The sequence below is a fragment of the Streptomyces sp. NPDC045678 genome, from assembly GCF_056432085.1.
The window spans coordinates 303832-349446 of record NZ_JBWKJS010000004.1; the positions used below are offsets into that span (position 1 = coordinate 303832).

The window sequence follows — 45615 nt, forward strand, 5'->3', positions numbered from 1 at the left end:
AAGGTAGAGCCAAGCATCACGAGCCTCGACACTAGACCAGAAATGGGATCAACGTCCATACGGGTTAGCACCTTCCCCCCTTTCTTTGCTGGGTCCCGCCCCTCGCCGCGTTCTCACGTCGTGATCAGCGACTCCGACGAGCCCGAGCGCATCACGTGGTCGACGTGGATCAGGCGGGCGAGGAAGCGGCCGTTCTCCACGTTCGCCGAGATGCCCACCGGGACCACGTGGTTCCCGTCCGGCAGACCGGCGTAGTAGAGGCCGGGGAGCGCCCCGAGGCGGCCGTTCTCCTGGATCGGCGCCCCGTTCGCGTCGAGCACGTGGCGCGGCAGGATGCGGTAGTCGGGGCCGAATCCGGTGCACCACACGATGGTCGTGATGCCGTGGTGGGCCAGGTCGAGTCGCTCGCCGAAGTCGGTGACGTGCTCCATGGGGACCTCGGGGGCGGGCTTCTCCTCCGGCGCCACGAAGCCCCGCCGGCGGATGCGGGCGTCGATCGTGTCGACGGCGTGCCGGAAGGAGCGGGCGGACTCCTCGGCGACGGAGACGACGTTGTCCTTGAGGAGCAGCGTGCCGCCGTCGGCCGCACGCACGGAGCCGACCAGGGTGACGCCCCGCGCGGCCAGGGTGCCGACGTTGAGGTCCTCGCTCTTGTCCCGTACGGCGGTCACCGGCAGGCCGGGCAGGACGGGCCCTCCGTCGCCGCCCACGGTCCCGAAGTCGTCGTACAGGGAGAGCGCCGACAGCCACTCGAGGAGGCCGCGGCCGCGGTAGCGGCGCGGCCACGCGCGGTGCCGCCCGACCGCCAGGAAGGTCCGCCGCCCCGCGCTCACCAGCTCGTGCGCGATCTGCTGGCCGCTGATGCCCGCGCCGACCACGAGGACCGCCCCTTCCGGCAGGGCCCCGGGGTTGCGGTAGTAGCGGGAGTGCAGCTGGTGCACGGACGGGTCGACGTCGGCGGCGAGGGCGGGGGTGCGGGGCGCCGCGTAGCCGCCCACCGCCATGATCAGGTTGCGGGACTCGACGGCGCCTCCGGCGGACAGGTGCGTCCTGAACCTCACCTCGTCGCGCTCCGAGGCGTCCGGCAGGCACTCGACCTCCCGGACGGACGTGTGCTCGCGGACCCGCAGCCCCCGCTCCTGTGCGTAGCGGCGCAGGCGCCGGGCCAGTTCGGGCCCCGACATGAACCCGTCGGGGTCGTCGCCGTCGTACTCCAGACCGGGAAAGCGGACCGATCGGTTCCCGCTCCCGACCAGCAGGCTGTCCCACCGCTCGTGCGCCCACGCCTGACCGATCTCCCCCCGCTCCAGGACGAGCGCCTCACACCCGAGCTCCTGCAGGGCCCCGGCCGCGCCGCACCCTTGCTGACCGGCGCCGACGACGACGGTCTCCACGTACTCCACTGCTGCCATGACCTGGCCCCTCCGCCGCGAGAACGCGACTACTTAGGTTTACCTAAGTGAGACCTTGCCTTTTCAAGTCGCCTTGATGTCAACTGACTTCATGGCGCGACGAAGTGAGGTCCTCATCGGTGAAGCGGCGGCCCTGTACGGCCTCGCACCGTCCGCGGTGCGGTGGTGGGAGCGGCAGGGCGTGCTCAACCCGCCCGCCCGCGACGGCGGGAAGCGGCTCTACGACGACACCGACCTGCGCCGCCTCGGCCTGGCCTATCTCTGCTGCGTGGTCGGCCGGATGCCGTTGGACCGGGCCGCCGTCGTCACCTCGGGGAAGGCCACGCGTGACGTCTGGCAGGACGCCGTCGACGTCCAACTCGTGCGCCTGGAGCGGACGATCGCGGAGCTGGAGGCGGCCCGGGGCTATCTGCGCCACGCGCTGAACTGCACGAGCGACGACATCGCGGCGAGCTGCACCATCATGGACGCCGAACTGGCCGCGCGTACCCCGCGCGGCCGCTTCCCGGACTCCGACCTCGTCACCGCCGCCCGCGCGGCCTACCGCGCACAACGCCCCGCGTGATCGTCAGCTCAGTGGAATGCTCTTCACGGCGGACAGCAGCGGGATGAGGACGTAGTCGCCGTTGCCCGCGCCGCAGACCGGCCGGGTGTCGACGGTGTCGGAGATGTTCGTGCCCGTCGTGTACCGGTTGTCCGGGGCCGGCACCACGCTCGTCATGTGGCTCTTGAGCCGCTCCGAGTAGTACACGCACTGGTGCAGGTTGAGCCGGCTGCCCGCGGTCAGGTCCAGGGGCAGGGAACCCGAGAGGCCGGGGTTGGGCACGTGGTTGCCGTTGCCCGGACCGCAGGTGGGTGAGGTCTCCCTGGTGTTGGAGACCTTCGTACCGGTGGAGTAGCGCCCGTCGCCGCTCGGCGTCACCAGGGTGGTGAAGCGGTCGGTGCTCGCGCTCCGGTAGTAGTCGCACTGCTGGAGGTTGAGGTAGCGCCCCGCGCCGAGGTTCAGCGCGTTGACGCCGTGCAGGAGCGGTACGGGTACGTGATTGCCGTTCCCCGCGCCGCAGGCCGCCGTGGTGTCGGCGGTGGCGGAGTGTTTCGTGCCGGTGGAGTAGCGCCCGTCGCCGCTCGGTGTCACGAACGTGTTGAAGTGGTCGTCGAGGCCGGCCGCGTAGTACGCGCACTGGTGCAGGTTCAGATAGCCGGACGCGGCGACCGCTCCGGCCCAGGCCTCCCCGCCCTGCACCGTTTCCGCGGCCCGCGCGCCCGCGTTCCCCGTGCCCATGGCGGCCACCAGGCCCATCGCCACGGCGAGCACCGGGCGCCACGGACGGCGGCTGATCCTTCGTTTCATGTCGTGGTTCTCCTCTCCCTGCGCGGAGCGCTCAGGGCGCGCTCCGCACCTCGGACCACGAAGGTCTCAGGAGGGACGCGGGGCCGGTATCCCCCGAAACTGGGGATACCGGCCCCGCGTGTGCCGTGCTTACGCCTGCGGCCACCCGCCGTACGGCACGGTGATGAGCTCCATCGCGTGCCCCGACGCATCCAGGAAGTACACGCCCCGGCCCCCGTCGTTGCGGTTGAACTCGCCCGGCTGCTTCTGCTGCGGGTCGGCCCAGTGCTCGATGCCGCGCGCCCGGATCTTGTCGTACGCCGCCTCGAACTCCGCCTCCGAGACCAGGAAGGCGTAGTGCTGCGGGGTGATCGACTCGGCGGGAATGGTGGCGAAGTCGAGGGTGACCGAGTTGCTCAGGGCGACCGCGATGAACGGTCCCCATTCCGCGGCGATTTCGAGGCCCAACAGCTCCGCGAAGAACTCGGCGGACTCCCGGTTGTCCCGGGCATGGACGATCGTGTGATTCAGCTGAACCGGCAAGGAATGCCTCCACAAGGCATCTCCCGACACCTCCATGCCTCACCCGGCCGGTGACCGACACGCGATGTCGGCGTGGATCTTAAGCATGAGGACACCGCCCTGTCGAGGGGCGGGAGCAGCGGCGATGCCCGCCCGCGGAGCGGAGCGGGGTGATGAGGCGGGCGGGGCGGGCGGAACGCGTCGAGGGGCCCGGGCGCCTTATGGCACCCGGGCCCCGAAGGAACTGCTACACCATCTGCCGGCCCTGATCCTGCGCCGGCCTTCTGTTTCCACCGACCCGACGAAGATGCCGTCGGGGATGCGGGGATCGCGGTTGCTTGACCGGAGACCACCTCACTATCGATGTCCTGCGGTACCCGGCATCAGTAGCTCTGCCGGGCGATCCCGATGGCGATCGGTTCCTCCGTTCTTCCCTCTTGACCAACACTTACTGAAGGGACTGCGTACTACTGGCACTGCTCTACTGCGTACTGCTGGTGATGCGAACTGCACTTACCTACTCACGGCGGCCCCTGATCACTGCGGGCCACCCGGTCCGGCCGTCAGACCCGTCGCCGTCCTACGACAACCCTGGCTTCGGGACTCCACCGCCGCACCGTCCTGCGTACTGCAACTGCGGGTACTGCTGCCGGCAGCGCATCTCTGCCGGGCCTTCCTGCTGGCCTCTTGCTCTTGGCTACGAGAGAAACCATAACCACACCGCCACCCAATGTCTACTCCGGCTGGCATAGATTTCCGCACGCCCGGTCGACAGGTAATCGGCTGTGCCGGGTGCATCCGGACCCGCCCGCAGGTCATGACGCTGGTGACGGCGGCGGCGTCATCAGTCATGCTCTCCGCGCCAATCGCGGACTCGTCGGCCGCGGTTCCCGATCGGACGTGACAACGGCTGCCAAGTCCGCGCCCGCCCGCAGCAGCGCCACGGTCCGCGTGGCGATGGTCACCCCGTAGGCCCGGACGGCCTCACGAGCCCGCAGGTCTGGACTTGTCCGCACAGTCTCTCTACGCTCGGCCGCACCACGCACTGAGAGCGCTCTCAATAGTTCAACTCCGGTCTACCGCACCCCTGTTGGATCCACGAGAGGACATCACGTGAGACGTAAGACCAGCGCACGTCTCGGCCTGTCCGCCTTCCTCCTGGCGGCCGCCTGTGCCGGGACCGGGCTCGCCCCCACCGCCACCGCCGATTCCGGCCCCGCCTCCGGCAAGGCGCTCGCTTCCGAAGGTCTCCTCCGAGCCCTGCAGCGCGACCTCGGGCTGTCGCCCGCCGCCGCCCGGGAGCGGCTCGCCGACGAGAAGCGGGCCGTCGAGGTCGAGCGCGCGGCGCGCAAGGCGGCCGGTGGCGCGTACGGCGGGGCCTGGTTCGATGCCGGGCGCGGGCGGCTGACCGTCGCCCTGACCGAGCGCTCCGCCGCCGCGGACGTCCGCGCGACCGGCGCCGACGTCCGCTTCGTCGAGCACAGCGCCGCCGAGCTGGACGCGGCCAAGGCGCGCGTCGACAAGTTCGAGGCGCCCGGTGGAATCGCCAGTTGGCGCGTCGACGCCAAGGCCAACCGGCTCGTCGTCGACGTCGTCGAAGGCCACCGCGCCGACAACGATGTCACCGACTTCCTCCGCCGTGCCCGCGCCACCGCCCCCCTGAGCGTGGACACCGTCAAGGAGGCCCCGAGCACGTTCGCCGCAGGAACCGTCGGCGGCGACCCGTACTACACCGGCAACGTCCGCTGCTCGATCGGCTTCTCCGTGCACGGCGGCTTCGTCACCGCCGGGCACTGCGGCAAGGCGGGTGCGGGTGTGCGCGGCTGGGACGGGTCCAACATCGGTTCGTTCCAGGGCTCTTCGTTCCCCGACAACGACTACGCCTGGGTGTCCGTCGGCAACGGCTGGTGGACCGTGCCGGTCGTGCTCGGCTGGGGCACCATCCCCGACCGGCTGGTCAAGGGTTCGGCGGAGGCGCCGGTCGGTACGTCGATCTGCCGCTCCGGTTCCACGACGAAGTGGCACTGCGGGAATCTCCTCGCCAAGAACGAGACCGTCAACTACTCGGGCGGCGCCGTCGTCCACCAGCTGACCAAGACCAGCGTCTGCGCCGAGGGCGGTGACTCGGGCGGCTCGTTCATCAGCGGCGACCAGGCCCAGGGCGTGACGTCCGGCGGCTGGGGCAACTGCAGCAGCGGTGGCGAGACGTGGTTCCAGCCGGTGAACGAGATTCTCCAGCGCTACAACCTGCGGCTGCACACCGCGTGACCCCAGGTCGCGCCCGGCGCTCGCAACCGCCGGGCGCAACCTCCCCGCCCACGTCCGCGGAACCGAGTCCCTGAGTCATCCCCCCGATTCCCCCGACCCGGCCCGCACCACGCCCTCCCGCAGCCTGATCCACACGGCGAGGATCACACACGCCGCCAGACAGCCCGCCGCGGTGATCAGCAGTGCCGTGTCGGCGGCCGCTTCCGAACCCACGCCTCGGTCCTGGTCGGTGACGGCCCCGGCCAGTCCGACGCCGAGGCCGGCGGCCACGGTGATGACCGTCTTGGTGACTCCCGACGCCTCCCCGGCCCGCTCCGGCCGGATCACCGCCTGGGTGGCGATGAGGGTCAGTGAGTTGGCCACTCCGAGGACCGCGCCGCCCACGGTGGCCACGGCCACGTACAAGGTGAGGGACGAGGTCCGGGCGAGGCACGCAAGGACCAGCGCTCCTCCGCACAGGCAGCCCGCCATCAGCCGTACCGCGGCCCGTGGTGGCACCCGCCCGGCGAGCGGCCCGGCGAGCGCCATGGCCAGCGCGGGAGCGAGGAACGCGGTGCCCGCGAGGACGACCGAGAGGTCCCACTGGCCCTGGAGCGTCAGGGGCACGACGAACAGGAACATCACGGTGGTGGTGTTGGCCGCGGCGCCGGCCAGGGTGAGCGCCATGTACGGGCCGTTGCGGAACAGGCTGAGCTCCACCAGCGGATGGGACGCGGTCCGCTCACGCCGTACGAACAGGATCAGCAGGGCTGCCGTGACGGCCACGCCCGCCAGCGCGGCGGGCCACGGCCAGCGCGGTCCGCGGTCGATGACGACGCAGAGCGCGGCGAGCGCGGCCGTGGCACCGGCCAGACCGCTCCAGTCGACGCTGCGGGGCGCACTGGTGTCGTAGCTCTCGGCGGTACGTGAGGCACAGACCGCGCCGAGTACGGCGAGCGGCACGTTGAGCCAGAACACGGCACGCCAGGACACCGACTCGGTCAGGGCGCCACCGATGAACGGACCGCAGGCGGTGGCGATCCCGCCGATGCCGAGGGCCCAGCCGGTGGCACGGCCCCGCAGTTCGGCCGGGTAGACGTTGGTCAGCAGGGACAGCCCCACCGGCATGATCATCGCGGCTCCCGCGCCCTGGGCCACCCGGGCGCCCACGAGGACGGGCAGGGTCGGGGCGAGCGCGCAGACCAGCGAGGACGCGCCGAACACGGCGAGCCCCGCGACCAGGAGCCGCCGCCGGCCGAACAGGTCGCCGAGCCGTCCCGCCCCCAGCATCAGCGTGCCGGTGGACAGCAGGTACGCGCTGATCACCCACTGCAGACCGGCTCCGCCCGCGTGCAGGTCGCGGCCGATCTGCGGCAGGGCGAGGTTCAGGCCGAACGAGTCGAGCTGGATGCAGAACACACCCACGGACATGGCGAGGAGTGCCCATCGCCGGGTGGGGAAGGGCGACTTCGTCGTGTTGCCGCCGATACCGTCCCTCAAGGTCGCGCCCTTGCTCACGATTGCCCACTTCTCCTCATGGTCGGCCCCTTCGGGGGTGGTTCCTGCTGCCGCCGCACGGCCGTGCGGCGGCACGAGACGCTGGTGGTGAGAGGGAGGGGAGAGGTCGCAGCCGAAGAGCGCTCCTGGACACGGAGCGCCGCTGCGGAGAGAGGAGATGAGAAGTGGGGCCGGGGTGGAGAGGGCTGCCCACGGGGAGTCCGATGTGCCACGTCGACGGGGCCGCCGCGTGGATGACACACGCGGGTCCGTGCCTCGACCGGCGATCGGGACATCAACAACGTAACTGGTCCCCGGGCACTTGCCAACCCACCCCTGAGAGGGCCTGGAGAAAGCATTCAGCCATCATGGGCACCGCTGCGGACTGTGACCCTCCGGTCGCATGGGGGTGCCTCTCTCCCGTGACCGTATGGAGTCGCGATCCGGACCTCCGTGCCGCGAACTCCCAGCTGAGTGCCGCGCGTTGGCCACCCCGCGGTTCGACAGAGGTGGCGCCACGGCCCCGCCGGCCGCACGTGGCGCGACCGCACGGTCACCATGCGTACCGCCCGGGCGGGTTCTTGCTTCCTACACCGATCAAGTGCCTGGTCAGTCGCCGTGGAGCGCCCGGGAACCGCGGCCGCTCGGCGGGACGGCCTGTTCACCACCCTGGGGCCTTGGCTTCCGGTTCAACCACCTGTTAGTAATTTCATGCGGCAGACGAATGCCATTCCTGCACTTTCCCCCCATGGATCAGGCGGATGTGATGTCGTTAGATGCGCAGGGGACAGCTATTCCGACGCGCCGGATAGAACCCACCCGCAGGACGCGCTACAAGGCGGAGATCGCTTCGGTTTCTCCGGACTCAAGCAGGAACACCTTCGAGCAGTACGAAACATGTTTTCTGGGTGTCAGTCTGGAAAACAGCAACTTCACCACTCCCAAACTCACGAGCATGGTCAAGTGGATCTCCCGAAGGTTCGCGCGATGCACCGTGCTCATCGGCGACAGCATTCACCGGCTCACTCTGGAGTCGACTCAGGGGTTGCCCCCCGACCGTGCCAGGGAACGGGCGCTCGACCTCGGCCGACGCTTCGCGGAGGCCGCGGAGGGGGTGTTCGACGAGTACCGCGACAGCACCGAGTTCACGGTCCTGACCTGCGGTGAAGTGCAGGCCGGTGAGAGGTGTGCCGAGTTCCACAGCAAGTTGCGGGCGTTCTTCGACGAGGACGAGGCGTTCCGTTCCTCGGTCGAATCGTTCGGTCACGCCTATCACCGGAAGCGGGTCGACGGCATCAGCGAGGCCGAATGGGAAAAACGCATCCGGCTGTCCAACGAATACTTTCTCGAAGAGTTCGCCATCTTCGCCTGTCTCAAAGAGCAGGGGCTGCCGGTCATGGTGTATCCCGGATCGTTCAGCACCCTGTCCGAGATAGCCAAGGGCGACCATCCCGGGGCCCCGGAAGAGCTGCGTGACCTCGTCGTGGTCTCCCTCCATCTGAAAGGTCGGTGAGCATGACAGCCGAAGCGCGTGATCTGGTCCCCGAAATACGGCGGGGAAAGATATACCGAGACGTTTACGAGAAGCGCTCGCCCGACCGTCCCGCACTTGGCGAAGCACGCCTCGAAAGGGCCCGCGCGGTGGACGGGGCCCTTGACTTCGGGGGTTCCGGGGCGCGCGACCGTGCATTCCGGGACGGCGTTTTCCTCCTGGAGATCCCGGACGGGCTCGACGTGTCGGCGGGTGACGCGTTCGCGCGTCAGTTCTACGAGGGTCCGGCCGCGGCGCCGTACGGCCGGTTCCGCGACATCGGCAGCGACCACTTCGGGGACCCGCTGCTCGGCTTCCACCAGCGGATCAACCAGATCGAGCAGTTCCTCCTCGAACGCCGGTTCTGGGCCGCCGCCTATCCGCCGGAGATCACCGCCCTGGGCGAGTCGCTCACCCGGCTCTCGCGGCACGTGCTGTGTTCCGTCCTCTCCGCGGTGGGCATACCGGAGCGGGACTGGCGGCGGGCGACCGGCGGCTGCTCGCAGTGCGCGGGCTCGTACCACCTGACGTTCAACCACTACCGGCCCGCGCACGAGGACATCGGGCTCAGCTCCCACAAGGACGACGGGTTCCTCACCATCCTGCGGACGACCGCCCCGGGCCTCGAAGTGAGCCGCGAGGACCACTGGGAGACCGTCCCGGCCGACCCGGACTGCTTCATCGTCAACTTCGGCCTGTCCATGGAGATCCTGACCGCGGGCAGCCGCATGCCCGTGGCCGCCATCATGCACAGGGTCGCCCGCCAACAGGAGGACCGGTCCAGCTTCGGGCACTTCAGCTCCAGCGGCTGCCTGCCCGGCGAGGACGAGGGCATCTACCGCTACGTACACGGCAGCGGCCTGGAGCGTGTCTGCGGCTCGCGTGAACTCATCGACGAGAACGACTACGAGATCTACGCCGGTACGGACGCGCCGGACGCGCCGGACGGATCGGACACCAACAAGGGCGTACGCCGATGACCGTCGACTCCATGACCCTCCAGCGCGCCACCGTGACGGGCGCCGGCCTGCGCTTCGACACCGCCGACGGCCTGTCCCGGGCCCTGCGGGACGGCTGCTTCCTGCTCGCCGTGCCCACCGGGTTCGATCCGGGACCGGGCATCACCCTGTGCCGCGAGTTCCACCGGGCCCCCGACGAAGGGCCGGTGGCCACCCGGGCGTACCGCGGTTTCAAGGACGTGCCCGGCGTCTACTTCGACCGGGAGCACTTCCAGACCGAGCACGTGCTCATCGACGGCCCCGGGCGGACCCGGCACTTCCCGCCCGAACTCCTCGCCATGGCCGACGAGATGGGCGATCTGACGCTCCTCGTGCTGCGTGCCGCGATGACCGAGCTGGGCATCGCGCCCGCGCTGTGGAGCGAGATCACCGGTGGCGCCGTCGACGGCCTCGGCACCCACTGGTTCGCGGCGAACCACTACCGTCCGGAGCGCGCCAAGCTGGGCTGCGCCCCGCACAAGGACACCGGGTTCGTCACCGTGCTCTACAACGAGGAGCCCGGCCTGGAAGCGTCCGTCGACGGAGCCTGGGTGCCCGTCGACCCCGTGCCCGGCCACTTCGTGGTGAACTTCGGCGGCGCCTTCGAACTGCTCACCGCGGCCCTCGACCGCCCGGTGAGGGCCATCTTGCACCAGGTGCGGCAGTGCGCCCCGGCCCCGGGCGCCGCGGACCGCTTCTCCTTCGCGGCCTTCGCCAACCCGCCCGCCACAGGCGACCTCTACCAGGTGCGCGAGGACGGCACGGCCGTGCCCGTGCGCGGCTCCGAGGAGTTCCTGCGCGAGTTCAACGAGGAGACCTGGTCCGACCGGCACGCCGACTTCGGTATCGCCGAAGCCGCCGGCGCGAGCGGAGGCGGTACGTCATGAGCGTCTCGGCGGACCGCGTCGGCACCCCGCGTCAGGGCAGGACCGTCGTCCTGCCGCAGGGCCCCGGCGCGCCCTTTCCCGGAATCGTCGCCCACCACGAAGGACCCAGCCGGCTGCACGGCCACGCCCCGGCGTTCCACGAGGCGACCGTGGTGCGCGGGGAGCCCGCCTCGCACTACTTCCGCGCCTCCGGCATCAGCGCCTGTGCCGAGGAGAACGGCGGTCTGTGCACGTTCTGGATGGGCCGGAAGCTCGCCGTCTACCAGATCACCAACGAGCCGCTGGTCGGCGACGACGTCCTCGCGCCCTCCACCGACGCCAACCGCGAGTTGTTCGGCGACTTCATGGGCTCCCTGCCCCACGACCACCCGGGCCGCCCGGGGAAGCGGGCCGTGGTCGAACGCTCCCTCGGCAACGCCAAGTTCGTGGAGCGCCTGGAGCCCGCCGTCCGGCGGTACACGGCCGACCACCTCGCCCGCGCGGCCGGCAGGACCGTCCCGCTCGACGACTTCACGCTGTCCCTGACGGCGTATGTGGACAGCATGGTCCCCGGCGTCCTCGATCTGACCCGGCGGCCACTGCCCGAGTACCTGGACTCCGCCGAGTACGGCCGGGTGGTGCGCGGCTTCTTCGATCTCGCCTCCGACGTCATCAGCAACGACAACCCGGCGGCGATGCGCGAGTTCGACGTCATCGTGCCGTTCGTGCGCGACCTCCTGACGGACAACTTCGACGCCCTGGCCGGCGCCCCCGAATCCAACCTGATCCGTCGTCACTTCGCCCTGTGGGAACTGCCCTTCACCCGGCGGTCCGTGGCCGCGCTCGACGCCGCGCGGATCAAGGAGCTGGGCACGGTCGTCGTCGCCACGTACGACACGACGGCGCTCAGCCTGATGTGGGCGATCGGCTATGTGGAGGCCACGCCCCGCGTCAAGGACGCCGTCGTGGCCGAGGCCAGGTGCGGCACGGGCACGGCGACCGCGGCGGGGTGCCCGTACGCGGACCAGCCTCCGCACGCGGACCAGCCTCCGCACGCGGACCAGCCTCCGCACGCGGACCAGCCTCCGCACGCGGACCAGCCTCCGTACGCGGACCCGCCTGCCCACGCGGGCGCCGCCGCCCCGTCCGTGATCGACCTCGCGGTCCTGGAGGCCGTACGCCTCGGCGGCAGCAATCCCAGTGCGCTGTGGCGCCGTACGACCGAGCCGTTCACCCTGCACCACCGGGGAGTCCCGGTGACGGTGCCGCCGGGCACCATGATGTGGCTGGACCGGCGGCAGGCCAACCGCGACCCCGCCGTCTTCCCCGAGCCGCGCCGCTTCGCCCCGGCCAACATCGAGGCCATCGTCCGCTCCGACCGGGAGACGGTCTCCTCGCTGCTCTCCCGCGGCCGCTATGAGATCAACTCGTTCAGCATGGTCAACGCCGCCCGGAACCCCCGCAAGTGCCCCGGCCGGCTCTTCTCGGTGCGGATGCAGTCCATGGTCCTCGCGGAGCTGTACGGCCGCTACGCGGTCGCCACGCGGGACACCGACCTCCAGCTGAAGCACCACGCGTCCATGCCGCGCCCGGCACGGCCGGGAAGCATCACCATCCGGCCCGAACCCGGCACGCCGCCGCAGCACCCCGGCACGCCGCGCGACCCAGCAACCCCGAGGGAGCCGACCCCATGACCACCGCCAACTCCCGCACCACCCGGTCCCGCTTCCACCCCACCACCGCCCGGCCCCCGGTCGCCCTGCCGCCCATGCCCGGCGAGCGGCAGGCTCGGGCCGCCTATCCGCCGGTGGACCTCGAACGCTCCTGGTTCGACGGGGACGAGCTGCTCTTCGAGCGCGAGGGAGGCTTCGACCGCGCCCTGGCCAAGGGCTTCTTCCTGCTGCGCATACCCGACGGCCTCGACACAGGACCCGGTGACCGGTTCGCCACGCACTTCCACGAGGACCCGGCCGGTGACGGCCTGGACTCCTATCGGGGCTACCGTCACGCCGATGTCCCCGGCACCTACCAGGGCTACTTCGACCGCGAGCACGACCAGTGGGAGAACTTCTACATCGAGAGGACGAACTGGGCGCTGCTGCCGCCCGAGGTCACCGAACTCGGCCACCGGATGACCGGCCTCGGCGTAGCCGTCCTGCGCGCGGTGCTGCGGCACGTGGAGGTACCGCGGGACCTGTGGAGCGAGGTGTCCGGCGGCCTCTCCGACAACGGTGGACACCAGATGCTCGCCTTCAACCACTTCCGTTCGCAGAAGGAGACCCGCGGCTGCAAGTTCCACCGTGATTCCGGGTGGGTGACCGTGCTCCGCTCCTTCGAGCCGGGTCTCCTCGCGCTCATCGACGGAGAGCTGGGCGCCGTCAACCCCGAGCCGGGCCACTTCATCGTGAACTTCGGCAGCTCGCTGGAGGTGCTCACCTCCGCCCTGCCGCGGCCCGTGCGCGCGAACGTGCACGGCGTGGTCTCCACCGAGCGCCCGGCGGGCCGGGCCGACCGCATCTCGTACGTGACGTTCCTGGACTCCGCCCTCGACGGCACCGTCTACCGGCTCGAAAACGGCTCGGCGCGGCCCGTGCAGTCGGTCGCGGACTTCGCCGTCCAGGAGGTGAGCCGGACCTATGACAACGACGGCGCGCTCTAGCCGGGGCACGAGCACGGCACCGGCGGAAACCGACAAGGACGGGAGTCACACCATGACGGACACGGCCCAACTCACCCTCCCCGCGGCCGAGGTCGACGCGGGCACCCTGCGGTTCGCCACCGTGGACGACACCGCGCGGGCGCTCGCCATCGGCGCGTTCAACGTGGCCGTCCCCGAGGACCTCGACGTGCGCGCCGGACTCGACTTCTGCCGCACCTTCTACAAGCCGGGGACCGGCGATCCGGCCGACCGCCACCGAGGCCACCGCGAGCACGGCCACCCGGCCTCCAAGCTGGGCTACGAGGACCGGCCCGACCAGGTGGAGCAGCTCCAGCTGGAGAGCTTCCTGTGGCGGGAGTACCTGCCGGACGAGGTCACCGCGGTGCTGCGGCGCATGCGGCAGCTGACCCTGGACGTCCTGTACGGCGTGTTCGACGCGGCGGGGGTGCCCGAGACCGACCGCGACCTCATCACCGGCGGCGCTTCGCAGGACACGGGCCTGTGCTACACGACGGTCAACCACTACCGTGCGGGCCTGAGCGACCGCGCCGGGATCGTCGAGCACTCCGACAGCGGGTTCATCACCACGATCTGCACCGACCAGCACGGATACGAGATCCTCCACGAAGGCCGCTGGCTGCCGGTGCGCGAGCGCCCCGGCCACTTCACCGTCAACCTCGGCGACGCCTTCCGGGTCCTGACCAGGAAGCTGCCCAGGCCGGTGACCGCCGTCTACCACCGTGTGCCGGAGCTGCGCCCGGAGGCGGGCGTCCCGGACCGCTCCTCGTTCACGGTCTACATGGGGCCCCGCTACGACATGCCGCTCTACCAGTACGACACCGAGGGCAGACTGCGCGAGTACCAGAGCTTCCGCGACTTCTCGGTGGAGAAGGCGGGCAAGCTCGGCTACGACTTCCACTCCCGCGTATGAGCACGGCGGCGGGACATCCGCGTACCAGCGCGCTGCAGGGCTGGCAGCTGGCCGAACTGCGTGACGGCGAGCTGCACTTCACCGACGATGACGGACTTCGGCGCGCTCTGAAGGACGGCTTCTTCTACGTGAAGCAGCCCGCCGGCACGGACCTGTCGGCGGGGGACCGCTTCGCCCGTTCCTTCTACCTCCCGGCCGAGGACCAGGACCCGTACCGGGGCTTTCACCCCTGGACGGCCGATCAACTCGGCCCACACCAGGGCTACTTCTGCCGTGACGCCGACCAGACCGAACAGTTCTTCCTGGAGAGCGCCTGGTGGGACCAGGTCTATCCGGCCGGGCTCGCCCGGCAGGCCGAGCGCATGCGTGACTTCGCGCTCGACGTCCAGCGCGCGGTGCTCGCCCGCCTCGACCTGCCGCGCGCACTCTGGGACAAGGCCACCGGACACAGCCTGACCCCGCACGGCACCCACACCCTGACCTTCAACCACTTCCGCCCGGAAGTGGCCGCGCGCGGCCTGAACATCCACAAGGACTCCGGCTGGGTGACGGTTCTGCGCTCCACCGAGCGCGGACTCGAGGTCGACCGGGACGGCGAATGGCACCCCATCGACCCGGTCCCCGGCACCTTCATCGTCAACTTCGGATGCGCGATGGAGATCCTGACCCGGCGGACCGCCACGCCGGTGGCCGCGGTGGCCCACCGCGTGGTGCGCCAGCCGCCGAGCGGTGGGGCCAAACCCGACCGTTTCTCGTACGCGCTCTTCGTCGACAGCAGCCTCGACGAGAGCGTCTGCCCCGGCCTCTTCGCCTACGAGCCGGGCAGCGGCCTCCAACTCCATTCGGAGTTCGGGACGTTCCTCAACGACATCCTCGACAACACGTACCGGGAGGACACGAGCGGTCTCTACTGAGGCGGCGCCGCCCGCTGCGGGAACAGGAAGGCGGTCCAGGTCTCGGGCGCGACCGTGAAGTGGGGTCCGTCCGGGTTCTTGGAGTCGCGGATGTGGATGGCGGTGGGGTGGGCGGCGATCTCCAGGCACTGGCCGCCCTCGCTACCGCTGTAGCTCGACTTGCGCCAGGCGTAGGCGACTTCGAGGCACTGGCCGCCTTCATCGCCGCTGTAGCTGGACTTGAACCACTCAAGCGCGGTGCTGCCGCTCATTGTTCTCCTAGCAGACGGTCCAACAGGTCCCTGGTGTCCTCCGCGTTGAGGGCCTGTGTTCGCAGCATCGCATACTTCTGGGTCAGGATCGCTACCTCGTCCGGATCTGCGATCAGCTGGCTTCCGCGTTGGGTCTCGGTATAGGCAAGCCGCTGATGCTCAGGGGTCTCCAGCAGGACGAAGGGCCCGCCCAGCCCTGCGTGTGTACTGCGTCCGAGCGGAAGGACTTGCAGGACGAGGCCTGGGAGTTCGGCGTATTCGCGTAGGCGACGGACTTGCTCGGCGTAGACCATTCCGCCACCGAGTCGGTCCCGCAGTGGCGCTTCCCAGATCACAAAGCTGGTTGTCGGCGGCACTTTGCGGTGCAAGATCGTCTGGCGCTCCATCCGGCTCGCGACGTGCTGCTCAATCTCATCCTCGTCATAGACCGGGACACGGCTACGGAAAACTGCCCGCGCGTACCCCTCCGTCTGCAACTGTCCGGGCACGGCCAAACTGTCGTACACGGAGATGGCGATCGCCTCCCGCTCACAGTCCAGGTACTCCTCCGCCCACCTCGGAACCAGATCCACCTCCGGCATGTTCTCCACGGCCGTCTGCAACGTCCGATTCGTGCCGAGGAAATCATCCAACTGCACCGCCAGGTCCATCTTCAGCGGACGCCGCCCCTGCTCGACGGAGGCGATCAGTTCCTCGCTGATGGCCAACTGCTCGGCCAGCGACCGCTGGGTGTAGCCCGCCGCCTCCCTGTGGACGGCGAGCAGCGCCCCCACCATCCGCATGGCCGACGCATTCCTGCGTGGTCGTCGCCTCTGGCTGCTCATATGGACCAACTCCCCAGCTCGTACATCCCAGGCGTACGGGTTCACGCACTGCTTCATCATGGCCACGGAGTGTGACTGTCGTCACGTGAACCGAGAAAGTTTCTACCGGCGAGAAGGCCGGTCCGTCCCCGCAGCCCGCGCCTTCACGGCCGCCGCCCTGGCCGGCTGGGGGATCCAGGAGGAACGCGCGGACGACATCACGCTCTGCGTGAGCGAGCTGGCGACGAACGCGTTGCTGCACGGCGTCCCGCCGGGGCGGGGATTCCGGCTGAGATTGACTTTCTGCACGCAGGACGGCGTGGTCCGAGCCGCCGTACACGACAGCGGCACCGGCCGCCCCAGGCTCGACCTCGAAGACGACCGGGACGACGACGAGTCCGGGCGGGGGCTCCTGCTCGTCGCCGCGCTGGCGGACAAGTGGGGGGTCGAGGAACAGGACCCCGGCAAGGAGGTGTGGTGCGAGTTCGGGGCGCCGCTCGCGTCACCCCTTCTTGTTGCGGTCGAACCAGATCGTGGCGACGGTGGGGACGAGGCCAGCCCAGAACAGGGCCTGCGGCACGGCCCGTTCGGTCCACGGGATCTCCGCGATGAGGAGCGTGCAGAGCATGGCCCACGCGGCCTGGGCGAGGACGATGCGGGGCCACACGCGGCGGCGGATCAGGGAGTGGATGTTGATGCGGACGCCCGCGCGCAGCCGCCGGTAGCGGAGGAGGGCGCCCACTGCCCAGAGCGCCGACATCGGGACGAGGAACCAGAGGCGCTGGCCGAGCGACACCGGTAGGTCGCGGGGGGTCTCGCCGTCGGTGACGAAGAGGTCGAGGCCGGAGGCCGCGATGACGGCGAGGCAGAGCAGGGCGATCCAGCGGATGCCGCGCAGCATGCGGTACGACGCGTCGTCGAGGCCGTCCCGCATCGGACGGGAGTCCGGGGCGGCGGCCAGCGCGTCCGCGTACAGCGTGGCGGCCTCGCGGGCCTTCACGCCGGGCGCGGAGGCGGCCTTCCGGGTCTGGCGGGCCAGGGCGTACGGGTGGCTCGGGTCGAGGCGGAGGATCGCGTGGTCCAACTGATCGGCGACCGTGCCGTTGCCGGCCAGGTCGGCTATCTGCCAGGCGACTTCGTGCGCGTAGACCTCTTCGGGACCGAGGCGCAGCGCCTCCATGGCGATGTCGCCCGCCTCCCTGAGAGGGTCCTGCATCTGCGCCGCCGTGACCGTGCCGCCGCCCCCCTGCCCGATGCGGACGAGGCGGATGCGCCAGACGACGTCGGCGAGGAGGGAGTACGGGTACCAGTACTCGGGGTCGATGCGTATCGCCTCGCGCAGCACGCCCTCGGACTCCTGCCAGCGGGTGCCGCCGATGCCGCGCAGGGCGTGCGCGCGCATGACGAGGCCGCCGACGTCCTCGGGGGCGATGGCGAGGGCGCGGTCGGTCGCCGTCAGGGCCTTCTCGTGCTGCTCGGCCCGGACGTGGCACAGGGCGAGCTTGGTCCAGGCGCGTACGTCGTCGGGGTCCTCGGCGAGGCGCTGCCCGAGCAGGGCCTCGGCCTCGTCGTACCGCTTGAGCTCGATGAGCCCGTCGGCCCGCTCCACGGCGGGGTGCACAGTGCCGGCGCTCACAGCTTCCGCTTCTTCTTGAGGTAGGTGACCAGGTCGTCGTACATGCCGCCCTCGTTGGCGAACATCGCCACGTTGCGGGCGGAGGCGAACCACGGGTCGCTGGAGGGCGCGATCGTGGCGGCCGCGGCCGTGAGGTCCTGCATGCCGATCATGCGGACGGTGCCGGTGCGCGCGGAGTCGAGGAGGGCGCGCTCGGCGGCGGCCTCGCAGAGGTGGGCGAGGTCGGCACCGGAGAGACCGTCGGTGGCCTTCGCGAGCTTCCGCAGGTCGATGTTGGCGACGGGGCGGTCGCGGAGGTGGTAGCGGAGGATGGCTTCGCGGGCGGGGGCGTCGGGCGGCAGGACGAGGATCGTGCGGTCGAGGCGGCCGGGGCGGCGCAGCGCGTTGTCCACGTCCCAGGGGACGTTGGTGGCGGCCAGCACGAACACGCCTTCGTTGGCGTCCGCGTCGATGCCGTCGAGCTCGGTGAGGAGCTGGTTGACGGTGTTGCGCATGCCGCTGTGGGCGGTGCGGCTGCGCTTGGCGCCGAGGGCGTCGAGTTCGTCGAGGAAGAGGACGCAGGGGGCCTGACGGCGGGCCGTCTCGAAGACCTCGTGCATGTTGCGCTCGGAGTTGCCCATCCACATGTCGAGCACGTCGTTGATGGATATGGAGAGGAAGTTGGCGTCGAGCTCACCGGCGACGGCGCGGGCGATGAAAGTCTTGCCGCAGCCGGGCGGGCCGTACAGGAGGAGCCCGCCGCGCAGGCTCTTGCCGTACAGCTTGCGCAGCTCGGGGTTGCGCAGGGGCGCGAGGAACGCGGCCTCCAGGCGGTCCTTGACGTCCTGCATGCCGCCGACGTCGGCGAGCCGCACGCCGTCGGGCGCCTCCACCTCCCAGGCGGCGGCGTCCCCCGGGTCACCGCTGCCGTCGGCGGTCTGTGCCGCCTCGGGGGTCGGTGGGCTTTCGACGAAGCGGGGCGGGACGACGTCACCGACCTGGTCCTCGGCGGCCTTCCAGTTGAAGCCGGCGGGGGTTGCCGGTGACTCGGCAGGCGGTTGCGCCGTCTGCGGCGCGCCCATCGCCCGGGTCATCAACTCCCGCGCCTTCGCGTCGCCCGGCGCGTGCTGCAAGGCCACGGCGACCTCGGCGACCGCCTCCTCGTGATGCCCGCTCTCCACGAGGAGTTCCGCCAGATGCAGCCGCAGCGGCACGTCGTCGGGCGCGCCCGCGACGGCTGTGCGCAGGCTCTGGATCAAGGGGGAGTGATCGGGCATGGGACGAGGATACGGGGGGCGTTTCATGCGATGAGCGGCCCGGCCCACCCCATGAAACGCCCCCCGTATCCGGCCTCGGCCGACTCAGCCGAGCAGCTCCACCTCCGCCAGCGTCACCGCGCCGGTGCCGCCCTTCGGGATCAGGCGGTAGTGGGCGTACGTGCCCGGGTGGGCGATCGTGAAGGCCCGGGTCTGCTGGTTCCAGGCGAACGACTCACCGGACCGCTTGTCCAGGTCCTTCCACCTGCTGCCGTCCTTCGACCCCTGGAGCACCCAGCCGCGTGGCGCCTTCGCCTTGTCGGCGGGGGACGTCAGCGTGTACTGGACGGCCTTCGTCCGGTTGCGGACCGGGAGTTCGATCGCCGTCCCTGAAGACGCCTCCGTCGCCGACGAGTCGTCGAAGAGCGCGCCCTCACCCTTGAGGGCGTCCTTCCTCGGCGACGGGACCTTGTCGTCCTTCGTGATCGACGCCGGCTGCGCGTTCTTGCCGCTGCCCCACGCCGACGGCTTCGGACCCATGTCGAACTCCAGGACCCCGCCTCGGGCGACGACGTCGTGCGGGAGCGCGGTCGACTTCCACGCCTTGCCGTTGACCTTGAGACCCTGCACGTACACGTTCTTCGCGCTGTTCCTCGGCGCCTTCACGACCAGGTCGCGGCCGTTGTCGAGGTGCAGTGTCATCTTCGTGAACTGCGGAGAACCGATGGCGTACTCGCCGCTGCCCATCACCAAGGGGTAGAAGCCCAGCGACGAGAAGAGGTACCAGCCGGACTGCTCGCCGTTGTCCTCGTCGCCGTGGTAGCCCTGCCCGATCTCGCTGCCCGTGTAGAGGCGGGAGAGGACCTCGCGGACCTTCTCCTGCGTCTTCCACGGCTGCCCGGCCGCGTCGTACATGTACGCGGCGTGGTGGGCGACCTGGTTGGAGTGGCCGTACATCCCCATGCGTACGTCACGCGCCTCCGTCATCTCGTGGATGACGCCTCCGTAGGAGCCCGCGAACTCCGCGGAGCCCGTCTCCGGAGTGGCGAAGTACGTGTCGAGCTTCTCGCCGAGGCCCTTGCGGCCGCCGTACAGGTTCGCCAGACCGCGCGAGTCCTGCGGCGCGGTGAAGGCGTACCCCCAGGCGTTGGTCTCCGTGTAATCGTGGCCCCACACGCGCGGGTCGAACTTCTCCGAAGGCACGCGCCAGACGCCCTTGGTGTCCTTGCCCTGGAAGAAGCCGGGGTCGGTGCCCGCGCCCGCCGCCTTGCCGTCGAAGAGGTTCACGTAGTCACGGGCACGGTTGAGGAAGTACTCGGACTCCTCCTTGTAGTGCTTCTTGCCCGTCTTCTTGTAGAGGGCCGCTCCCATCCGGGAGATCCCGTAGTCATTGAGGTAACCCTCCAGAGCCCACGACAGGCCCTCGTGCGTCTCGCTGGGCGTGTAGCCGAGGAACGGCGACGTCTTCATGCCCTTGCGGCCGACGCCCGACGTCGGCGGCACCACCGTCGCGTTCTTCAGCGCGGCGTCGTACGCGGCCTCCGCGTCGAACTTCACGCCCTTGGTGTACGCGTCGGCGAACGCCACGTCGGACGACGTGCCCGTCATCAGGTCGGCGGCACCGGGCGACGACCAGCGCGAGGTCCAGCCGCCGTCCTTGTAGTGCTGCACGAAGCCGTCGACCAGCTCACCCGCCTTCTTCGGGGTGAGGAGCGAGTAGGCCGGCCACGTCGTGCGGTACGTGTCCCAGAAGCCGTTGTTCACGTACGGCTTGCCCTCGACGATCTTCGCGCCGGTGTGGGTGGGGGTGTCGGGCCCGGTCTGGGGCGAGAAGGGGGAGGCGTACTTGTACGTGGCCTTGCCGCCGCCCTCTGTCTCGACCTTCTCGAAGCCCGAGTTGGGGTAGAGGTACAGGCGGTACAGGGAGGAGTAGAGGCTTGTGCGCTGCCCCTCGCTCGCGCCCTCGACCTCCACCTTGCCGAGGATGTCGTCCCACTGCTTCTGCGCCCGGTTCCTGACGCGGTCGAAGGACGTGCCCTGCGGTATCTCGTCGGCGAGGTTCGCCTTCGCCTGGTCCAGGCTGATCAGGGACGTCGCGAGCCGCAGGCTGACCGTGCGGTCCTTGCCGGGTTTGAAGCGGAGGTAGCCCGTGACGTCGCCGCCACCGCCGCCCTCCAGCTTGCCGCCCGCGGTGGCGGGGGAGTCGAAGGTGCCGTAGACGAAGAGCCGCGTGGCACCGGCCGACAGACCGGACTTGACGTCCGAGAAGCCGGAGACGATGCCCTTCTCCTTGTCGAGGGTGAGGCCGCCCTTCTCCGAGACGTTGTCGAAGACGACGCTCGCGTCGTCACCGGGATAGGTGAACCTCATCATCGCCGCGTGGTCGGTCGGCGCCATCTCGGCCTTCAGGCCGTTCTCGAACGTCACGCCGTAGTAGTGCGGGCGCGCCGTCTCCTTCTCGTGCCGGAACGGCAGCGCACGCTTGGTGCGGGACGCGCTCGGGGTGTCCTTGTCGACGGACGGCATCATCTGGAACGTCTGCCGGTCACCCATCCACGGGCTGGGCTCGTGGCTCGCGCTGAACGCCTGCATCGTCGGCAGGTTGTCGTCGTTGTTGCCGCGCGCGTAGTCGTACAGCCAGCTCAGGGAGCCCGCGTTGGTCACCGGCGTCCAGAAGTTGAAGCCGTGCGGGACCGCGGTGGCGGGGAAGTTGTTGCCGCGCGAGAAGCCGCCGCTGGAGTTGGTGCCGCGCCGCGTGTCCGCGTAGTCCGAGAGGTGCGCCTTCGGCCTCTCCGGCGCCTTCTCCTTCAAGGACACGTCATCGACCCAGCCGCGGAACTTCGCGGGCCCCTTCGGGGAGTCGTACGCGACGAGGACGCGGTCGACGGTCTTGCCGCGCGCGACCTGCCCGATGCGCGACGCGACGTTGTTCCACTGATTGACGTACAGAACCTTGGAGTCGCCCTGCCCCTGCGGGGTCAGCGGGAACCCGTGCTGGTCGACGGCCTTGAGCTCGCTCAAGTACGTTCCGTCGGTGAAGGCGAGGTCGACGGAGACGTTGGTGGCGGCGTAGTCGAGGTCCCCTTCGGCCATGGAGGGAAAGACGCGATACCCGAGCTCGGTGTCCCGCTCGACCTTCACATCGACGTCGAAGACCTTGTTGTACGAGTAGCCGCGGCCGTCCGCCTTGTGGCTGCCCGCGTAGCGCAGCGCGTGCTTCCCCGTGAACCCGGCGCGGGCCTTGGCGGTCGGGGAGCCGCTGGGGCCGCGGTCCACCAGGCTCAGCATGTCCTCGGGCCCGGGGGCCTGCGTGCCGCCGACGGACAGCTGCACGTCGGCGAGTTGCAGCGCGTCGGAGGCGCCGTTGTTGGCGGTGACGTCGAGGCGGAAGTGGGAGTAGGCCTTCGCTTCGTCCGGCTTGGCGAAGTCGTACGTCTTCGCCTTGTGCCGCCCGTCGAAGGTCTCGCCCTTGCGCTCGTCGAGGACGGTCCATGTCTTGCCGTCGGTGGACCCCTTCAGGGTCCAGTCCTTCGGGTCGCGCTCGGCGTGGTCGTTGGCGGACGTCAGCGCGTATGTCACGACCTTCGCGGGCTCGTCGAGGTCGAACTCGGCCCAGCCGTCCTTCGCGAACGTCAGCCACTTGCTGGTCGCCTCGCCGTCGACGAGGTTCGCGGCGACCTCGCCGGACCCGGCGTTCTCGCCGCTGGCCCGCACCTCGGTGACGTGGTCGTTCACGCTCCCGGGCAAGCCGGAGCTGAACTCGCCGTTCACCCCGGCGGACTTCTTCTTCCCGTCGGGCCCCGTCTCGACGGTGCTCAGCCAGTCCGGCAGGGCCTGACCGTCCTCGAACGACGAGGAGAACTCCCGGTCGGCCCGGGGCGCCCGCTCGGGCCCGGCGACGGCGGCCCCCTGTGCCGCCACGACGAGCGCGATCGCGAGCGTCCCGGCGGCCACGGCCGAGCGGGGCCCTTGACCGGGCGGACGGCGGTGTCTGACACGAGGTCTGCGTGCCGAGTCGCGTGCCGAGTTGCTTGTCGTACTACGTGCCGAGTGCGGCATCCCCGGGCCCCTCCTTGCGAGTTGGACAACGTTGTCACGGTCGCTGCGCAAGGTCTAGTAGGGCGGGAAGGGGCGAGTGGTGTCAAGGCTGTTGGCGGGGCGCGGGATGGTGTAGGGGTGGACGGTGAGGACTTGGTGAACGGTGCGGACTTGAGGGTGTGCCCGGCCGGCGGCCTGCTGGTGGCGACCACCGACTTCGGCTGGGGCAGCGTCGGGAAGCTGCGGCTGATCCTCGATGAGCTCGGCGGGCGCGGTGAAGTCGGCGGCTTGGAGGTCCTCTTGGACGACGCGTCCGATACGGCCCGGCTCGCCGCGCAGGTCATCGGTGGGCGTCACCGGTTCGTCCACCGTTCCGACGGCGTCTCCCCGGCCGCGGCTCTGGTCGTCAACGACCCCGTCTCCGCCGACAGGATCGCCCGCTCCGGCACGCCGGTGGTCTACGTCGACAGCCTGCCGTACCTGTGGACCACCGACGCGGAAGTGCCGGCCGCGGCCACGGTGTACTGCGCCCAGCGCAGCCTCGCGCGGGAGTTGCCGCCGACCAGTCCACTGCGGCGGAGGGCCGACCTGCGCTGGGTGGAGCCGATCGTGCCGCCGCCCCGGCGCCGAATCGGCGGCGCCGGGGCAGTGATCAACGTCGGCGGACTGCACAGTCACCTGGTCGGCGGCGCTTCCGACGCCTACCTGCACGCGGTCCTGGTGCCACTGGTGCGTGCGCTGCGCGGGCACGGACGTCGGATCGCGGCCGTCTGCGGCAACCTGCCCCCGTGGGTGCGTACGGAACTGGCCGCCGCGCTGCCGAGCCATGTTCGCGTCGGCCCTTTGTGCGCGTACGAGTTCGAGGCCGCGCTGCTGCGGGCGGACGCGCTCTTCACCTCACCCGGCAGTACGACGATCCTCCAGGCGGCCTCGACAGGGCTGCCGACCGTACTGCTGCCGCCGCAGAACCTCAGTCAGATGCTCAACGCGGACCTCTTCGGGGTCCCAGGCGCAGGCGTCGTCCCCTGGCCGGAATCGGTGATCGACCGCGTTGTGGTCGACGAGCTGCGGCCGAAGGGGGAGGACGCCGTACTGGCATACGTCTACCGGCAGATCGGCGAACGGGGCGGCGACCCGGCCGTACGGTCCCTGCTGGCGCAGCGGTTCCGCGCACTCGCGGCGCGTCCCGCCGCCCCGGACGGCCTCTCACCCCGCCTCCGGGAACTCGGCCACGGAGGCGCGCGTGAGGTGGCACGCATCGTCCGGCGGACGCTCCTCGGCTCGATCCGCGGGTAGTCGGCCGCTCCACCTGCTCGACGCGTGGGGGGGGTAGGTCAGGGCCGAGCCGGTTCCGTGGCGCGGTCGACCTCGCCGTGGGAGCCGTAGGAGCCGGGGGAGCCATATGAGTCGGCGCGGTCGGCGAGCAGCCGCCTGCGATGGGCGCGGCGGCGGACCGCGGTGACCGCGGCGAGGGCGGTACCGATGATGACGCCGAGGGCCGGGAGCGCGACGGCGGCGATGACCCCGACCACCAGCGAGACATAGCCTTCGCGCTCCCCGATGGCGTACCGGGACGGTCCCTGGGACGTGCAGGTGATGTCGTAGTCGCCGGTCCGCGACACGTCGATGGTGCGGAGCGGGTTCCAGGCCGCGTCGCGGGTGAGGAACACGTCGATTCCCGGGCTGGTGAGACGGGGGTCGCCCGGACCGGAGATGTCGCACTCCTGGTCCGCGGACGGGCCCCGCTCCTCGATCCAGATCGCCTTCTCGCTTCCCGGCTCCAGCCGCAGCGTGACGGTGTCGCCGTCGGCGAACGGGCGGCCCGTGTCCACCGCGTCCAGCGCGCCCGTGAACCGGTACACCCCGATGGCCGCGCCGAGCACGATCAGTACGACGGCGGTCAAGGCCGCGGTGACGTACCAGTGACGGCCGGGGCGGATCTCGTTCGCCGTTATCCGCGGCGGCGATGGGGGGACGAGCTGCATCGGCACACTTCAGAGCGCGCGTGCGGCTCGGCCTCAGGGGCTCGGGGGCAGCCACACCCCCTCGCGCATGACGACCCGCCCGCGCAGCTCCGGCTCGCCGCGCCAGGCGCGCACGGTCCGCGGGACCACTCGGATGTAGAGGAAGGCGGCCTCCTCACCCCGCGGATCCCACCCGAACTTGTCGGCGAACGCCTGCGCCGCGCCCTCGGGCACCTCCTGGTCGGGGAAGCACTCCGCCTCCCCCTGGAGGAGCACCACGTCGAAGGTGTCCGGCAGCGACAGACGTACGCGCGGCTCCGCGCGGACGTTCCGCGCCGTCGCGGACGTGGCGCCGGTGCACATCCACACCGCTCGCCCGTCCCACAGGAACCACAACGGCACCTGGTGCGGCCCGTGATCCGGGTGCGCCGTCGACACCCATATGTCCCGCTCGACGGCGAGCCGGTCCAGCGTGTCGCGCGTACGCTCCGCCGTCGGGCGGCGGCGAACGATTTCCGTGGTCTCCATGCGTCCGACCCTAGCCAGCCGGGCCCGCGGCACGCCCGCGGCGCAGGACTTGCTCCCAGCGACCGAGGCCACCCCGGGGCCGGCATCGACCCGGCCACCCGCCCCCACACCCGCCCACTCGGGTGACCCGAGGGAAAGTCCATGGAAACCGGCGCGAAAGTCCACGGGTTCCGGCAGTGATGTGCGAGAGGTTCGGACGGGGATCATCGAGGGTCCGGACCGGGGATCATCAGCGGTCCCCACCGGGGATCGTCGCAGGTCTCAACTCGGAAAAGGTCGCAGTCCAAAGACGTATTCGATCTTGCCCACCCGGCCGCGAGTGGACTATACCTGTCCGCGTCTGCCCGGCCGTCCGACCCGGCCGCAGGCCCGGGGTGTGGGGGCGGGGCGCGTCGAACGTCAACTGCCTTTTCCCGTCCGAGAACCCGGCGCACGAGCCCAGCTTCACACCACCGCGGTGCCGGGGAGGGTCCGGTTCACCGCCTGAGTCCTGGAGAAGGCGAGGACTTGAGCATGGGATCCACCAGCGTCAACCGTCGTGACGTCATGAAGAGGGCAGCGGCCGCGGGGCTGCTCGCGGTACCGGCCGTGGGGGCACTCAGCTCGTGCGCCAGCGGGGGCGGCGACGAGAACAAGGCGGAAAAGGGCGAGAAGAGCAAGAAGAATCCGCTCGGTGTGAAGGAGGATGCCGGACTCACCGTCTACATCTTCAACGGCGGGTACGGGGACAAGTACGCCCAGTTCGTCACGGACATGTACGCCAAGAAGTACCCCGAGGCCGATCCGGAGCAGAAGCCCACCGAGAAGATCGCCACCCAGGTCCAGCCGAAGATCGTCCGGGGCAAGCCCACATCGGACGTCGTCAACAACTCCGGCGCCGACCAGATGAACCCCGGCAAACTCGTCCACAACAAGCAGGTCGCCGACCTCAGCGAGGTGCTCGACGCGCCGTCGTGGGACGACCCGGACGTCACCGTGCGCGACACCCTCGTACCGGTCGTCGAGCAGATGGGCCGCTTCGGCGGCCGCGAGTGCTACCAGCTCAACATCGCGCTGACCGTGTACGGGAATTGGTACTCGAAGAAGTTGTTGGAGGACGGGCTCGACTCCTCGTATCCCAAGACCTGGGACGAGATGCTCGCCGTCTGCAAGAAGGCCAAGGCCAAGGGCATCCACGGCTGGAGCTACCCGGGCGGCCACCCGCGCTACATGTTCTTCAGCATGTACGCGATGTTCGCCCAGCGCGGCGGCCGCGACGTCACCACGGCGATGGACTACCTGGAGCCGGGCGCCTGGAAGCACGAGGCGGTCAAGGAGGTCTTCGAGGCCTGGGAGGAGCTCGTCGCCAAGAAGTACGTGCTCACCGGCTTCGACGGCACCGAGGCCCACACCGAGATGCAGACCGCGTGGACGAAGGAAGGCAAGTGCCTCTTCGTGCCCAACGGTTCCTGGGTGGAGAACGAGGCCAAAGACACCACGCCGAAGGACTTCGCGATGACGGTCGGCGCGACCCCGTCGCTCGACTCCGGCGACAAGATGCCGTTCGGCACGCTCTACTCCCCGGCCGGTGAACCCTTCATCGTCCCCGCCAAGGCCAAGAACCGGCAGGGCGGGCTGGAGTGGCTGCGGATGATGTACAGCAAGGAAGCCGCGCTCAACCTCTTCAAGGAGATCGGCTCCATGCCCGTCGTCAAGGGCGCCATCGACGGACAGAAGCTGCCCTCGGGCACGGCGAGCGCCCAGGCGGCGATCAAGGCGGCCGGCGAGAACATCGTCATCCCCCAGTTCATGGACTGGTACAACGAGCTGTTCCGCGAGGACTTCAACAACATGATCCACAAGTTCATGCAGGGCCAGATCGGGCCCAAGCAGGCGATGGACACCATGCAGAAGGCCTCCGACCGCATCATGAAGGACCCCGACATCACCAAGGTCAAGAAGGCCTGACGGCCGGATCGACCGGACGGTCCGGGGCCTTCGCGGCCCCGGACCCCGGCTCACGAGCGAACACGCAACCGAGCACGTGCAGGCATGTGAAAGAGCGGGCGGGGCTGATCAGCGTGAAGACCGACACCCGGGTGGACCGGACGCCACCTCCGAAGAAGCAGGCCGGACGCAGGCCCCCACCGGGCCCGCCGAGCCTGCTGCTGTTCGTCGTGGCGGTGCTGCTGCCACCCCGCTTCACCCCCGAACGCGTCCGCTACGACCGGCGCTACCGCACGCTCGACAAGTACCGCTTCATCGTGGGCTTCCTCGCCGTGCCGCTCGCGTTCTACGCGCTGTTCGTGATCTCGCCCTTCCTCCAGGCGATCTACTACTCGTTCACCGACTGGTCCGGCGGGCCCGTCGCGAACTTCGTCGGGTTCGACAACTACGAGAAGATGTGGAACGACGAGCGGTTCTGGGACTCGCTGCAGGTGAGCGTCCTGCTGCTGGTCATCGCCCCGGTCATCACGCTGGTGCTCGGCATGTTCTTCGCCTACATGATCACCTCGGGCGGGCGGCACCGCAGAGGACGCGCCATCGCGGGTGTCGCGGGCTCCTCGCTCTACAAGGTCGTCTACTTCTTCCCGCAGGTCCTGTCCGTCGCCATCATCGCCGTCGTCTGGGGACGCGTCTTCAACACCAACAGCGGCCTCATCAACGGCGGCCTCGACAAGGTCGGCGTCGACGGGCCCGCCTGGCTCGGCGGCGACGAGACCCTCGGTCTGATCTCACTGCTCACCGTGATCAGCTGGAGCTTCATCGGCTTCTACGTGGTGCTGTTCTCCGCCGCCATGGGCGCCATCCCCAAGGACATCTACGAGGCCGCGCTCCTCGACGGCGCGGGCCGCGCCCGCACCTTCTTCAACGTCACGCTCCCGCTGATCTGGGACACGGTGCGCACCGGCTGGATCTACATGGGCATCCAGGCGCTCGACACCTTCGCGATCTGCCTGGTCATGGTGCCGCCGCACGTCCTGAAGGTGACACCGGTCTTCCTCTACGAACGGTTCAGGGACGGCCAGTACGGCTACGCCACCTCCATCGGCGTCGTCCTTCTCCTCCTCAGCATGGCGTTCTCCCTGATCGTCATGCGGGTCGGGAACCGCGACCGGATCGAATACTGAGACCGCGGGAGTCACTGCATCATGACCACGACCACCACCACCGCCCCTCAGCCCCGGCCGCAGAAGGCGACGGACTCCGCGGCCCGCCGTGAGAAGGGGACCGGCGGCGCCCTCAACGTCTTCTCGCACGCCTTCCTGATCCTGTGGGTCGTCCTCGCCGCGGGACCGCTGATCTGGGTCGCCCTCACCGCTTTCCGGCCCTCCGCCGAGATCCTCAGCGACCCGATGGGCTGGCCCGCCTCCTTCCACTGGGAGAACTTCTCCAACGCGTGGAACAAGGCCAACATCGGGCAGTACACCCTCAACTCGCTGATCATCCTCGCCGGTTCGCTGACCGGCACCATGCTGCTCGGCTCGATGGCGGCCTACGTCATCGCCCGCTACACCTTCCCCGGCAACCGCGTCGTCTTCATGCTGTTCGCGGGCGGCATGATGTTCCCGGTCATCCTCGCCCTGGTGCCGCTGTTCGCCGTGATGGAGAATTTCGGACTCCTCGACACCCGGCCCGGGCTGATGATCGCGTACATCGCGTACTCGCTGCCCTTCACCACCTTCTTCCTGACCTCCTTCTTCCGGACGCTGCCGACCGGTGTGCAGGAGGCGGCGATGGTCGACGGGGCCTCCCACACCCGTACGTTCTTCCAGATCATGCTGCCGATGGCCAAGCCCGGCCTCGTCAGCATCGGGATCTTCAACTTCCTCGGGCAGTGGAACCAGTACCTGCTTCCGCTGCTGCTCAACAACGAGGACGAGAAGAGCTACGTACTGCCGCAGGGGCTCGCCTCGCTGGCCGTCTCGCAGGGGTACCGGGGCGACTGGGGCGCCCTCTTCGCGGGCCTGACGATCGCCATGCTCCCGGTGCTCGTCGTCTACGCAGTCTTCCAGCGACAGGTACAGGCCGGTCTGACCGCGGGTGCCATCAAGTGACCTGGTAGGGCAGGTGATTTCAGGTTGGCCACGAAAGTGGTCTAGGCCTGTCGAGGTGAATCCGGGCCTGAGTAGTGTCGGCGCGACGGCGCCGCGGGGGGCGACTGGACGCGCTCAAGTCGACACCGATGTCGAAGGGTTGAATCAGCATGAGGAATCGAATAGTCGCCACCGGTGCGGCAACGCTCGCCATGGCTCTGGGACTTACCGCCTGTAGTGGTGACAGCGACAGCGGGGACAGCAAGACGATCAAGCTCGTCGCCGCCGACTACGGCGACAAGGCCTCCAACGCCTCCAAGGTGTACTGGGCCGAGGTCAAGAAGGAATTCGAGAAGGCCAACGAGGGCTACAAGGTCGACGTCCAGGTCATCAACTGGAACGAGATCGACAAGTCCGTCAAGAACATGATCCAGGCGGGCGACGAGCCCGACCTGCTGCAGACCGGGGGTTACGCGGACAAGGTCGCCGACGACCTGCTCTACAAGGCGGACGAGGTCCTCTCGCCCGAGACCCGCGACAACCTCATCCCGTCCTTCGCCAAGGCGGGCGAGGTCGACGGCACGCAGTACGGCATCCCGTGGGTCTCCTCCAGCCGCGTGATGTTCTACAACAAGGCCGTCTTCAAGAAGGCCGGCGTCAAGAACCCGCCCAAGACGTGGGACGAACTCGCCGCCGCCGCCAAGAAGATCAAGGACAAGAAGGCCGCCGACACCCCCTACGCCCTGCCGCTCGGCCCCGAGGAGACCCAGGGCGAGTCGATGATGTGGGAGCTCGGCAACGGCGGCGGCTACACCGACGCCGACGGCAAGTACACCCTCGACAGCGCGAAGAACGTCGAGACCTTCGAGTGGCTCAAGACCAACCTGGTCAAGCCCGGCCTCACCTACCCCAACCCGGCCTCCACCGACCGCAAGACCGCCTTCGCGGACTTCGCCGCGGGCAAGGTCGGCATGCTCAACGGCCACCCGAGCCTGATCCAGATGGCCAAGGAGGGCAAGGTCGACTACGGAGTCGTGCCCATCCCCGGCAAGACGGGACCGCTCGACAGCACCCTCGGCGTCGCCGACTGGATGATGGCCTTCAAGGACGGCGGCGCGGAGAAGGAAGGCGTGAAGAAGTTCCTGGACTTCACGTACTCCAAGAAGATGCTGGCGTTCGACGAGATGTACAACCTCATGCCGGTCACCAAGGACGCCCTCAAGCAGATGACCGACAGCGGCAAGCACAAGGACCTGGAGCCCTTCTTCCAGGTGCTGCCGAACGCCAAGTTCTACCCGCTCGGCGACACCAGCTGGGACGTCGTCTCCGCCGAGATGAAGAAGACCGGCGGCAAGGCCGTCTCCGACGACCCGAAGCAGATCCTCGGCGACCTCCAGAAGAAGGCGGAGTCGGCGGCAGCCGACGCCAAGTAGGCGCGAGCAGGCAAGTAAGGGAGTCTTCGTGTCGCTCAAAGCCCCTTCGCCCACGGCCGGGACCGGCCGTGGGCGGGGCGGGCGCGCACCCAGGCCGGTGAGCCGCCGCGGCGGCCTGGCCCGGCTCGGTCCGCTGCCCTGGATAGCGCCCGTCATCCTGCTGATCCTCACCGTGGTCGTCTGGCCCGTCGTCGAGCTGATCCGCACCTCGTTCCTCAACATCTCCATCTCCGGCAAGGTGCGCGGCAGCGCCGGGACCGACAAGTTCAAGAAGCTCTTCGAGGAGAGCGACTTCAGCGCCGTCCTCATCTGGACGGCGGTGTGGACGGTCGTCGTCGTCAGCGTCACGATGCTGTTCTCGCTGGCCCTGGCCCAACTGTTCAACCAGAAGTTCCCCGGCCGCCGCTACGCCCGCTGGGCCCTCATCGCCCCGTGGGCCGCGTCCGTCCTGATGACCGCCATCGGCTTCAAGTGGATGCTCAACCAGACCGCGGGCGTCGTCAACACGCTCATGCTCGACCTGGGGCTGATCGACAGCTCCAAGGACTGGCTGGGCAAGCCGGAGACCGCCTGGCCGTGGATGATGGGCGTCGCCGTCTTCGTGTCGCTGCCCTTCACCACGTACACGCTCCTCGCCGGCCTCCAGACCATCCCGCAGGACGTCTACGAAGCGTCGCGCATCGACGGCGCGAGCCCCTGGCAGACCTACCGCCACATCACGCTGCCGATGCTGCGGCCCGCCTTCCTCGTCGGTGTGGTCATCAACCTCATCAACGTCTTCAACTCCTTCCCGATCATCTGGGCCATGACCCAGGGCGGTCCGGGCTACGACACCTCCACGTCGATGGTGTTCATGTACAAGCTGAAGGAGACCGACATCGGTGAGTCCGCGGCCATGTCGGTCGTCAACTTCCTGATGGTCGTGGTGCTCGTGCTGATCTTCCTGAAGGTCAGCCGGTGGAACGAGGAGGACTGATGGCCACCGCGACGGCGACCCGCCCCGCGCCCCGGAAGGACGGCCCGCCGAAGAAGGCGAAGCGCACCCTCCGGCCCCGCACCCTGGTCATCACGGCCTGCGCGTGGCTCCTTGCCGCGATCTTCCTCGCGCCGTACCTGGAGATGATCGTCACCGCGCTCCGCCCCAAGGACGAGCTGCGGGACCGCACGTACCTGCCCACGGACCTGGAGTGGGCCAACTTCATCGACGTGTGGAAGGAGTCCGAGCTCGGCCAGAACCTCCAGGTCACGCTGCTCGTGGCCGGCGGCGCCACCCTGCTGGTCCTGCTCGTCTCGCTGCCCGCCGCGTACTACACGGCGCGCATGCGGTACCGCGGCCGCAAGGTCTTCCTGCTCCTGGTCCTGGTCACCCAGATGTTCCAGCCCACGGCGCTCCTGGTCGGCCTCTACCGCGAGTTCCACGAGCTCGACATGCTCAACTCGGTCTGGACGCTGATCCTCACCAACGCGGCGTTCAACCTCGCCTTCGCGGTGTGGATCCTGACGGCCTACATCAGCTCCATCCCGGCGGAGCTGGAGGAGGCCGCCATGGTGGACGGCACCAGCCGCTTCGGCGCCATGATCAAGGTGACGCTGCCGCTGGCCCTGCCGGGCGTCGTGACGGCCGTGATCTTCACCTTCATCACATCCTGGAACGAGTTCGTGATGGGCCTGACCCTCACCACCGAGCCGGAGAAGCAGCCGCTGACGGTCGGCATCAACAACTTCATCGGCAACTACACGGTGCAGTGGAACTACCTCTTCGCCGCGTCCGTGGTCGCGATCGTGCCGGTCATCGTGCTGTTCGCGATCATCGAACGGCATGTGGTCTCGGGGCTCACGGCGGGGTCCGTCAAGTAGGGGTCCTTCACGTAGTCGACGCATGCGCGGAACGGCCGTCCGGGTGGGTCAGGGCGGCCGTTCCACGCATGGTTACGCTTCGCCCTGCCCTGCGACTTCCAGGAGGACCCGATCGTGAGTGCCCAGCCCGTCCCCGGCCGACAGAGCAAGATCGGCGGACGCGTCCTCGCCGCGGCCTCCGTCACGGTCGTGCTCTGGGCGTCGTCGTTCATCTCGATCCGCAGCTCCGGCGAGCACTTCGGCCCCGGCGCGCTCGCCTTCGGCCGGCTCGCGGTGGCCTCCCTCGTCCTGGGCGCCATCCTGCTGGTCAGGCGCGAAGGATTCCCGCCCCGCGAGGCGTGGCTCGGCATCGTCACCTCGGGGGCCCTCTGGTTCGGCGCGTACATGGTCGCGCTCAACTGGGGCGAGCGGGAGGTGGACGCCGGCACGGCCTCCATGATCGTCAACGTCGGACCGATCCTGATGGCCCTCCTCGGCGGCTGGCTGCTCAAGGAGGGCTTCCCGCCCAAGCTGATGGCGGGCATGGCGGTGTCGTTCGCCGGTGCCGTCGTGGTCGGGTTCGCCACCTCCGGCGGGGGCGCCTCCTCTCTCCTCGGCGTACTGCTGTGCCTGGTCGCGGCCGTGGTGTACGCCGTCGGTGTGGTGTTGCAGAAGCCGACGCTGAAGCACGCGACACCCCTTCAGGTGACGACGTTCGGTGCGCTCACGGGAGCGGTGGCGTGTTCGCCGTTCGTCGGACAGTTCGTGTCCGAAGCGGGCCGGGCGCCCATGTCGGCGACGCTGCAAGTGGTGTACCTGGGCGTGTTCCCGACCGCTCTCGCGTTCAGTACTTGGGCGTACGCCATCTCCCACAGCACCGCGGGCACGATGGGTTCGACCACGTATGCCGTGCCGGTGCTCGTCATCTTCATGTCGTGGCTGTTCCTCGGCGAAGTGCCCGGCGGGCTCGCGCTCCTCGGGGGGCTCCTCTGTCTGTCCGGCGTCGCGGTGGCGCGCATGCGCGGGAAGGCGCCGGCGCGGGCTCCGGAGGACGCCCCGGCGGCGCCCCTCACGACGGACTCCGAGACGTCGGCCAAGTCGACGCGCTAGAGGACCCGATTTCCCTCAACGACTTGACTGCGACAGCTCCTTCAGCGGAGTTTGGAGTTCACAACTTGTACATGGCCCGGTACCCGATTCAGAGGCCGGCGTCACGGGGGACCACAGGTCGCCCGAATGAGGGCAAAGGGTGAGAGTCAATGGAGACTCCGGGGTCGCAGTCGTCTCTGCACCGGGCCAATCTGGAGCGGGTCGTGCGCGCGGTGCGCCTCGCCGGGTCGCTCACGCAGGCGGAGATCGCGAGGACGACGGGCCTGTCGGCCGCGACGGTCTCCAACATCGTCCGCGAGCTCAAGGACGGCGGGACGGTCGAGGTCACGCCCACCTCGGCGGGGGGCAGGCGGGCCCGCAGTGTCTCGCTCAGCGGTGACGCGGGCATCGTCATCGGCGTCGACTTCGGCCACACGCACCTGCGCGTCGCGGTCGGCAACCTCGCCCACCAGGTCCTCGCCGAGGAGTCCGAGCCGCTGGACGTCGACGCGTCGGCCGCACAGGGCTTCGACCGGGCCGAGCAGCTCGTCAGCAGGCTGATCGAGGCCACCGGAGTGGACCGTACGAAGATCGCGGGCGTCGGGCTCGGCGTGCCGGGACCCATCGACGTGGAGTCCGGCACCCTCGGCTCGACGTCGATCCTGCCGGGCTGGACCGGCACCAAGCCCGCCGAGGAGCTGGGCGGCCGCCTCGGCGTGCCCGTGCACGTCGACAACGACGCCAACCTGGGCGCGCTCGGCGAGCTGGTCTGGGGCAGCGGCCGCGGCGTCAAGGACCTCGCGTACATCAAGGTCGCCAGCGGCGTCGGCGCGGGCCTCGTGATCAGCGGCCGGATCTACCGGGGCCCCGGCGGCACCGCGGGGGAGATCGGACACATCACGCTCGACGAGTCGGGCCCCGTCTGCCGCTGCGGCAACCGCGGCTGCCTGGAGACCTTCGCCGCCGCCCGTTACGTCCTGCCGCTGCTCACCTCCAGCCACGGCACCGACCTGACCATGGAGCGCGTGGTCGGCCTCGCACGCGAGGGGGACCCGGGGTGCCGACGCGTGATCGCCGACGTCGGGCGGCACATCGGCAGCGGCGTCGCGAACCTCTGCAACCTCCTCAACCCCTCCCGCGTCGTGCTCGGCGGCGACCTCGCGGAGGCCGGGGAGCTGGTGCTCGGACCGATCAGGGAGTCGGTCGGGCGGTACGCGATCCCGAGCGCCGCGCGTCAACTGTCCGTGCTCCCCGGGGCGCTCGGCGGCCGTGCCGAAGTGCTCGGCGCGCTGGCCCTCGCGCTCAGCGAGATGGGTGATTCAACCCTTTTGGACGGATCGATGACCGCGGGTGCACCTGCCTTCACTTAGATAACGCATGGCACCGTTGTCATCTCGTTAAGGATTTACTCCTTGACGCTGGTGTGGCGGCCGAGTTGACTTCGAGCCACCTCGGCCGCAACGACGCGGCCTCGTCAGGGAGGCACCCCACCATGAACGCAATGACGCGTCGCGTCGTCATAGGCACGGCCGCGGTTTCGATGGCACTCGCCATGACCGCGTGCGGCAAGGCAGGCGACGGCGACGACAAGGGCAGCGGCGACAACAAGACCATCGGTCTGCTGCTCCCCGAGAACAAGACCACGCGCTACGAGACCTTCGACCGTCCTTTCATGGAGGACAAGATCGAAGAGCTCTGCTCGGACTGCAAGGTCAAGTACAACAACGCGGCCCAGGACATCGAGACCCAGAAGAAGCAGTTCGACGCCCTCGTCACCCAGGGCGTCAAGGTGATCATCCTGGACGCGGTGGACTACAAGTCGACCAAGTCCTGGGTCAAGCAGGCCGACAAGCAGGGCGTGAAGGTCGTCGCGTACGACCGCCTCGCCGAGGGCCCGCTCGCCGCCTACGTCTCGTACGACAACGAGAAGATCGGCCGCCTGCAGGGCGGGGCCATGGTCAAGGCGCTCGGCTCCGACGCCAAGGACGCCAACGTCGTCATGATCAACGGCTCGCCGACCGACCCGAACGCCCCCTTCTTCAAGAAGGGCGCCCACTCGGTGCTCGACAAGAAGGTCAAGAAGATCGTCTACGAGCAGGACATCCCGGACTGGTCGCCGGACGAGGCGAACCGCAAGATGGCCTCCGCGATCGACAAGCTCGGCAAGGACGGCATCCAGGGCGTCTACGCCGCCAACGACGGCATGGCGGGCGGCGTGATCACCGCCCTCAAGCAGCGCGGCATCAAGGTCCCGGTGGGTGGCCAGGACGCCGAACTCGCGGGCGTGCAGCGCATGTTGAGCGGCGACCAGGACTACACGATCTACAAGCAGATCAAGCCGGAGGCCGAGACCACCGCCGAGATCGCCGTCCGCCTGCTCCAGGGCAAGGACATCGACGCGATCACCGACCGCAAGGTCGACTCGCTCAGCGGTGACTTCAAGGGCATCCCTGCCAAGCTCTACGACGCGCAGGCGATCACCAAGAACGAGGTCGCGGACACGATCGTCAAGGACAAGGTCTACAAGGTCAGCGAGATCTGCACCGCCCAGTACAAGAAGGCGTGCGACGCCGCGGGTGTCAAGTAACTCCCGCTTGCGGTAAATCCGTTCGTACGAGACGAGGCCCGCGGGCAGCGTGAGAGCGCTCCCCGGCCCCCGTACGGGACGGCTTCAGTACCGGTCCGGTGCCCGCCCCGTCACACCGCCCCGCAAACGGGGGGCGGGCACCCGACCTGCCCTTGACGCACCACCATTCCCCGCCGGTCAGGCGGCGAAGGAGATGATTCACGTGTCCGCTACGCCCGTGCTGGCGTTGCGCGGGGTCTCCAAGCGGTTCGGCGCCGTCCAGGCGCTCACGGACGTAGACCTCGAGATCCACACCGGTGAGGTGGTCGCCCTCGTCGGCGACAACGGCGCCGGCAAGTCCACTCTCGTCAAGACGATCTCGGGCGTTCACCCGATCGACGACGGGACCATCGAGTGGGAGGGCAAGGCGGTCCGCATCGGACGCCCGCACGACGCCCAGAACCTCGGCGTGGCCACCGTCTACCAGGACCTGGCCCTCTGCGACAACCTCGACGTCGTCGCCAACCTGTTCCTCGGCAGCGAGCTGAAGACGGCCTCCGTCCTCGACGAGATCAAGATGGAGAAGCGGGCCAAGCAGCTCCTCGACACCCTCTCCATCCGCATCCCCAGCGTCCGCATCCCGGTCGCGGCGCTCTCCGGCGGTCAGCGCCAGGTCGTCGCCATCGCCCGCGCGCTGGTCGGCGACCCCAAGGTCGTCATCCTCGACGAACCGACCGCGGCACTCGGCGTCGAGCAGACCGCCCAGGTCCTCGACCTGGTCGAGCGGCTGCGCGAGCGCGGCCACGGAGTGATCCTCATCAGCCACAACATGGCCGACGTGAAGGCCGTCGCGGACCGTGTCGCGGTCCTGCGGCTCGGCCGCAACAACGGCACGTTCACCGTCGCCGACACCACCAACGAAGAGATCATCGCCGCCATCACCGGCGCCACGGACAACGCCGTGACCCGCCGCAAGGCGCGTACGGCCACGGTGACGAAGGAGGACGCGAAGTGAGCGACCTCGCCAAGACCCCCAAGGCCCCCTCCGACGCGACGCCGCCCGAGGCCCAGCCCTCGGCCGCACCGTCCCCCGCGGTCGACCCGCGCCTCCTCGTCCGCGAGGAGGGCCTGGCCGGCTACTGGACCGAGTTCAAGCGCAAGATGCGCGGCGGTGAGCTCGGCTCGCTGCCCGTCGTCGTCGGCCTGATCGTCATCGCGATCATCTTCCAGCTGAAGAACGAGCACTTCCTGGACGCGAGCAGCCTCGCGAACATCGCCGTCTTCACCTCCGGCCTCGGCATCATGGCCGTCGGCATCGTCTTCGTCCTGCTCCTCGGCGAGATCGACCTGTCGGTCGGTTCGGTGGCGGGCATGGGCGCGGCCGTATGGGCCGTGCTGAGCGTCACACACGAGCTGAACGACTGGCTCTCGGTGCTCATCGCCATCCTGTCCGGTCTGGTCATCGGCTGTCTGCACGGGTTCTTTTTCGCCAAGATCGGCGTGCCCGCCTTCGTGGTCACCCTCGCGGGCTTCCTCGGCTGGAGCGGTCTGCAGATCTGGCTGATGGGCGGCGAGGGCAGCATCAACACGCCCGAGGGCAGTGTCGTCGAGGACCTCACCGGTCACTTCTTCGCCGAGAAGGGCGCCGCGTACGGCCTCGCGGCCGTCGCGATCATCGCGTACGCGGGCTCCCTGCTGCTCGACAGCAAGCGCCGCAAGGCCGCCGGGCTGCCGTCCCGGCCGGTCAGCGAGATCGTCCTGCGCACGGTCGTCGTGGCCGTCCTCGCGGGCGGCGCGGCGTACGAGCTGAACGAGCCGCAAGGCGCCCGCGGCCTGCCGCTGGCCCTCGTGCTCTTCCTCGCCGTCCTGGTGATCGCGGACTTCGTGGCCCGGCGCACCACCTTCGGCCGGCAGGTCTTCGCGGTCGGCGGCAACGCGGAGGCCGCGCGGCGCGCGGGCATCAACGTGGACCGCGTCCGGATCATCGTCTTCGGCATCTCCGGCATGCTCGCCGCCTTCGGCGGCCTCTTCATCGCCAGCCTCTCGGGCGGCGCCACGAAGAGCCTGGGCGGCGGCAACACGCTGATGATGGTGATCGCGGCGGCGGTCATCGGCGGCACGAGCCTCTTCGGCGGCCGCGGCAAGGTGTGGTCCGCGCTGCTCGGCATGCTGGTGATCCAGTCGATCCAGCAGGGCCTGAACATGCTCGGCATGGCCAGCGAGATCCAGTACATGATCACCGGCGCGGTTCTCCTCGCCGCGGTGGTCATCGACTCCGTCTCGCGCCGGACGCAGAAGAGCGCGGGGCGCGCGTAGCGTTCCCCTGAGCGGTCTTTTTCGGCCGCGGGCCGTACCTGGCTGAGCGCGCAGTTCCCCGCGCCCCTTGAGGGGCGCGGGGTTCCCCTGTTTGTGTGACCGGGAAAACGCCTCCCGGACGCGTGCCTCGGCCGCGGAACATTAGACTCGACAGACCCGGCAACGCTCGAACAGCACATCTCAGCTCTACTGCAAGGAGGCACGGGTGCCGCTGCTGACCCGCATCACGGGACCGCGCGATCTGGACCGTCTCAGCCCGGAGGAGCTGAACCAGCTGGCCGGAGAGATCCGCAGCTTCCTCGTCGATGCCGTCGCCAAGACCGGCGGCCACCTCGGGCCGAACCTCGGTGTGGTCGAGCTCACCATCGCCCTGCACCGTGTCTTCGAGTCCCCGCAGGACAAGGTCCTCTTCGACACCGGCCACCAGAGCTACGTGCACAAGCTGCTCACCGGCCGCCAGGACTTCACCAAGCTGCGCAGCAAGGGCGGCCTCTCCGGCTACCCCTCGCGCGCCGAGTCCGACCACGACGTGATCGAGAACAGCCACGCCTCCACCGTCCTGGGCTGGGCCGACGGCCTCGCCAAGGCCAACGAGGTCCGCGGCAAGGACGACCACGTCGTCGCCGTCATCGGCGACGGCGCGCTGACCGGCGGCATGGCCTGGGAGGCGCTGAACAACATCGCCGCCGCCAAGGACCGCCCCCTGGTCATCGTCGTCAACGACAACGAGCGGTCCTACGCCCCGACGATCGGTGGCCTCGCCAACCATCTGGCGACGCTGCGGACCACCGACGGCTACGAGCGCTTCCTGGCCCGCGGGAAGGACCTCCTGGAGCGCACGCCGGTCGTCGGCAGGCCGCTCTACGAAACCCTGCACGGCGCGAAGAAGGGCCTGAAGGACTTCATCGCCCCGCAGGGCATGTTCGAGGACCTCGGCCTGAAGTACGTCGGACCGATCGACGGCCACGACGTCGAGGCCCTGGAGTCCGCCCTCCAGCGCGCCAAGCGCTTCCGCGGCCCGGTCATCGTGCACTGCCTCACCGAGAAGGGGCGCGGCTACCAGCCCGCCGAGGAGGACGAGGCCGACCACTTCCACGGCATCGGCCCCATCCACCCCGACACGGGCCTGCCCATCGCCGCCTCCGGCATGGACTGGACCTCCGTCTTCGGCGAGGAGATGGTCAAGCTCGGCCGGGAGCGCGACGACATCGTCGCGATCACCGCGGCCATGCTGCAGCCGGTCGGCCTGAAGAGGTTCGCCGAGGAGTTCCCCGACCGGGTCTACGACGTGGGCATCGCCGAGCAGCACGCCGCCGTCTCCGCCGCAGGCCTCGCGTCGGGCGGTCTGCACCCCGTCTTCGCGGTGTACGCGACCTTCCTCAACCGCGCCTTCGACCAGCTCCTCATGGACGTGGCCCTGCACAAGTGCGGCGTCACCTTCGTCCTGGACCGGGCGGGCGTCACCGGCACGGACGGCGCCTCGCACAACGGCATGTGGGACATGTCGATCCTGCAGTGCGTGCCGTCGGTGCGGATCGCCGCGCCGCGCGACGCCGACCAGGTCCGCCTCCAGCTGCGCGAGGCCGTCGAGGTCGACGACGCCCCGACCGTGGTGCGGTACTCGAAGGGCGCCGTGGGCCCGGCGGTCAAGGCCGTCGGAAAGGTCGGCGGCATGGACGTGCTGCGCAAGGCGGGCACGAAGAAGCCGGACGTCCTGCTCGTCTCCGTCGGCGCGCTCGCACCCATGTGCCTGGAGATCGCCGACCTCCTGGACAAGCAGGGCATCACCACGACCGTGGTCGACCCGCGCTGGGTCAAGCCGGTCGACGAGGCCATGGCGCCGCTCGCCGAGCAGCACCGCGTCGTCGTCACCGTCGAGGACAACTCCCGCGCGGGCGGCGTCGGCTCGGCCGTCGCGCAGGCCCTGCGCGACGCGGGCGTCGACGTGCCGCTGCGCGACTTCGGCATCCCGCCGCGCTTCCTCGACCACGCGTCCCGCAAGGAGATCATGGCCGAGATCGGCCTGACCGCCCCGGACATCTCCCGTCAGGTCACGGGCCTGGTCGCCAAGCTCGACGGAAGGTACGACAGGAACACCGCGTCCGCCGTGGACTCCGTGGAGCCCGCCCGCGACTGACGTCGACACGCACCGCCGATGGGCCGGTCACATCACCCTGTACGGGTGGTGGAACCGGCCCATTCGCGTGAATGGGCCCGTCCCGGCGCTTATGGGGTACCCGGCCTCTCGATCATGTCGAGGACGACAAGCGTGGGAGGTACGCCCGTGAGCAGCACCCTCTTCAGGACGAAGAGCGTCGAGCAGTCCATCAAGGACACCGAGGAACCGGAGCACGCGCTCAAGAAGTCGCTGTCCGCCCTCGACCTCACGGTCTTCGGCGTCGGCGTCATCATCGGCACCGGCATCTTCGTACTGACCGGAAAGATCGCCAAGGAGACGGCGGGGCCCTCGGTCGCCCTCGCCTTCGTCGTCGCCGGGCTCGTCTGCGCCCTCGCGGCGCTCTGCTACGCCGAGTTCGCGTCGACCGTGCCGGTGGCGGGATCCGCGTACACCTTCTCGTACGCCTCACTCGGCGAATTCCCGGCCTGGATCATCGGCTGGGACCTGATCCTGGAGCTGGCGCTCGGCTGCGCGGTGGTCGCGGTCGGCTGGTCCGGCTATCTGCGCTCGCTCCTCGACACCGCGGGGATGCACCTGCCGCAGACGCTGAGCGGGACGCACGAGGGACAGTTCGGCTTCGACCTGCTCGCCGCCGTCCTCGTGCTCGTCCTCACCGCCATCCTGGTCGCCGGCATGAAGCTTTCCTCGCGGGTCACCAACGTCATCGTCGCCGTCAAGGTCACCGTGGTGCTGCTCGTCATCATCGTCGGCGCGTTCCTCGTCACGGGCGCCAACTACGACCCGTTCATCCCGCCCACCGAGGACGTCGAGGGCGGCGGCGGCATCACCGCGCCGCTGGTCCAGCTGCTCTTCGGCTTCACGCCCTCGCACTTCGGCGTGATGGGCATCTTCACCGCGGCCGCCGTGGTCTTCTTCGCGTTCATCGGCTTCGACATCGTCGCGACCGCCGCCGAGGAGACCCGCAACCCGCAGCGCGACGTGCCCCGCGGCATCCTCGGCTCGCTGCTCATCTGCACGGTCCTGTACGTCGCCGTCTCCGTCGTCGTCACCGGCATGCAGAAGTACACCGACCTCTCCACCGACGCACCGCTCGCGGACGCATTCAAAGCCGTCGGGCACCCCTTCTGGTCCGGCGTGATCAGCTTCGGCGCGGCCGTCGGACTCACCTCCGTCTGCATGATCCTGCTGCTCGGCCAGACCCGCGTGTTCTTCGCGATGAGCCGCGACGGCCTGCTGCCGCAGAGCTTCTCCAAGGTCCACCCCACGTTCGGCACCCCCTACCGCTCCACGATCCTGCTCGGCGTGATCGTCGCCGTCGTCGCCGGCTTCACCTCCATCGACGCGCTCGCCGAACTGGTCAACATCGGCACCCTGTTCGCCTTCGTCGTGGTCGCCCTCGGCGTCATCCTGCTCCGCAAGCAGCGCCCCGACCTGCCGCGCGCCTTCCGCACCCCGCTGGTGCCCTTCGTGCCGGTCCTCTCGGTCCTCGCGTCGCTCTGGCTGATGCTGAACCTGCCCGCGGAGACCTGGCTGCGGTTCGGCGTCTGGATGGTCCTCGGCGTCGTCATCTACTTCGTGTACGGGCGCTCGCACAGCCGGCTGCACCAGCGCGACCCGCACGCGAACGACGCACGGTAGTCACCCCGTATGGTCGCGCCGCCCTCGGCGTCACCGCGTCCCGTACGCCACCTCCGGGTACCGGGCCCGCGAAAGGAGCACGTCGCCGAAGGCGGTGCCCGGCACCCCCACGCCTACTGGGCCCGTCTGCTGCCCCCGCTCGCCGCCCTCGCCTGCCTGACCCGGCTGCCCTCCTTCCGGTGGCCGCTGTGGAACCCCGATGAGGGATACCTCGCCGTGCAGGCACAGATGCTGGCGCACGGCGGCGCGCTCTACGAGACGGTCGTCGACCGCAAGCCGCCGCTCGTCCCGTGGCTGTACGCGGGCGCCTTCGCGCTCTTCGGCGACGGCTCGCTCCTGCCGCTGAAGGCGCTCGCGGTCGCCGCGCAGCTCCTGACGGCGGTGCTCCTCGTCTCGCTCGCCCGGCGCCGGTGGGGGGACGGGGCGGGCCGCACGGCCGGCGTGCTCCACCTCCTGATCTCCATCGGCCTCAACCCGGAGGACACCCAGGCCGCCGCCTTCGAAGTCTTCATGCTGCCGTGCACGGCAGCCGCCATGTGGTGCGCCGACCGACGCCACTGGGGGGCCGCGGGCACCGCGGTGGCGTGCGCGTTCCTCGCCAAGCAGACCGGGGGAGCGGTCCTGCTCCCGGTCGGCTGGCTGCTGTGGCGGGCCGGGGCGCACCGCCGCGACACGGTACGCCTGGCGGCCGGACTCGGCGTGCCCGTCCTCGCCGCGGCCCTCCTGACGACCCCCACGGGCTTCGTGTTCTGGACGGTGACGGGCTCGGGGGCCTACGCCTCCTTCACCGGCTCCGAACTCCACGTACTGGGGCGGGGCCTGGTGAACGCGGCGGTCCTCGCCGCGGCCTGCGCGGGGATCGCCGCGCCCGTCGTACGCGTCCTGCGCATCGCCCGCACCGGCGCGCCGGAACTCTGGCTCTGGCTCGCCTCGTCCGTCGCCGCCGTGCTGCTCGGCTTCCACTTCTTCGGCCACTACTACCTGCAACTCATGCCGCCGCTCGCCCTGTTGGGCACGGCCGCCCTGCAGGTCCTGCCGCGCGAGCGGACGGTCCGCGCGATCGTCGTCTCCGGCTGCGGCTGCGCCGTGTTCCTGGCGTGGGGGCTGCTCGCACCGCGCCCCGAACTGGCCCACGCCACACGTCTCGCGCAGACCGTCAGGGCGCACACCGCGCCGGACGACCGCGTGCTGTTCTGGGGCATACACCCCGAGGCGTACTGGCTCGCCGACCGCGCCCCCGCCAGCCGCTACCTCACGGCCGGACTGCTCACCAACTACAGCGGCGGCCGGAACGGGCACCAGGTGGGGGAGAAGTACGCGGTCGACGGCGCCTGGCCGGTCTTCCGCGACGAACTGCGCAGCCACCCCCCGGCGGTCGTCGTCGACGACTCCCGGGGCAAGCCGTTCGCCCCGGACCGCGTCCCGCCACTGCGGCGCATCCTCGCGGTCGGGTACGAGCCGGTGCTGCGGACCGGAGGAGCGGTGGTGTACGTACGGGTGACGGAAAGGGGCCCCACGTATCGGCCCTGACGGGGCCCGGGCGGGGGTTCGAAGACAGCTCTCAGGGGCGTACGGTCCGAGGGCCCGCGCACTCGGCGCCCGTCTCGCCCACCCTGCGGCGCAGCTCGCGGTCGGCCGTGACGACCAGGCAGGGGCGGCCCGCGGCGCCCGCGGCCACCTCCACGATCCGGTCGTCGCCGCTGCCGGACGCGCTCTCCACGCGTACGCCCGGCACGGACTCCACGCCGCGCGCGGCGCCCTCGACGACCAGGACGACCTCCAGCGGCCCCGGATGTCCGGGCAGGCCCTCCTCCGCGTACCGGACGAGGGAGTCCCGCAGCCGCTCGGCGGCCCCCCGGCGGTCGTGCCACCACCCGTCGGGCACGGATCCGACGACGTTCGCGGCATCGACGACGACGAGAGTATTCATGCGGCAAACGTAAACTAATGGGCGGAACACCGTGCGTCCGTGAACGTGGAAGGGTTGGCGCCGAGTCATGCCGTCGAGGTCAAGCAGCACCGGTGCGCCGGAGACCGCCCGCTGGCTGCTGCGCGGCCGTGACGGCCGCCTCACCGCCTACGCCCGCGCCGAGGGAGGCCTCCTGCGCTGGACGGAGGCCGGGCCCGGCGGACCCGCCTGGGAGGGCCCCGACTTCTTCGAGGCGCCCGACCTGACCTACCTCACCCTCGCCCAGGGCGCCGACGGATACGTGCACTTCCTGGGCCGCCGTGAGCGACGCGACGCCGAAGGGAAGCCGCTCGTCGACGTCGTGCACTCCATCCAGTACCAGTCGGGGCGGCCCCTCATGGACTGGCGCTCGATCGGCAACCCGCACACCAAGCTCGTCGAGCGCGCCCCGCACCTCGGCGCGCCCGCCGCCGCTGTCGACGCGGCGGGCACCGTGCACGTCTTCGTGCGGGACGCGGTGGGCAGCGTCCGGATGCGCCGCGAGGGCAAGGGCGGCAAGTGGGAGGGGTGGAAGGACTTCAAGGTCCGCGACACCCTGGACGGCACGACCGCGGTCGCCACGTCGACGGGCCGCATCGAGGTCCTCGCCCCCTCCGGCAAGGCCACGCTGCGCTGGGCCCAGGAGAAGCAGGGCGGTGAGCTGGTACGCGCCGACGACGTTCCGCTCGCGCCCGCTCCCGGCTCCGGCGCGGCCCTGGAGACCGGCCCCGACCGCCTCACGTACTACGCGGCCGACGCCCTCGGCGACGGCGTCCTCGCCCACCGCCCGGCCGACGGCGGCCCCGCGCTGCCCCTCGGCGGCAACCCCGGCGCCGGCCCCACGGCCGCCGTCCGCACGACCATAGACGGCCACGACTGCACGGTCATCGCCCACCGCGCGAGCACGGGCCGCCCCGCGCTCGCCGCGTTCCCCACGGAGGACGAGGGAGCGGGCCTGTGGTGGGCCGAGACCGGCGAACCGTGCCTGGGCGCCCCCGCGCTCGCGCTCGACGCGCGGGGCCGCGTGGTCATGGCGGCGATCGGGCTCGACGGGACGCTGCGGATCGCCCGCCAGAAGGCGGAGCCGGGGCTCGCGCTGGAGGCGTGGGCGCGGGTGTAGGGCGGGCGCCGCGATCCGGCCGTGAACAGACGGAAGCGGGCGTGCGCAGACGGAAGCGGGGGGGGGGGGGGGGGGGGGGGGGGGGGGGGGGGTGTGGGGGGGGGGGGGGGGGGGGGGGGGAGCGGGGCGTGCCGGGGAGAGATAGCCCCCC

37 protein-coding genes and 1 pseudogene are annotated in these 45615 nt (G+C 69.9%); 26 read left to right on the plus strand and 12 right to left on the minus strand.

All coding sequences use genetic code 11. From position 1 onward, the window contains the following. Nucleotides 1-113 precede the first annotated feature (113 nt). A complete protein-coding gene (locus AC07DO_RS16010; protein WP_479060066.1) occupies nt 114-1412 on the minus strand; it encodes a flavin-containing monooxygenase in 1299 nt (432 codons plus the stop codon). 91 nt (nt 1413-1503) lie between these two features. On the opposite strand from AC07DO_RS16010, the gene AC07DO_RS16015 reads away from it, so the two are divergent. Continuing rightward, on the plus strand, nt 1504-1977 hold the full coding sequence (locus AC07DO_RS16015) for a MerR family transcriptional regulator (protein ID WP_479060067.1): 474 nt from the start codon (nt 1504-1506) through the stop codon (nt 1975-1977). Between the two features lie 3 nt (nt 1978-1980). On the opposite strand, the gene AC07DO_RS16020 is transcribed toward AC07DO_RS16015, so the two are convergent. Together AC07DO_RS16020 and AC07DO_RS16025 are read right to left on the minus strand one after the other, a co-directional pair. Further along, the gene (locus tag AC07DO_RS16020) at nt 1981-2763 is read right to left on the minus strand and encodes a hypothetical protein (protein ID WP_479060069.1); all 783 of its coding nucleotides are present in this window, start codon (nt 2761-2763) and stop codon (nt 1981-1983) included. Nucleotides 2764-2892: 129 nt separating this feature from the next. Continuing rightward, the gene (locus AC07DO_RS16025; RefSeq protein WP_479060070.1) at nt 2893-3285 is read right to left on the minus strand and encodes a VOC family protein; all 393 of its coding nucleotides are present in this window, start codon (nt 3283-3285) and stop codon (nt 2893-2895) included. 1092 nt (nt 3286-4377) lie between these two features. Here AC07DO_RS16025 and AC07DO_RS16030 point away from each other — a divergent pair. Continuing rightward, the gene (locus AC07DO_RS16030) at nt 4378-5532 is read left to right on the plus strand and encodes a S1 family peptidase (RefSeq protein WP_479060072.1); all 1155 of its coding nucleotides are present in this window, start codon (nt 4378-4380) and stop codon (nt 5530-5532) included. A gap of 75 nt (nt 5533-5607) precedes the next feature. Here AC07DO_RS16030 and AC07DO_RS16035 read toward each other — a convergent pair whose 3' ends face one another. Beyond that, on the minus strand, nt 5608-7029 hold the full coding sequence (locus AC07DO_RS16035) for an MFS transporter (RefSeq protein WP_479060074.1): 1422 nt from the start codon (nt 7027-7029) through the stop codon (nt 5608-5610). A gap of 727 nt (nt 7030-7756) precedes the next feature. Here AC07DO_RS16035 and AC07DO_RS16040 point away from each other — a divergent pair. The 7 genes from AC07DO_RS16040 to AC07DO_RS16070 all read left to right on the plus strand — a co-directional run bounded on the left by AC07DO_RS16040 (nt 7757) and on the right by AC07DO_RS16070 (nt 14907). After that, nucleotides 7757-8521 (plus strand): tRNA-dependent cyclodipeptide synthase, encoded by a 765-nt coding sequence (locus AC07DO_RS16040; protein WP_479060075.1) that lies wholly within the window; start codon nt 7757-7759, stop codon nt 8519-8521. 128 nt (nt 8522-8649) lie between these two features. Next, the gene (locus tag AC07DO_RS16045) at nt 8650-9519 is read left to right on the plus strand and encodes a 2OG-Fe(II) oxygenase family protein (RefSeq protein WP_479060076.1); all 870 of its coding nucleotides are present in this window, start codon (nt 8650-8652) and stop codon (nt 9517-9519) included. Continuing rightward, nucleotides 9516-10424, plus strand: a complete 909-nt coding sequence (locus AC07DO_RS16050) for a 2OG-Fe(II) oxygenase family protein (RefSeq protein ID WP_479060077.1) — start codon at nt 9516-9518, stop codon at nt 10422-10424. The genes AC07DO_RS16045 and AC07DO_RS16050 overlap by 4 nt, the downstream gene beginning before the upstream one ends. Further along, on the plus strand, nt 10421-12097 hold the full coding sequence (locus AC07DO_RS16055) for a cytochrome P450 family protein (protein WP_479060079.1): 1677 nt from the start codon (nt 10421-10423) through the stop codon (nt 12095-12097). The genes AC07DO_RS16050 and AC07DO_RS16055 overlap by 4 nt, the downstream gene beginning before the upstream one ends. Next, a complete protein-coding gene (locus AC07DO_RS16060) occupies nt 12094-13062 on the plus strand; it encodes a 2OG-Fe(II) oxygenase family protein (RefSeq protein WP_479060080.1) in 969 nt (322 codons plus the stop codon). The genes AC07DO_RS16055 and AC07DO_RS16060 overlap by 4 nt, the downstream gene beginning before the upstream one ends. Before the next feature lie 52 nt (nt 13063-13114). After that, complete coding sequence (locus AC07DO_RS16065; RefSeq protein WP_479060082.1) at nt 13115-13993, plus strand: 2OG-Fe(II) oxygenase family protein; 879 nt, start codon at nt 13115-13117, stop codon at nt 13991-13993. Then, nucleotides 13990-14907 carry a 2OG-Fe(II) oxygenase family protein gene (locus tag AC07DO_RS16070; RefSeq protein ID WP_479060084.1) on the plus strand — a complete coding sequence of 306 codons (918 nt, stop codon included), beginning with the start codon at nt 13990-13992 and terminating at the stop codon, nt 14905-14907. Before AC07DO_RS16065 ends, AC07DO_RS16070 begins: the two co-directional genes overlap by 4 nt. Here AC07DO_RS16070 and AC07DO_RS16075 read toward each other — a convergent pair. Continuing rightward, the gene (locus tag AC07DO_RS16075) at nt 14901-15158 is read right to left on the minus strand and encodes a DUF397 domain-containing protein (protein WP_479060086.1); all 258 of its coding nucleotides are present in this window, start codon (nt 15156-15158) and stop codon (nt 14901-14903) included. The genes AC07DO_RS16070 and AC07DO_RS16075 overlap by 7 nt on opposite strands. Then, nucleotides 15155-15982: a helix-turn-helix domain-containing protein gene (locus tag AC07DO_RS16080; RefSeq protein WP_479060088.1), complete on the minus strand. Its 828-nt coding sequence runs from the start codon at nt 15980-15982 to the stop codon at nt 15155-15157. Before AC07DO_RS16080 ends, AC07DO_RS16075 begins: the two co-directional genes overlap by 4 nt. 58 nt (nt 15983-16040) lie before the next feature. On the opposite strand from AC07DO_RS16080, the pseudogene AC07DO_RS16085 reads away from it, so the two are divergent. After that, nucleotides 16041-16427 (plus strand): annotated as a pseudogene (locus tag AC07DO_RS16085) (ATP-binding protein); the annotation flags it as partial. A 36-nt stretch (nt 16428-16463) separates the two neighbouring features. Here AC07DO_RS16085 and AC07DO_RS16090 read toward each other — a convergent pair. The 3 genes from AC07DO_RS16090 to AC07DO_RS16100 form a co-directional block, all read right to left on the minus strand. Next, nucleotides 16464-17597, minus strand: a complete 1134-nt coding sequence (locus AC07DO_RS16090) for a tetratricopeptide repeat protein (RefSeq protein ID WP_479060089.1) — start codon at nt 17595-17597, stop codon at nt 16464-16466. Then, the gene (locus AC07DO_RS16095) at nt 17594-18853 is read right to left on the minus strand and encodes an ATP-binding protein (protein ID WP_479060091.1); all 1260 of its coding nucleotides are present in this window, start codon (nt 18851-18853) and stop codon (nt 17594-17596) included. The genes AC07DO_RS16090 and AC07DO_RS16095 overlap by 4 nt, the downstream gene beginning before the upstream one ends. Before the next feature lie 84 nt (nt 18854-18937). Next, nucleotides 18938-22891, minus strand: a complete 3954-nt coding sequence (locus AC07DO_RS16100) for a GH92 family glycosyl hydrolase (RefSeq protein ID WP_479060093.1) — start codon at nt 22889-22891, stop codon at nt 18938-18940. A gap of 117 nt (nt 22892-23008) precedes the next feature. Between AC07DO_RS16100 and AC07DO_RS16105 the strand changes: the two genes are divergently transcribed. Continuing rightward, nucleotides 23009-24166 carry a hypothetical protein gene (locus AC07DO_RS16105; protein ID WP_479060094.1) on the plus strand — a complete coding sequence of 386 codons (1158 nt, stop codon included), beginning with the start codon at nt 23009-23011 and terminating at the stop codon, nt 24164-24166. A 38-nt stretch (nt 24167-24204) separates the two neighbouring features. On the opposite strand, the gene AC07DO_RS16110 is transcribed toward AC07DO_RS16105, so the two are convergent. Together AC07DO_RS16110 and AC07DO_RS16115 are read right to left on the minus strand one after the other, a co-directional pair. Further along, nucleotides 24205-24855: a hypothetical protein gene (locus tag AC07DO_RS16110; protein WP_479060096.1), complete on the minus strand. Its 651-nt coding sequence runs from the start codon at nt 24853-24855 to the stop codon at nt 24205-24207. A gap of 33 nt (nt 24856-24888) precedes the next feature. Continuing rightward, the gene (locus tag AC07DO_RS16115; protein ID WP_479060098.1) at nt 24889-25362 is read right to left on the minus strand and encodes a pyridoxamine 5'-phosphate oxidase family protein; all 474 of its coding nucleotides are present in this window, start codon (nt 25360-25362) and stop codon (nt 24889-24891) included. A 513-nt stretch (nt 25363-25875) separates the two neighbouring features. Here AC07DO_RS16115 and ngcE point away from each other — a divergent pair. The 14 genes from ngcE to AC07DO_RS16185 all read left to right on the plus strand — a co-directional run bounded on the left by ngcE (nt 25876) and on the right by AC07DO_RS16185 (nt 43926). Next, nucleotides 25876-27309 (plus strand): N-acetylglucosamine/diacetylchitobiose ABC transporter substrate-binding protein, encoded by a 1434-nt coding sequence (gene ngcE / locus AC07DO_RS16120; RefSeq protein ID WP_479060100.1) that lies wholly within the window; start codon nt 25876-25878, stop codon nt 27307-27309. A gap of 221 nt (nt 27310-27530) precedes the next feature. Next, complete coding sequence (locus AC07DO_RS16125) at nt 27531-28472, plus strand: carbohydrate ABC transporter permease (RefSeq protein WP_479060710.1); 942 nt, start codon at nt 27531-27533, stop codon at nt 28470-28472. Between the two features lie 21 nt (nt 28473-28493). Continuing rightward, nucleotides 28494-29399, plus strand: coding sequence for a carbohydrate ABC transporter permease (locus AC07DO_RS16130; protein ID WP_479060102.1), 906 nt, complete (start codon nt 28494-28496; stop codon nt 29397-29399). A 149-nt stretch (nt 29400-29548) separates the two neighbouring features. Continuing rightward, complete coding sequence (locus AC07DO_RS16135; RefSeq protein WP_479060104.1) at nt 29549-30811, plus strand: extracellular solute-binding protein; 1263 nt, start codon at nt 29549-29551, stop codon at nt 30809-30811. Nucleotides 30812-30839: 28 nt separating this feature from the next. Continuing rightward, the gene (locus tag AC07DO_RS16140) at nt 30840-31787 is read left to right on the plus strand and encodes a carbohydrate ABC transporter permease (protein WP_479060105.1); all 948 of its coding nucleotides are present in this window, start codon (nt 30840-30842) and stop codon (nt 31785-31787) included. Beyond that, nucleotides 31787-32668 (plus strand): carbohydrate ABC transporter permease, encoded by an 882-nt coding sequence (locus AC07DO_RS16145; RefSeq protein ID WP_479060107.1) that lies wholly within the window; start codon nt 31787-31789, stop codon nt 32666-32668. Before AC07DO_RS16140 ends, AC07DO_RS16145 begins: the two co-directional genes overlap by 1 nt. Before the next feature lie 114 nt (nt 32669-32782). Further along, a complete protein-coding gene (locus tag AC07DO_RS16150; RefSeq protein WP_479060108.1) occupies nt 32783-33757 on the plus strand; it encodes a DMT family transporter in 975 nt (324 codons plus the stop codon). 149 nt (nt 33758-33906) lie between these two features. After that, a complete protein-coding gene (locus tag AC07DO_RS16155; RefSeq protein WP_479060110.1) occupies nt 33907-35106 on the plus strand; it encodes an ROK family transcriptional regulator in 1200 nt (399 codons plus the stop codon). A 122-nt stretch (nt 35107-35228) separates the two neighbouring features. Beyond that, on the plus strand, nt 35229-36323 hold the full coding sequence (locus tag AC07DO_RS16160; protein WP_479060112.1) for a substrate-binding domain-containing protein: 1095 nt from the start codon (nt 35229-35231) through the stop codon (nt 36321-36323). A 193-nt stretch (nt 36324-36516) separates the two neighbouring features. Further along, complete coding sequence (locus tag AC07DO_RS16165) at nt 36517-37317, plus strand: ATP-binding cassette domain-containing protein (RefSeq protein ID WP_479060113.1); 801 nt, start codon at nt 36517-36519, stop codon at nt 37315-37317. Beyond that, nucleotides 37314-38618: a sugar ABC transporter permease gene (locus AC07DO_RS16170; RefSeq protein WP_479060115.1), complete on the plus strand. Its 1305-nt coding sequence runs from the start codon at nt 37314-37316 to the stop codon at nt 38616-38618. The genes AC07DO_RS16165 and AC07DO_RS16170 overlap by 4 nt, the downstream gene beginning before the upstream one ends. Nucleotides 38619-38823: 205 nt before the next feature. Beyond that, a complete protein-coding gene (gene dxs, locus AC07DO_RS16175; protein ID WP_479060117.1) occupies nt 38824-40755 on the plus strand; it encodes a 1-deoxy-D-xylulose-5-phosphate synthase in 1932 nt (643 codons plus the stop codon). Nucleotides 40756-40869: 114 nt separating this feature from the next. Then, nucleotides 40870-42396 (plus strand): amino acid permease, encoded by a 1527-nt coding sequence (locus AC07DO_RS16180; protein WP_479060118.1) that lies wholly within the window; start codon nt 40870-40872, stop codon nt 42394-42396. A gap of 9 nt (nt 42397-42405) precedes the next feature. Beyond that, nucleotides 42406-43926, plus strand: coding sequence for an ArnT family glycosyltransferase (locus tag AC07DO_RS16185; protein ID WP_479060120.1), 1521 nt, complete (start codon nt 42406-42408; stop codon nt 43924-43926). 31 nt (nt 43927-43957) lie between these two features. Here the strand turns inward: AC07DO_RS16185 and AC07DO_RS16190 are convergent, their stop codons facing one another. After that, nucleotides 43958-44326 carry a PIN domain-containing protein gene (locus tag AC07DO_RS16190; protein ID WP_479060122.1) on the minus strand — a complete coding sequence of 123 codons (369 nt, stop codon included), beginning with the start codon at nt 44324-44326 and terminating at the stop codon, nt 43958-43960. A 67-nt stretch (nt 44327-44393) separates the two neighbouring features. On the opposite strand from AC07DO_RS16190, the gene AC07DO_RS16195 reads away from it, so the two are divergent. Continuing rightward, nucleotides 44394-45464: a hypothetical protein gene (locus tag AC07DO_RS16195; protein ID WP_479060123.1), complete on the plus strand. Its 1071-nt coding sequence runs from the start codon at nt 44394-44396 to the stop codon at nt 45462-45464. Nucleotides 45465-45615: the final 151 nt, after the last annotated feature.

What these genes read in the sequence shown, in the direction of transcription:
- AC07DO_RS16095 (WP_479060091.1), bottom strand. Translation starts at nt 18,853, where the DNA reads ATGCCCGATCACTCCCCCTTGATCCAGAGCCTGCGCACAGCCGTCGCG.
- AC07DO_RS16075 (WP_479060086.1), bottom strand. Translation starts at nt 15,158, where the DNA reads ATGAGCGGCAGCACCGCGCTTGAGTGGTTCAAGTCCAGCTACAGCGGC.
- AC07DO_RS16165 (WP_479060113.1), top strand. Translation starts at nt 36,517, where the DNA reads ATGATTCACGTGTCCGCTACGCCCGTGCTGGCGTTGCGCGGGGTCTCC.
- AC07DO_RS16110 (WP_479060096.1), bottom strand. Translation starts at nt 24,855, where the DNA reads ATGCAGCTCGTCCCCCCATCGCCGCCGCGGATAACGGCGAACGAGATC.
- AC07DO_RS16080 (WP_479060088.1), bottom strand. Translation starts at nt 15,982, where the DNA reads ATGAGCAGCCAGAGGCGACGACCACGCAGGAATGCGTCGGCCATGCGG.
- AC07DO_RS16070 (WP_479060084.1), top strand. Translation starts at nt 13,990, where the DNA reads ATGAGCACGGCGGCGGGACATCCGCGTACCAGCGCGCTGCAGGGCTGG.
- AC07DO_RS16195 (WP_479060123.1), top strand. Translation starts at nt 44,394, where the DNA reads ATGCCGTCGAGGTCAAGCAGCACCGGTGCGCCGGAGACCGCCCGCTGG.
- AC07DO_RS16100 (WP_479060093.1), bottom strand. Translation starts at nt 22,891, where the DNA reads ATGCCGCACTCGGCACGTAGTACGACAAGCAACTCGGCACGCGACTCG.
- AC07DO_RS16145 (WP_479060107.1), top strand. Translation starts at nt 31,787, where the DNA reads ATGGCCACCGCGACGGCGACCCGCCCCGCGCCCCGGAAGGACGGCCCG.
- AC07DO_RS16015 (WP_479060067.1), top strand. Translation starts at nt 1,504, where the DNA reads ATGGCGCGACGAAGTGAGGTCCTCATCGGTGAAGCGGCGGCCCTGTAC.
- AC07DO_RS16135 (WP_479060104.1), top strand. Translation starts at nt 29,549, where the DNA reads ATGAGGAATCGAATAGTCGCCACCGGTGCGGCAACGCTCGCCATGGCT.
- AC07DO_RS16155 (WP_479060110.1), top strand. Translation starts at nt 33,907, where the DNA reads ATGGAGACTCCGGGGTCGCAGTCGTCTCTGCACCGGGCCAATCTGGAG.
- AC07DO_RS16060 (WP_479060080.1), top strand. Translation starts at nt 12,094, where the DNA reads ATGACCACCGCCAACTCCCGCACCACCCGGTCCCGCTTCCACCCCACC.
- AC07DO_RS16055 (WP_479060079.1), top strand. Translation starts at nt 10,421, where the DNA reads ATGAGCGTCTCGGCGGACCGCGTCGGCACCCCGCGTCAGGGCAGGACC.
- AC07DO_RS16065 (WP_479060082.1), top strand. Translation starts at nt 13,115, where the DNA reads ATGACGGACACGGCCCAACTCACCCTCCCCGCGGCCGAGGTCGACGCG.
- AC07DO_RS16185 (WP_479060120.1), top strand. Translation starts at nt 42,406, where the DNA reads ATGGTCGCGCCGCCCTCGGCGTCACCGCGTCCCGTACGCCACCTCCGG.
- AC07DO_RS16180 (WP_479060118.1), top strand. Translation starts at nt 40,870, where the DNA reads ATGTCGAGGACGACAAGCGTGGGAGGTACGCCCGTGAGCAGCACCCTC.
- AC07DO_RS16040 (WP_479060075.1), top strand. Translation starts at nt 7,757, where the DNA reads ATGGATCAGGCGGATGTGATGTCGTTAGATGCGCAGGGGACAGCTATT.
- AC07DO_RS16190 (WP_479060122.1), bottom strand. Translation starts at nt 44,326, where the DNA reads ATGAATACTCTCGTCGTCGTCGATGCCGCGAACGTCGTCGGATCCGTG.
- AC07DO_RS16050 (WP_479060077.1), top strand. Translation starts at nt 9,516, where the DNA reads ATGACCGTCGACTCCATGACCCTCCAGCGCGCCACCGTGACGGGCGCC.
- AC07DO_RS16160 (WP_479060112.1), top strand. Translation starts at nt 35,229, where the DNA reads ATGAACGCAATGACGCGTCGCGTCGTCATAGGCACGGCCGCGGTTTCG.
- AC07DO_RS16020 (WP_479060069.1), bottom strand. Translation starts at nt 2,763, where the DNA reads ATGAAACGAAGGATCAGCCGCCGTCCGTGGCGCCCGGTGCTCGCCGTG.
- ngcE (WP_479060100.1), top strand. Translation starts at nt 25,876, where the DNA reads ATGGGATCCACCAGCGTCAACCGTCGTGACGTCATGAAGAGGGCAGCG.
- AC07DO_RS16010 (WP_479060066.1), bottom strand. Translation starts at nt 1,412, where the DNA reads ATGGCAGCAGTGGAGTACGTGGAGACCGTCGTCGTCGGCGCCGGTCAG.
- AC07DO_RS16115 (WP_479060098.1), bottom strand. Translation starts at nt 25,362, where the DNA reads ATGGAGACCACGGAAATCGTTCGCCGCCGCCCGACGGCGGAGCGTACG.
- AC07DO_RS16130 (WP_479060102.1), top strand. Translation starts at nt 28,494, where the DNA reads ATGACCACGACCACCACCACCGCCCCTCAGCCCCGGCCGCAGAAGGCG.